This is a genomic window from Arthrobacter sp. 8AJ (genome assembly GCF_902506025.1).
In the GTDB taxonomy this organism is placed as follows: Bacteria; Actinomycetota; Actinomycetes; order Actinomycetales; family Micrococcaceae; genus Arthrobacter.
In genome coordinates this window covers 3,963,846-4,018,785 of record NZ_LR733289.1, presented here as the reverse complement: position 1 = coordinate 4,018,785, position 54,940 = coordinate 3,963,846, and the positions used below count along the sequence as shown (strand labels likewise).

Sequence of the window (54,940 nt, the reverse complement as noted above, 5' to 3'; positions counted from 1 at the left end):
CGCCGGCTTCCAGGCCGCGCTGGATCACGGCGAGGGCGCGGTCGTCATCCTTGGCGGCGATGGCACGCTCATATTCCACGATCCAGTCGGCAGTGACGCTGCCGTTCACGGAGACTGCGGGATCGTAGACGGCGAGCCGTTCCACGGGCAGGGTCCGCGCGGCGTGCAGGGCAACTGCTCCGCCGAAGCTGTGTCCAAAGACGTCCGTGCTGGAGGTGTGCTTCATGACCGTGTCCAGGTCCCGGATGTCCACGTCCAGCGTGTAGTCCTCGGGCTGTGGCGACGACGAACCCCGGCCACGCCGGTTGAACGTGTGGACCGGCCGGCCCAGGGCGGCGCTCAGCTTTTGGGCGAACTTGGTGTAGTCCGCGGCCGTCACCATGGAGGGCGGCACCACCACCACGCCGGACCCGGCCGATGCCAGTTCCGCGCCGGTGGAGAAGAGCTCAATCGTTCCGCCGTCGGGGGTCCTGATGTTCTCTCGCGTCATGCTCTGAGCCTAGCCGAGCAAGTGGTTGCAGGCATCCCGGAGAGCGTCGGCTCAGGCCAGCCGGTCAATGAGGGACCGGCTCGCCGCACGGATGGCAGGCAGCTCCCGGCCCAGCCCGCAGAGGATCAGGCCGGCGTCGGCCGCCTGCAGGGGCGAGTCCGGCCCCACTGCCCCGTCCGCCCGGAGGTAGATCAGGGATTCCACCAGGCGGAAGGTGAAGTCGCCGCCGTCGGGTCCCGCCGCGGTGGCTGACAGGCCACCGCCCAGCTCTCCGTACAGGTGCCGGAGTTCCTGCCGGTCGTTCAGGAACCGGGCAAAGCGCGTGCTCCGCACCTCCGGCAGGTGGTAGAGGACGCCAAGGTTCCACCGGGCATTGCACAGCTGGGTGCCGTCATAAAGTGCGACGGCGTGCAGCCGGCTCCCGGCCGGGCCTTCGGTTTCCGGGGTCCCGGCAGGGAGCGCCGCCACTGCGCGCGCGAACGTCAGGCCGCCGGACACCGTCCCCTCCAGCAGGTCCTCAAGGATGTCGTCCTTGGTTTTGAAGTGGTGGTAGAGGGACGACTGCCGGATTCCCACGGCGTCCGCAATGGACCGGGTGGAGGTGCTGGCGAAGCCTTGCGTGGTGAAGAGCTCTGCCGCGGCGTCGAGTATTTCCTCACGGGCGGTGGCACCTGGCCGGGAGGGTTGCTGGTGGCGGGGGCGTCCCGGTCCGGCTGAAGTCACTGCTTCATTCTTGCACCACCGGGCGCTGCACCGGCCAGGGCTGAGATGCCGAATGGAGCCGGTGAGGGGACGGAAATCTGGTCGAAACAAGATGTCTATCCGCCTTTTACAGAGGCGAAACTGTTTGGGGACATCCCGCTGGAAAACTATCAATTGACCGGTAATCAGCAGCCTTCGGCCGAGCGCTGCGGTGCCGGGAGGCTTTGCCCCCCCAGATTCCTTTCCAGCCCCGGAGATTCCCGATGACATCAACCGTCCTCCCCACCGTCCACCAGGACGATGCAGACCTGACGTCCCTTGGCTACCAGCCCACCCTCCACCGAAAGCTCGGCCGCTACGCTTCCTTTGCCGCCGGCTTTTCCTTCGTCTCCATCCTCACCACCATCTTCCAGCTCTTCGCCTTCGGCTACTCCTTTGCCGGCCCGGCGTTCTTCTGGACCTGGCCGGTCGTCCTGGTGGGCCAGCTGCTGGTGGCGCTGAATTTCGCCGAACTTGCCGCCCGCTACCCACTGTCCGGCGCCGTCTACCAGTGGGCGCGGCGCGTCGGGGGAGAAGGCGTTGGCTGGTTCGCCGGCTGGTTCATGGCCATCGCGCAGGTGGTCACCGCCGCCGCGGCCGCGATCGCCCTGCAGGTAGTGCTGCCCCAGCTGTGGGACGGCTTCCAGGTGGTGGGCGGGGACCCGGCACTCAACACCGTGACCGGGGCTTCGAACGCCGTGGTCCTGGGCGCGGTCCTCCTGGTGGCCACCACCATCATCAACTCCCTGGGCGTGAAGCTCATGGCCCATGTGAACTCCGTTGGCGTCACCTGCGAGATCGTCGGCGTCGCGGCCGTAATCCTGGCCCTCATCAGTGCCGCCCAGCGCGGACCGGACGTGGTTGCGGACACCAGCGTGCTGCAGGGATCCGACCTGGGCGCGGTGGGAGCCTTCCTGGTTTCAGGACTCATGGCCGCCTACGTCATGGTGGGCTTCAACTCCGCCGGCGAGCTCTCAGAAGAAACCAAGGACCCGCGCCGCACCGCCCCACGGACCATCCTCTCCGCCCTTCTCATCTCCGGCGTCGGGGGTGCACTGATGATCATCACCGCACTGATGGCAGCCCCCAGCCTGGACGATGGCCGCCTCGCCACCGAAGGCCTGCCCTACGTGCTCACCGCCGTCCTGGGCACCTTCTGGGGCAAGGTCCTGCTGGTGGATGTGGCCATCGCCATCTTCGTCTGCACCCTGGCGATCCAGACTGCGGGTTCCCGCCTGGTGTTCTCCATGGCCCGCGACGGCAAGCTCCCGGCGTCGCGACTCCTTTCCTCCGTGCACCCCACCCGCGGCACCCCCATGTGGCCCTCGATCGTGATCGGTGCCCTGGCCGTCGCGGTGCTGGCCATCAACGTAGGCAACGCGGCGCTGTTCACCACCCTCTGCAGCGTCTGCATCGTGATGGTCTACCTCGCTTACCTCCTGGTCACCGTCCCGCAGCTGGCCAACCGCCTCCGCGGCGACTGGGACCGGGTGGGACAGGCCATGCCCGCGGGCCTCTTCTCACTGGGCCGCTGGGGCCTGCCGGTCAACATCCTCGCAGTGCTCTACGGCGCAGTCATGGTGGTCAACCTCGCCTGGCCGCGGCCCGAGGTGTACGACCCCTCCGGCGAAAACGGGATCCTCCTCTGGTCCGCGCCGCTGATGGTCACGGCCGTCCTGCTCCTGGGCCTCTGGGTCCGGCGCCGGAATGCGGCAATCAAGGCCTGACGGGCCACCCCGCCCTTCCCAAAAACTTCCACGACATCAAGGACTGACATGACACAGACCATTGAAACGCCAACAACCGGTACCGCCACCACCGCCGGCGTCCGCACCCACGCCAGGGAACAGCACGGCAAGACCGTGGACACCATGCGCTTCGTCCCGGCAGCCTCCGCGCCGCAGCACCTGCTGGCAGGAATGCCCGACGGCGAGTCCCCCACGTGGGCAGAGTCCCTCGCCTTTGGCCGCTACACCACCATGGCGCTGGCCAGGGGTACCCGGATCCGGATCACGGACACCGCCGGCGACGCGTGCGTCCACACCCTGCTCTACCGGACCGGCGCCCTGCACGAACGCCTCAACCTTGCCGACACCGTCAAGGTCCCGTGGCAGGCCTACCCCGCCACCGGCCACCCGCTGCTGTCCGACGCAGGCCGCTTGATGGCCACCATCGTGGCGGACACCTCCAGCCGGCACGACGCATTGACCGGCGCCACCACCCTGGCAGGCAACACTGCCAGGTACGGTGCCGGGACTGTCCACAGCGCCTCACCGGCCGCCCGCGAACTGCTCACCCTGGGCGCCCTCAAGAACGGCCTGGGCACCCGCGACGTGGCGCCGTCGCTCTCGCTCTTCAAGGGCATCACCGTTGACCCGGCCGGAAGCATCACCTTCACCGGGAGCGCCGGCCCGGGCGCCGCCGTCGAGCTTCTCCTCCAGATGGACGCCGTGCTGGTCCTCGCCAACACCGCGCACCCGCTGGATCCCCGCAATGACTTCACCGGAACCGCCGTGGACATCACCGCCTGGCACGCCCCGCAGGACCTCGCGGAACTCGAAGCGGGACGCCTCGCCGGACCGCTCAGCCCGGAACACCTGCAGGCCCTCCGCAACACCGAACACGACCTCACCGCAAGGGACGCCCGATGAACACCGTTACAAGCACCCGCCCCGACGCCGCGGAAACCGCGCTCGCTGCCGGCACCGTGATCCTGGATGAATTCGTCGAAGCCCGCGGACCCTGGTCCGCCGTGGTGGCCGCCGGTGACGTCCTCACCATCGTGGACCTGGAAGGCAACCAGGCCGTGGACTGCCTCCTGTACGCCGCCGCCGACACCACCGTCCGCTACTCGGCTCCGGCAACCATCGCCGCGCAGCAGTCGATCGTCCTCACCACCGGTTCCGTCCTGAGGGCGGACACCGGTGCGCCCCTGATGACCGTCGTGGCGGACGAAGTGGGCGTGCACGACACCATCGGCGGTGCCTGCTCGCAGGAATCCAACACCCTCCGGTACGGCCAGCACACCCGCGAACAGCACGCCTGCGTGGAGAACTTCCTGATCGAGGGTTCCCGCTGGAGCCTCGGCAAACGCGACCTCGTCTCCAACATCAACTGGTTCATGAACGTCCCGGTGGACCCGGACGGCGCCCTGGGCATTGTGGACGGCCTGTCCGCCCCCGGCAAGCGCGTGGCGCTGCGGGCGGAAGTGGACACCCTGGTGCTGGTCTCCAACTGCCCGCAGGTCAACAACCCCTGCAACGGCTTCAACCCCACCCCCGTCCGCATGATCGTCACCCGGCCGGAGGCTGCACTGTGAACAACCACCTGAACACCTTCGACACCCTGCTGGTTGCCAACCGCGGCGAAATCGCCTGCCGCATCATCGAATCCGCGAAGAAGCTGGGACTGCGCACCGTGGCCGTCTTCTCCGAGGCGGACCGCGGCGCCAAGCACGTCCGGCTCGCCGACGAAGCCGTGCTCCTGGGGCCCGCCCCGGCCAAGGAGTCCTACCTCCGGGTCGATGCCATCCTGGACGCCGCCAAGGCCACCGGTGCCGGCGCCATCCACCCCGGCTACGGCTTCCTGTCTGAGGACGCAGCCTTCGCCGAAGCGGTGGAAGCCGCGGGCCTGGTCTTTGTTGGCCCCACCCCGGAGCAGCTGCGCATCTTCGGCACCAAGCACACCGCGCGCGACGCCGCCCGGGCGGCCGGGGTGCCGATGATCGCCGGTTCCGGGCTGCTGGAGGACGTGGATGCCGCCGTCGAAGCCGGCAGGACGATCGGGTTCCCGCTGATGCTCAAGGCCACCGGCGGTGGCGGCGGCATCGGCATGACGGTGTGCCGCTCCGAGGCGGAACTCGCCGAAAGCTTTCCCCGCGTGGCCCGCCTGGCCGGCGCCAGCTTCGGAACCGCCGGGGTCTTCGCCGAGCGGTACGTGGAGAACGCACGGCACATCGAGGTCCAGGTCTTTGGCGACGGCGAAGGCCGGGTGGTGAGCCTGGGCGACCGTGACTGCTCGCTGCAGCGCCGCCACCAGAAGGTCCTTGAGGAAGCTCCGGCCCCGGACCTGCCCGAAGACCTCCGCGCGGAACTGCACCGCACCTCACGGGCGCTCTGCGCCTCCCTTAAGTACCGCTCCGCGGGCACAGTCGAGTTCGTCTACGACTCCGCCCGCCGGGAAGCCTCCTTCCTGGAAGTCAACGCCCGCCTCCAGGTGGAGCACCCCGTGACCGAGGCCGTCACCGGCGTTGACCTGGTGGAGTGGATGCTCCGCCTGGCGCAGGGCGGGAGCGCAGGGCACGCGGTGCTGGAGAACGTGCCGGAGGCACTGCCCGTCACCGGCCACGCCGTGGAAGCCCGCCTCTACGCCGAGGACCCGGCCCGTGGGTTCCAGCCCAGCGCCGGAACCGTTACCAACGCCGCCTACCCCGCGGCGGGGGAAGCCCGGGTGGACGCCTGGGTGGAAACCGGCACGGAAGTCTCCACCAACTACGATCCCCTCCTGGGCAAGATCATCACCTCCGGTGCCAGCCGCACGGAGGCCTTTGACCGCCTGGCCGCAGCCCTGGAAAACACCCGGATCGACGGCATCGAGACCAATCTGGGCATGCTCCGTGCCGTGGGCGGCCTGGATGTGGTCCGCAGCGTGCAGCACTCCACCAGCACCCTGGACTCCGTGGGGGATCCGGAACCGCGCATCACCGTGAACCGCCCCGGCCTGCAGACCAGCGTGCAGGACTGGCCCGGCCGCACCGGCCTTTGGCAGATCGGTGTCCCGCCCAGCGGCCCCATGGATGACCTGTCCTTCCGCCTGGGCAACACCGCCCTGGGCAACCCGGAGGGCGCGCCGGGCCTGGAGTTCACCATGACCGGTCCCAGCCTGACCTTCACGCACTCCACCACCGTCTGCGTTACCGGGGCGGACGTCACGGTGACGGTTGACGGCGCGGAGGTGGCCGCCTGGACGCCCGTCGTCGTTCCGGCAGGTGGAACGCTCGACGCCGGCACGGCCACCGGGAACGGCCTGCGGGGCTACATCCTGTTCCAGGGCGGCCTGGATATCCCGCAGTACCTGGGCAGCGCCTCCACCTTTACGCTCGGGCAGTTCGGCGGCCACGCCGGGCGGGTCCTGCGCGCCGGCGACGTCCTCCGCGCGGTGAAGTCCGCCGTCGAACAAGCCCCCGGCAGTGCGGTGCCCCTGGACAGCCGCCCTGCCCTTACCTCCACCTGGGAACTGGCCGTGGCCGAAGGCCCGCACGGCGCCCCCGAGTTCTTCCAGCGCGAAGATATCGAAGAACTGTACGCCGCGGAGTACGAGGTGCACTTCAACTCCGCCCGCACCGGCGTGCGGCTCATTGGCCCCAAGCCCCGCTGGGCCCGGACCGATGGCGGCGAGGCAGGCCTGCACCCGTCCAACATCCACGACACCGCCTACTCCGTGGGGGCCCTGGACTTCACCGGCGACACCCCGATCCTGCTCGGCCCGGACGGCCCGAGCCTTGGCGGTTTCGTCTGCCCCGTGACCGTGGTGACGGCCGAACGCTGGAAGCTCGGCCAGCTCCGGCCCGGAGACAAGGTCCGGTTCGTGCCCATCACAGCCGGCCAGGCGCCGTCGGCCAAGGACCTGGGTCCGGGCCGCCAGCTGGTCCTCCCGGGGGATGCTGACTGGTCAGCGAACCCGTCCCCGGCAGCTCAGGCGGCTGGCCGCCCCGGCCGCCCCGTCCGCGGGGATGGCGACGACGGCGTGCTGGGCAGGGTGCCGGAAGGTTCCGGCCGGCCCGCGGTCACCTACCGCCGGTCAGGAGACGACAACCTGCTGGTCGAATACGGCGAGATGGTGCTGGACCTTGGCCTGCGCGCCCGGGTCCACGCCCTGCACCAGCACATTGAGGCGCTCCGCGTACCCGGCATCGTGGACCTAACCCCGGGCATCCGCTCCCTGCAGATCAAGGTGGACCCATCCGTCCTGTCCACCACGCGGCTGCTGGACCTGGTCCAGGACATCGAGGCCGCCCTGCCGGCGAGCTCCGAACTGGTGGTTCCCAGCCGTACGGTCCGGCTGCCGCTGTCCTGGGATGATCCCGCTACCCGCGAGGCTATAGAGCGGTATATGGCAGGCGTCCGGGACGACGCCCCGTGGTGCCCGTGGAACATCGAGTTCATTCGCCGCATCAACGGCCTGGATTCGGTCAACGACGTTTTCGACACCGTCTTCAACGCCGAGTACCTGGTCCTCGGCCTCGGAGACGTGTACCTGGGCGCGCCGGTGGCCACCCCGCTGGACCCGCGGCACCGCCTGGTCACCACCAAGTACAACCCGGCCCGGACCTGGACGCCGGAAAACGCCGTGGGCATCGGCGGGGCGTACATGTGCATTTACGGCATGGAAGGCCCCGGCGGTTACCAGTTCGTGGGGCGCACCACCCAGGTGTGGTCGCGCTACGCGGATTCCGCCCCGTTCGAGCCGGGATCCCCGTGGCTGCTCCGCTTCTTCGACCGGATCTCCTGGTACCCCGTCAGCCCGGAGGAACTCCTGGACCTGCGCGCCGACATGGCAGCCGGACGCGGCCGTGGCGTGGAGATCGAGGAGGGAACCTTCTCCCTGGCCGAGCATGAGGCGTTCCTGGCCGAAAACCGTGACTCGATCGAGCTGTTCCGGGAAAAGCAGGGTGCCGCCTTCGCGGTGGAACGCCAGGCGTGGGCCGACGCCGGCGAGTTCGACCGCGCGGAGGCTCTGGCCGCCGTCGTGGCCCCTTCAACGGATGACGTGGTGGTTCCCGACGACGGCGCACTGGTCTCCGCACCCTTCGCCGCCAGCGTCTGGAAGGTGGACGTTGCGGCCGGGGACCACGTGGTCAAAGGCCAGCCGCTGGTGTCCCTGGAGGCCATGAAGATGGAAACCGTCCTGGCGGCGCCCTGCGACGGTGTGGTGCTCCGCGTCCTGCCCACCGCAGGTTCGCAGGTGGTGGCCGGCGAGGCAGTGGTGGTCCTGGGCGCCCCCGCTGAGCCTGCAGCGCTGGAAACTCTGGAACTGGAAGAGGCAGCAGTATGAGCACCACAGCCACCGGCAACACCACCCGGCGCGTCAAGGCAGCGCTCGCCGCCATCGAAGCAGCGGACCGGCCCGAAATCTGGATCACGCTCCGCGGCGGGGACGATCTCCTGGCCGAGGCAGCATCCATCGACGCCGCAGTGGCCGGCGGCGCAGACCTCCCGCTGGCCGGGCTCCTGCTCGGCGTGAAGAACAACGTGGACGTGGCAGGCATCCCCACCACGGCAGCGTGCCCCGGCTTTGCGTACATCCCGGACAAGGACGCCGAAGCCGTGGCCCGCCTCCGCTCCGCGGGGGCGCTGGTCCTGGGGGCCACCAACCTGGACCAGTTCGCCACCGGGCTGGTCGGCACGCGGAGCCCTCACGGCGCCGTGCGCGATTCCCGCCGCACGGACCACATCTCCGGCGGGTCCAGTTCCGGGTCCGCGGTGGCCGTGGCACTGGGACTGGTGGACATCGCCATCGGTACTGACACCGCCGGCTCCGGCCGCGTCCCTGCCGGGCTGCAGGGCATTGTGGGGATCAAAGCCACCCTGGACGTCGTTTCCACGGCCGGCGTGGTTCCCGCCTGCCGGTCCTGGGACGCCGTCACCATCTTCGCCCGGGACCTGTCCACCGCTGAACTCGCCATGGGCGTCATGGCCGGCAACTCCCGCGCCTGGCCCACGGACGTCCGGCTGGCCGCGCCGTCACGGCCCCGCGTCGCGTATCCGGCCACCCTGCCGGCCCTTCCGCCGGCCTGGGCAGCCGAGTTTGGGCGGCACATCGACCGGCTCACGGCCTCCGGTGTGGAAACAGCACCCATCGAATTCGACGACTTCCTCCAGGCGGCACGGCTGCTGTACGACGGCGGCCTGGTTGCCGAACGCCACGCCGCCGTGGGCAGCTTCCTTGAGGAGCACGACGCCGGCGCGGAAAGCCATGCGGGGATCGATCCCACGGTGGGGCGCATCATCCGGGCGGCCGGCACAGTGCCCGCCCACCAGTACGTGGCCGACACCGCCCGGCTGCAGGAACTGAAATCCAGGGCCATGGCGCGGCTGAAGGGCTTCGACGCCCTGCTCATCCCGACGGCGCCGTTCCACCCGACGCTTGCCGAAGTGGCAGCGGATCCGGTGGGCGTGAACTCCCTGATGGGCACCTATACCAACTTCTGCAACCTGTTTGACCTGTGTGCAGTGGCAGTTCCTGCCGGAGAGGTGGACGGCGCCCAGTTCGGGCTCACCGTGGTGGGCCGGACCTTCGATGACGCCGTGGCCGCGGACATCGCCCGCCGCATCGAAGCCACCCCCGCCCCGCCTGCGCTCTTCGCCGCCGCGGCGGTGCCGGGCGGTGCACGACCGGAGGCAACCGCAGGAGCCAGCCAGCCGTCGTCGTCCGTTCCCTGGCCGGTGGCCGCGGGGGCACCGGCGCTGCCGCTGGTGGTGGTCGGCGCGCACCGCAAGGGGCAGCCGCTGGCGCAGCAGCTGGAGGAGCGCGGCGCATTCTGGGACGGCCCGGTCCGGACGGCTGCACGATACCGGATGGTGGCGCTGGATACAGTGCCGCCCAAGCCGGGCGTCTACCGGTCCGACGACGGCGCCGAACTGGTGGGGGAGCGGTGGCTGCTGTCACAGGCCGCCCTGGGGACGTTCCTGACGGACCTCCCCGAACCCATGCTGCTCGGTTCCATTCAGCTCGCCGACGGGTCCACCGCCGTCGGGTTCGCCTGCGACGCCGTTGCCGCCGAACGCGGGGAGGACATCACCGCCTGGGGCGACTGGCTGGCCGACCGCAGCGTGGCGCCGGCGCCGCGGACGGTATGGCGGGACCTCGGCGAGGCTGCGCTCGCCGGGTTCAGCCGCGGCGAACGGGGATAGCGTCAGGAGTGTCCGGGCGGGGCTTCCCGTCTGGACCTTCGTCCTTGAAGTATGCCGAGATGTCCGTCACCAGTTCCTTCACGGCCGCTGGTATGGAGCCGTGGAAGCACTTGGGGGACAGCTGGTAGGTGCTCCCCGGCACAGCGGCGTGGAGCCGTTCCGCCGTCACCCTGTAATAGCTGGGACTCTTTCCGCCTGCCATGAAGTGGGTTCCGGCGGGCAGCACGCTGAAGTCCCTGGCGTGGTCCTTTTCGTCGTACGCGGCCCTGAGCTCTCCCACACCGCTGGGCATGACCTGCTGGAACATCCTGTTGACCTTGGTCCGCGACAACACCGCCATCAGGCCGGCCAGGACCGGTTCCGGAATCCTGGCCATGGCTGAACCCGGGCTGGTGGCCTTCTTCATGTGCGCCAGCGCGTGACCCACCCTGCCGTTGTTCACGGCGTCCTCGAATCCGTCCAGCCATGCGGTGTCGATGCTGCCGTCGATGTTCACCGCCGCGTCGTACACGGCGAGCTTGTCCGGGACGAACCCGGTCCCGGTGAACTCCTGGACGGCGTTCAGTGCCACCGAGCCACCCAGGCTGTGGCCCAGGATATTCCGGGCGCCGGTGGCTGTGAGCACAGTGCGGACATCCTCGATTTCGGTGGCCATGGAGTAGTCCGCGGGCTGTCCGGACGAGTTGCCCCGGCCCCGCCGGTCATACACGTCAACAGCCCAGCCGTCGCCCAGGCCCTTGGCCAGCTCAATCGAGAACGGGCGGTAGATCAGCGCCGTGAGGAACGCGCCGCCGATCACCAGCACCCGCTTTTCGCCCGGGGCATCATCGGTGCCGTAGCTGTACAAAGCCAGCCTGCCGCCGTCGTGCGTTGGAAGTACCCGTTCTTTCACCCGCCCATCCTAGGGCGCAAGCCTGCGGGGAAGCTGAAAGTCCGGGCAGCCAATGCCCGGTAAACTTGATGATTGTGACTTCCCAAAACACCCCCGCGCCCAAGAATGCCCAAGAGCCCATCGACGCCAGCGAGCAGATGCGGATCCGCATGGAAAAGCGCGCCAAACTTCTTGAGCGCGGCACGGAGGCGTACCCCGTGGGAGTGGAACGCACGCACTCCCTGGCCGAGATCCGGGAAAAATACGCCCACCTCGAGGCGGACGACACCACCGGCGACATCGTAGGCGTCACCGGCCGCGTGGTCTTTGTCCGCAACACCGGAAAGCTTTGCTTCGCCACCCTGCAGGAAGGCGGCACCGACGGTAAGGGAACGCGCCTGCAGGCCATGCTGAGCCTGGCCAACGTGGGCGAGGAAGCCCTCGCCGACTGGAAGGCCCTGGTTGACCTGGGCGACCACGTCTTCATCAAGGGCGAGGTCATCTCCTCCCGCCGCGGCGAACTGTCCATCATGGCCGAGTCCTGGTCCATGGCCTCCAAGGCACTGCGCCCGCTGCCCGTCCTGCACGCGGAACTCAACGAGGAAACCCGCGTCCGCCAGCGCTACGTTGACCTGATGGTCCGGGACGAGGCCCGCGAGATGGTCTACACCCGCGCGGCCATCACCCGGTCCATCCGCGAAACGCTGTTCCGGCACCGCTACGTGGAAGTGGAAACGCCCATCCTGAACCTGGTCCACGGCGGCGCCCTGGCGCGTCCGTTCGAGACCCACATGAACGCCTTCGACCAGAAGATGACCCTCCGCATCGCCACCGAGCTGTACCTCAAGCGCGCCGTGGTGGGCGGAATCGACCGCGTCTACGACATGGGCCGCGTGTTCCGCAACGAAGGCGTGGACTCCACCCACAGCCCCGAATTCACCACACTTGAGTGCTACGAGGCCTGGGCGGACCAGTTCGTCATGGCCGAGCGGATCAAGGAAATCATCCTCGACGCCGCGGACGCCGTGGGTGCCGGACGCGTCCTGCAGACCGAGGCGGGGGAGATCAACCTCGACGGCGAGTGGACCTGGCTGGCCGTCTACCCCGGACTGTCCGACGCCGTTGGGCAGGAAATCACCCCGGACACCTCCGCTGAGGTGCTTCGGGAAATCGCGGCTAAGCACGAGGTCAAGGTTGATCCCAAGTGGGACGCCGAGAAGCTGGCTGTGGAGCTCTTCGGTGAGATCGTGGAGCCCACCCTGCTGAACCCCACCTTCGTCTACGACTACCCGCCCTCCGCGCAGCCGCTGGCCCGCCCGCACCGCGAGGACGGCCGCCTCATCGAAGCCTGGGACCTCATCATCGGCGGCATGGAGCGCGGCACCGCCTTCTCCGAACTGATCGACCCCGTCATCCAGCGCGAACGGCTCACCGAACAGTCCCTGCACGCCGCTGCCGGCGACGTCGAGGCCATGCAGCTTGACGAGGACTTCCTGCGCGCCCTCGAATACGGCGCTCCTCCCATGGGCGGCATCGGCCTGGGCATCGACCGGCTGGTGATGCTCTTCACCGGAGCCGGCATCCGCGAAACCATCCTGTTCCCCCTGCTGAAGCCCGAAGGGCACTGACCATGGAATACGTAGCAGTCATTCTTCCCTCCCTCGTGGTGGGCCTGCTTTTCTGGTTCGCCATGAAAGCAATCTTCAACGCGGACAAGGCAGAGCGGCAGGCGGAAGCCCGCGCCCAGGCCGAAGCGGATTCCCTCGCGGTGCAGCCCACGGAGCAACCGGGTTCGGAATCCAAATAGATAAACCCCCTGCTTTCCGGTTTTATCCCCAAGGAACCATTAGGCGCTTTGACGCGTTGCCAAGATAAGAGTCATACTTTTTTATGGGAAACATCCTGCTTTTCTGAAAACCGAACTTTCCAGCAAGAGGAAGACCTAAATGGCACAGAAAGTAAACATCATCCTCGTTGATGATCTGGATGGGGGATCCGCAGACGAGAATGTTAAGTTTGGCCTCGACGGGGTCAACTATGAGATTGACCTGTCGGCAGCCAATGCCGCTGAACTCCGGTCTTCATTGGAGAGGTTCACCACTGCCGCGCGCAAGGCATCCGGAGGCCGCGTCCAGCGGGCCAAGGCAGCCACGGGAGGCCGCAGCCACGACTCGGCGCAAATCCGGCAATGGGCGCGGGATAACGGCTACACCGTTAACAGCCGCGGCCGAATTCAGGCCGAAATCCAGGAAGCCTACCAAAAGGCAAATTCCTAGGACTGCCTTTAGCTCCGCCGAAACCCCGCTACCGCCGCCAGGCGGGGCGGGGTTTTTCATTTTGAGTAATTACTGCTACGGAAGGCCTTCGCACAGGGTCCTTTGGCCCAATTGTGCCGTTGCGCATGAACGGGTGCTGCCGGCCATTATTCGCTTGGCCGTGAGCGCTCCGGCCAGCGCCTTGCCCGGGGCTGCCCCGTCTTTGCTGGCCCGGTCCACAGTGCCGCAGCTGGCCGCCGCCGTTATTCCCGCAAGGGGCGCGGTTTCCCCTGTGGCGAACACGCTCCACAACTCAGGGGCGGCCACGTAGCATCAAAGTACGTCGTAGCTAGGAGTGTGGCGAAATGTTTGAGCGATTTACGGACCGTGCCCGTCGCGTAGTTGTGCTTGCCCAAGAAGAGGCACGCATGCTGAACCACAATTACATCGGTACCGAACACATCCTCTTGGGTCTGATCCATGAGGGTGAGGGCGTTGCCGCCAAAGCTCTTGAGTCTTTGAGCATTTCGCTCGACGGCGTTCGCGAGCAGGTGCAGGAGATCATCGGACAGGGCCAGCAGGCTCCCTCCGGCCACATCCCCTTCACCCCCCGTGCCAAGAAGGTACTGGAGCTCTCGCTGCGCGAAGCCCTCCAGCTGGGCCACAACTACATCGGCACGGAGCACATCCTGCTCGGCCTCATCCGCGAGGGTGAAGGCGTTGCCGCACAGGTTCTGGTCAAGCTCGGCGCCGACCTCAACCGGGTCCGCCAGCAGGTCATCCAGCTCCTCTCCGGCTACCAGGGTAAGGAAACCACCGGCGCAGGCGTCGGCGGCGGACAGCCTGAAGGTGCCCCTGCCGGTTCCGTGGTCCTGGACCAGTTCGGCCGCAACCTGACCCAGGCTGCGCGCGAGAACAAGCTGGACCCGGTCATCGGCCGTGAGCAGGAAATGGAACGCGTCATGCAGGTCCTTTCCCGCCGCACCAAGAACAACCCGGTCCTCATTGGTGAGCCCGGCGTCGGCAAGACCGCCGTCGTCGAGGGCCTGGCCCAGGCGATCGTGCGCGGCGACGTCCCGGAGACCATCCGCGACAAGCAGCTGTACACCCTGGACCTCGGTTCCCTGGTGGCAGGCTCCCGCTACCGCGGTGACTTCGAAGAGCGCCTGAAGAAGGTCCTCAAGGAGATCCGCACCCGCGGCGACATCATCCTGTTCATCGATGAGATCCACACCCTGGTGGGTGCTGGTGCCGCCGAAGGCGCCATTGACGCAGCCTCGATCCTGAAGCCCATGCTGGCCCGCGGCGAGCTGCAGACCATTGGCGCCACCACCCTGGATGAGTACCGCAAGCACATCGAGAAGGACGCCGCGCTGGAGCGCCGCTTCCAGCCGATCCAGGTCAAGGAACCCTCCGTGGCCCACGCCATCGAGATCCTTAAGGGCCTGCGCGACCGGTACGAGGCACACCACCGCGTCACCATCACCGACGGCGCCCTGGCGTCCGCCGCCAGCCTGGCCGAGCGCTACATCTCTGACCGCTTCCTGCCGGACAAGGCCATCGACCTGATCGATGAAGCCGGTGCCCGACTGCGCATCCGCCGCATGACCGCTCCGCCGGAGCTCAAGGCCATGGACGAGCGCATCGCCAAGCTGAAGATGGAGAAGGAATCCGCCATCGACGCCCAGGACTTCGAAGGGGCAGCTTCGCTCCGCGACAAGGAGCAGAAGATGATCTCCGAGCGGGCGGAGAAGGAGCGCCACTGGAAGTCCGGCGGCATGGATGACATCTCCGAGGTGGATGAGGATCTCATCGCCGAGGTGCTGGCCAACTCCACCGGCATCCCCGTCTTCAAGCTGACCGAGGAAGAGTCCTCGCGCCTGCTCAAGATGGAAGAGGAACTGCACAAGCGCGTGGTGGGCCAGGATGAGGCCATCAAGGCACTGTCCCAGGCCATCCGCCGCACCCGTGCAGGGCTGAAGGACCCCAAGCGCCCCGGCGGCTCGTTCATCTTCGCCGGCCCCACCGGCGTCGGCAAGACCGAGCTCGCCAAGGCACTCGCGGAGTTCCTGTTCGGTGAAGAGGACGCCCTCATCACGCTGGACATGTCCGAGTACTCCGAGAAGCACACCGTTTCGCGGCTCTTCGGTGCCCCTCCGGGCTACGTGGGCTACGAAGAGGGTGGCCAGCTGACCGAGAAGGTCCGCCGCCGTCCGTTCTCCGTGGTGCTGTTCGACGAAGTGGAGAAGGCCCACGCGGACCTCTTCAACTCGCTGCTGCAGATCCTGGAAGACGGCCGCCTGACCGACTCCCAGGGCCGCGTGGTGGACTTCAAGAACACCGTGATCATCATGACCACCAACCTGGGTACCCGGGACATCTCCAAGAGCGTTGCCACCGGCTTCCAGTCCGGCACCGACACGCAGACCGGCTACAACCGCATGCGTGCCCGTGTCACGGAGGAACTGAAGCAGCACTTCCGCCCCGAGTTCCTGAACCGTGTTGACGACGTCGTGGTGTTCCCGCAGCTCACGCAGGACGAGATCATCGAGATCGTGGACCTGTTCGTGACCCGCCTGGAGAAGCGCCTCAAGGACAAGGACATGGGCATCGAGCTCACCAAGGCCGCCAAGGTGCTCCTCGCGACCCGCGGCTACGACCCCGCCATGGGTGCCCGGCCGCTGCGCCGCACCATCCAGCGCGAGATCGAGGACCAGCTCTCCGAGAAGATCCTCTTCGGCGAGATCCACACCGGCGACATCGTCGTGGTGGATGTCGAAGGCGAAGGCGACGACGCGAAGTTCACCTTCGCCGGCAACGCCAAGCCGCGCATCCCGGAAATCGCCCCGAGCGTCTAAGCGCCACAGCCAAAGCCCCGCCACTCCCACAAGGAGCGGCGGGGCTTTCGCTTTGCCGCCTCTCGCCCGGCACAGGCGGCCCGTACCCGCATAACCGGTGGTGTCCGGCAACGGTTATGCGGGCCAGGGCCGTCCATAGCGTTGGGCTGTCCGTGGAACTGAGAGTGGCGGCTGTGCTCCAGGCCACAAAGCGTGTTGAATCGGGGCATGGCTAACCAGAATCCGGCGATCCCGGACGAGCAACCACTGACCCCTTTCCACGACCTCGACCACTACCTGTCCATCCCGCGGGTAAGCGGCCTCGCCCTGAGCCCGGACGGCTCCCGCCTGGTGACCACCGTCGCCACCCTGAACGGAAAGGGCACCGAGTTTGCCACCGCCCTGTGGGAGCTGGACCCGGCCGGCCAGAAGCACGCCCGGCGCATCACCCGCAGCGCCAAGGGCGAAGCAGGCGCGGCTTTCGCCGCGAACGGCGACGTCTACTTCACGTCCGCGCGCCCCGACCCGGACAGCCCCGATGAAGAGGCGGTCAATGCACTGTGGCTCCTTCCAGCAGACGGTGGGGAAGCCCGCGTGGTCCTCAGCCGGCCCGGCGGCGTCAGCAAGGTGATGACCGCCAGGAACGCTGATGCGGCATTCGTGGCAGCCGAGGTACTGGCAGGGTCGGCCGATGAGGAGGACGACGCCGAACGGCGCAAATCCCGCAAGGACAGGAAGGTCTCCGCCATCCTGCACAGCGAATACCCGGTCCGCTACTGGGACGCCGACCTTGGCCCCGGCCAGCCGCGGATCTTCGCCGTGGAAGCCGGGGCAGACAAGGGGCCCGGCAAGCCCACAACCGTTGACGCCACAGCTCCCCTGGTCCTGCGCAACCTCACGCCCGACGCCGGCCCGCGGCTGAGGGAGGCCGAGACAGTGGTCAGCCCCGACGGGAAGACCGTCTACAGCAGCTTCACCAAACCCCTCGCCAAGGCGGACAGCCGCTCCGTCCTGGTGGCGGTGGATGTGGCATCGGGCAGCCTCAAAGTGCTCCTGGACCAGGAGGGCATGAGCTATTTCCCGGGTCCGGTCAGCCCGGACGGCAAGACCCTGGTGGTGATCAGTGAAAGCGACTCCACCCCGCAGCAGGCTCCAGAGGTCAGGATGCACCTCCTGGACGTCTCCGGGGGAGCAGGGGAGCCCGGCGGCCTCCAGCCACTGGCCCATGACTGGGACCGCTGGCCCAGGCCGGCAGCGTGGCTTCCGGACGGTTCCGCCCTCCTGGTCACGGCGGACGACGACGGCGCGTCGCCGGTCTTCCGGGTCAGCGTTCCGGCGGCTGCCGCCGAGGTGGGTGTTGCCCGGGTGACGCAGGACGCGGCGGCCTACTCCGACGTCGTTGTTTCGCCGGAGGGGCGCTATGCCTACGCGCTGCGCAGCTCCTACGAATTCCCGCCCGAAGCTGTGCGGATCGATGTGGCCACCGGGGAAACCACCCGGCTTCCAGCCCCTGCCGACCGGCCGTCCCGCCCGGGCCGGCTGGTACGGATCGCCGCCACGGCTCCGGACGGCTCCCGGGTTCCGGCCTACCTTGCCCTGCCCGAGGGCGCATCAGCAGGGGAACCCGCGCCGATGCTGCTCTGGATCCACGGCGGCCCCCTGGGATCCTGGAACGCCTGGACCTGGCGGTGGAATCCCTGGCTCCTGACGGCGAAGGGCTACGCGGTGCTGCTCCCGGACCCGGCATTGTCCACGGGCTACGGCCAGGCCTTCATCCAGCGCGGCTGGGGTGCCTGGGGCAAGGCGCCGTTCACCGACCTCATGGCCGTCACGGACGCGGCGGTGGAGCGGTCGGACATTGATGAGGCCCGGACTGCTGCGATGGGCGGCTCCTTCGGCGGGTACATGGCCAACTGGGTGGCGGGCAACACGGACCGGTTCAAGGCCGTGGTCACCCACGCCAGCCTTTGGGCGCTGGACCAGTTCGGACCCACCACGGATGCCTCGCAGTACTGGCTGAAGGAAATGACCGAAGAGATGGCGCTGGAGAATTCACCGCACCTGCACGCCGGGAAGATCAGTTCGCCCATGCTGGTGATCCATGGCGACAAGGACTACAGGGTGCCCATCGGGGAGGGCCTGCGGCTCTGGTACGAGCTGCTGTCCAAGTCGCGGCTGGCGGCAGACCAGGACGGGCAGACCCCTCACAGGTTCCTCTACTTCCCGGACGAGAACCACTGGGTCCTCCAGCCGCAGCACGCCAAGGTCTGGTACCAGGTGGTGGAGTGGTTCCTGGCGAAGAACGTCCTGGGCAAGGAGACCGAGCTGCCGGCCGAGCTGGGGCTGTAATTTCCCGCCAACAGGCGCAAGGCGTCGATCGCCGGGGAAGATTGCGAGGCGAAGGGGGCTGGGGCATTTACGTAGCGTGCGTCTAAGCGAGGAACGAGCGAGCACGCGGTAAATGCCGCAGTCCCCGAGCCGGAAGCCTTCGCCTCGTAGGATTGCCTTGTGACCGACTCCTTCCGCATCCGCCCAGCACGCACCAGCGACGTCCCCGCCATCAAGAAGCTGGTGGCGCCCCTGGCCGAGGAACGCATCCTCATGGCGAAGGAGACGGTGGCCTACTACGAGAGCCTGCAGGAGTTCCGCATCGCCGAGTCGAGCGACGGAGAAATGATCGGCTGCGGGGCGCTGCACGTCATGTGGGAGGACCTGGCTGAAATCCGCACCCTCGCGGCCTCCGGGCAATGGCGTGGCAAGGGCGTGGGCCACGTCCTGGTGGAGAGCTTGCTGGAGGAGGCCCGCGCCCTCGGCGTGTCCCGGGTCTTCTGCCTTACCTTCGAGGTGGACTTCTTCAAACGCCACGGGTTCGAGGTGATGGCGGACCAGTCCGCAGTGGACCCGGAGGTGTATTCGGAGCTTCTGCGTTCGCACGACGAAGGTGTGGCTGAATTCCTGGACCTGGCGCGGGTCAAGCCGAACACCTTGGGCAACACCCGGATGATCCGCACCCTTTAGGCAGCCCTGGGGCCGCCCGAGGCATACCCCTCTTGGTTTTACTCGAATTGATGGATAAACTATTGGAGGCCGATATGTGGGGCCTCAGGGAAGGGACAGTCATTGGGGGCTGTCCCTTTGCTGCGTCCGGGACCCGCCGCCGGCGGACGCGGCCGGAAAACCCGGGCCGGAGGAACCTACCGCCACCTGCGATCCCGGTAGTAGGGTCAAAAAACACATCCTTCAGGAGCACAGCCAGGAGCACCGCCATGAAGAAACTCATCAACGATCCAAAAGCCGTTGTCCAGGAAGCTGTCCAGGGCTTTGGCCTGGCACACGCCGGACTTGTCACCGTCAGCGAAGACCCCATCTACATCACGCGCAAGGACGCGCCAGTGGCAGGCAAGGTGGGGCTGGTTTCAGGCGGCGGCAGCGGGCATGAGCCGCTGCATGCCGGCTATGTAGGGCGGGGAATGCTCGACGCCGCGGTGCCCGGGGCGGTGTTCACCTCACCTACCCCGGACCAGATCCTTCCCGCCACCCTCGCAGTCAACTCCGGTGCCGGCGTCGTGCATATCGTCAAGAACTACACCGGGGACGTCCTGAACTTCGAGACCGCCGGCGAACTGGCCGAGGCTGAGGGCGTAAGCGTCCGGACCGTACTGGTCAACGACGACGTCGCGGTGGAGGACTCGCTGTACACCGCCGGCCGCCGGGGAGTGGGCGGCACCGTGCTCGTGGAGAAGATCGCCGGCGCCGCTGCCGAGCGTGGTGATGGCCTGGACGCCGTGGCCGCCATCGGCGAACGGGTCAACGCCAACGTCCGGACCATGGGCGTTGCGCTGTCAGCCTGCACTGTGCCGCATGCCGGCACGCCAAGCTTCGACCTCGCCGAGGATGAGATCGAGATCGGGATCGGCATCCACGGCGAACCCGGCAGGCACCGGATCCCCATGGAAAATGCGGACAGCATCACCAACCGCCTGCTGGAACCCGTCCTGGCCGACCTCAAGATCAGTTCCGGCGACAAAGTACTGCTGTTCGTCAACGGCATGGGCGGCACCCCGCTGAGCGAGCTCTACATCGTGTACCGGCGGGCGGTGCAGGTGTTGGCGGATGCCGGGGCCACGGTGGAACGTTCGCTGGTGGGCAACTACATCACGGCGCTGGAAATGCAGGGATGTTCCATCTCCGTCCTCCGGCTCGACGACGAGCTCACCGAACTCTGGGACGCCCCCGTGCACACCCCCGCCCTGCGCTGGGGCGTGTAGCCGTGGTGCTGGATGCCAACTGGGCCGTCAAGTGGCTGACCTTGTGCGCGCAGGCCATGGCTGAACACCGCGTTGAACTCATCGAACTGGACCGTGCCATCGGGGATTCGGACCACGGCGAGAACATGGACCGCGGCTTCCAGGCGGTCCTTGCCAAGCTCGGTGAATCCGCGCCCGAAACGCCGGGGGCGGCGCTGAAGATGACAGCCATGACGCTGATGTCCAAGGTAGGCGGCGCGGCCGGCCCGCTCTACGGGACAGCGTTCCTTCGCGCCGCCACCGCTCTGGGTGATTCCGCCGAGATTGACCCCGCTGCCTGGGCCGGCGCCCTGGAGGCCGCCAGGGACGGCATCGTGGCGCGCGGCAAGGCGGAATCCGGGGACAAGACCATGGTGGATGCGTGGACGCCGGCAGTTGATGCCGCCCGCGCCGCAGCCGACGGCGGCAGCAACGATGTGCTGGGCGTCCTGGTGGCAGCCGCTGAGGCAGCGGAGGCTGGGGCGGTGGCCACCGACCCGATGGTGGCACGGAAAGGCCGCGCGAGCTATCTTGGCGAACGCAGTGCGGGCCACCGTGACCCGGGAGCAGTGTCCAGCGCGTTGATCCTGCGTGCTGCCGTTGGGGCGGCTGCGTGACTGTCAGCATCGTGGTGGTGTCGCACAGCGAAAAAATTGCCGACGGCGCCGTGGAGCTTGCCGCCCAAATGGCGCCGGATGTAGTCATCCTGCCAGCCGGAGGCACCGACGATGGCAGGATCGGCACCAGCCTGGAGAAGGTCCTCGCCGCCCTGGAAAAGGCCGGGGGACAGGCTGGCGGTGGAACGTCCGGGCAGGCCGGCGGGGATGGCGCCGGGGCAACTGGCACCGTGGTCCTGACAGACCTGGGATCAGCCGTGATGACCGCGGAATCGGCGCTCGAGTTTTTGGAGAATCCCGCCGGTGTCCTGCTTGCCGACGCGCCGCTGGTGGAAGGCCTGGTGGCCGCGGCCGTCGCCGCGCAAGGTGGTGCGGACGTCCATGCGGTCCTCAAAGCGGCCGAAGGCGTGCGCGGTCCGGCGCGCGAACCGGAGCGGGGCGGGGCGGGAGCCGAACACGAGCCTGTCAGCAGCGCCCCGGCGGACTTCACGGGCGACTTTGAGCTGGTGAACCAGGCCGGCATGCATGCCAGGCCTGCTGCGAAAGTGGCAGGGGGCCTGGCTTCGCTCGACGCCGAGGTCACCATCAACGGCGTGGACGGTGCGTCCATGACCGGATTGATGACCCTGGGCGCGGGCAAGGGCACCGTGCTGCACGTGGAAGCGTGGGGCGCGGATGCTGAACGGGCTGTGGAGTATGTCGGCGGCCTGGTGGAGGCCGGCTTCGGCGAGCCCTGAGCTCCCTGGCCGTTCCTGGGAATAAGCTCGATGGCATGGAACGGCCGCTTGCAGACAACACCCCGGAAATCGAAGTGCTGGACGGCCAAATCTCCGTGGAGGAACTGCTCGCCGAACTGGGCTTCAACTGGAGCGCTGAACCGGTGGGCAGCGGCGCCGCGGCCGGAGCTTCCGACGACGGGACCTTCACCCAGCCGGCGCTTTTCTAGCCCCGCGGCTTTTGGGATGCCGGCTGCTGATGCAGCCCGTCGCCGTCCAGCGTAAGCGATGCCGACAGGAACTTCCCGCACTGCTCACCGAACGGGTACAGCGCCTGAGGGCGGAACTCCAAGGTGCGGACGGCCAGCGCTGTCCCGTCAGGAGCTGTGCCGGAAGCGGTCACCGTCATGGGTGATTCCGTCAGGGTCTCCAGCATCAGCGTGGCCACCTTGGTGCCGTCGGGAGAAGCCGTGGCCGAGCAGGCGCCCTCTTTCGTGCACCCCTGGTCCACGGAGGAGCTGCCGGGGCGGAGTTCGACGCCGGACTCTTTGCAGGTGCCGTCCTGGCACGCCCGCAGATGCAGCGTCTGCACCTGGGAGGAGTAGCCGGCGGTGACTGTCACGGCCACGGAGGTGGCCTGCGCAATCGCCGGGCAGGCGCTGCCGCCGGGCCCGCAGGCGGAAAGGCACACCGCAGCCATCCCCAATGCCACCAGCATTCCGGGCTTGTGCATGCCTTCAGGCTACCGCGCCGGCGGCACACTCAGCCCATTGGAAAAACGCCGATGAACCAGAACGAGGCGACGGCGAAGACCGCGAAAAATGCGATCAGGCAGCCCATGGCCGTGCGCGGCTCCGAGGACACCTGAAGTGATTCGTTGGGGTTCGCCGGGTTGTAGGCCACCTCGATCAGCGAACCGGGAACTGGCTGCTCCACCCCGGAGATTTCGGACTTGCCCATGAAGAGGGTGCCCTGAGGATCCGTGAACTGGTACGTGGGGAAGTAGCGGAGGTTCCGGTTGGAGCCGCCCACGCCGCTGGTCCACCCGGTTGCGCTGCCGGTGACGGTTGCCTGCGCCTTGGGCCAGGATGCCATCTGTTGTTCCTGCCGCTTGGTCCGGCGCGACGCATGGAGCAGCGAAAATATCGCCGCGGCAACAAACAGTGCCCAGACGATGTACAGAATGGTCTTCATGGCTTCCCCCGGTTCCGGTCACCAAGAAGTATGCCATCCCGGCCCCGCGCCGCCGGTGGGTCAGGCAGGAAGCCGGTAGCCGCCGTCGTGCATCTCTGCCAGCCCGTCCGCCAGCAGCCCCGCCAGCGCCCGCTCCAGCTGTTCAGGGGCGGAGTTGAGCCGGTGCAGCGCGGCCAGCGGCACGCCGATTCCTTCCGGGGCGAAACCAAGGTCGGCAGGTTCACGCTCGAACATGTCCGGCGGCACGGGCGAGTCCGCCAGCCGGAGCACGGCCAGCACGGCGCCGCGGACCTGACGGTCGGTGCCGTGCCATGCCTGCCCCTTGGGAACGTACGACGGCGGGGGCTCACCCGCCGCCAGCCACGCGCAGGAGTCTTTGACCGGGCAGGCAGCGCACTTCGGCGCCCTGGCCGTGCACACCAAAGCCCCAAGCTCCATGACCGCAGCGTTCCAGCGCACGGAAGTTTCGTCGTCGTCCGGCAGCAGGGCGGCGGCCAGGCGCATCTCCGCCGCGGTCAGCGCCGGGGCGGGCAGCGCGACGCCGGAGACCAGCCGGGCGTGCACCCTGCGGATGTTGGTGTCCACCACCGTTTCCCGGCGGCCGTACGCGAACGCTGCCACTGCGGCGGCGGTGTAGCTGCCCACCCCGGGAAGGGCCAGCAACTCGGCGTGGGTGTCCGGGACCCTGCCGCCATGCTCCTGCACGATCGCCGTGGCTGCGGCGTGCAGCCGAAGCGCTCGGCGGGGGTAGCCCAGCCGGCCCCACGAGCGGACGGCTTCCCCTGCCGGTTCGCCCGCCAGCCCGGCCGGGGTGGGCCAGCGCTTAAGCCACTCATGCCAGACCGGAAGCACCCGGACCACGGGGGTTTGCTGCAGCATGATCTCGCTGACCAGGACGCCCCACGCGGAGCAGTCCGGTTCGCGCCAGGGCAGGTCGCGGGCAATGCCGGCGAACCAGCCGTTGATCCGGTGGTGGAGCAGCTCCAGGTTTGCGGGGTCCGCCGGAGCGTGCTTTGCGGGGGAGGTTTGAGTGTCGATGCCAACACTGTAATGGAAGGGGTCCGGCGGCCCGAAAACCGGTTGTGACCAGCGCGATGGGCCTGCGGCGGCGTGGTGGCAGTGCAGATCCGGCGGGTTTCCCTAGCCTAGGAGGATGGGCAGGCAAGGCAATTCATCAGCGCGCGGCACGGCATCGGGTTCCAGCAGCGTCCGGAAGCCCAGCGCCGCTGTGTACCGCCGCCGACGGATGGTTGTCGGTGGTGCGCTCCTGCTGGTGATCGCGCTGGTGGCGGGCGGGTTCGCGCTCGCCGCAGCCTTCGCGGGCGGGTCCCAAAAGGCATCCTCCACCCAGCCTTCGTCCACCGAAACCGCTTCGAACCCGGCCGCATCCCCGTCTGCTGCCGCCACGCCCTCCGCGGCTCCGTCCGCCACGCCGTCGCCCACTGCCCCGGCGACCCCCACCTGCAACCAGAACCTGGTGACTGTCTCGGCCGCCACGGACAAACCCGCCTACGGACCGGGGGAAAACCCGCTGCTCACCCTGAAGGTGACCAATGGCGGCACCGTGCCCTGTGAAGTCAACATCGGAACCTCCCAGATGGAGTTCCTGGTGACCAGTGGCTCTGACCGGATTTTTTCCTCGAAGGACTGCCAGGCCTCCAGCGAGGACCTGGTGAAGGTGATTGCGCCCGGTGCCAGCGAAACCGCCAACTTCCCGTGGAGCCGTAACCGCAGCGCCGATGGCTGCAAGGCCGTTGCTGCGGCCCCCGGCGGCGGCGGGGCGTACTACATCTTCACCGCCAAGCTGGGTTCCCGGGCCAGCCCCAAGGCCGTCTTCCAGCTGAACTGAGCTGCCTCTTCATCGATTGCTGCCTAATTGTCGTTTTCAGGCTTCATAACGACAACTACGGAGCACTCGATGAGCGGGTGTCCCACGGATGGGAATTTAGAGGAAGCGGTCCAGGAGGCTGGCCTCTGCCATCCGGCTGAGGCCTTCGCGAACGGTGCGGGCGCGCTGGTCGCCGATGCCGTCAACGGTCATGAGGTCATCAATGGTGGCGGCCATGAGGTATTGCAGGCCGCCGAAATGGTCCACCAGGCGGTCCGCCACGGCCTTGGGGACTGCCTTGAGGCCGGACAGCAGCCGGTAGCCGCGGGGCTGGACCACCGCGTCGAGATTGGCTTCGCCGCCCGCAAACCCCACAATCGCGGAGATCTTGCCAAGGTCGATCAGTTCCGTGGGGCCCAGGCTGACAAGTTCGTGGACGGCCTTGTCGATGTCGTCCGCGGAGGCATTGGGGCTGGCGTAGTCACGGATAATCACGTCGCTGCCGGGGCCCCTGCCCACGGTGAGTTCGTCGAGCTGCAGGGAGAGGAGCCTGCCGTCCTCGCCCAGTTCCAGCACGTACTGCGAGATTTCCTCGGAGATGCGGCGGACCATTTCCTGCCGCTGGAGGGTCACGGCCACGTCCCGCACCGTCACCATCGCCTCGATTTCCAGCGCAGACAGCGAACTGGTGACCTGGTCCAGCCGGGCGCGGTAGCGCTCCAGGGTGGCCAGGGCCTGGTTGGCGCGGGCAAGAACGTTCTCCGAGCCCTCCAGGACGTGGCGGAGACCGTTGACGTAAAGGGCAATGATTTGCATGGACTGGCTGACGGAGATCACCGGGACTCCGGTCTGCTTGGCCACCCGTTCCGCGGTGCGGTGGCGGGTGCCTGACTCCTGGGTTTCGATGCTTGAGTCCGGGACCAGCTGGACCGCCGCGCGCAGGATGTTACCCGCGTCCTTGTCGCAGATGATGGCGCCGTCCATCTTGGCCAGTTCCCGCAGCCGGGTGGGCGAGAACTCGATGCCGATATCGAATCCGCCGGAACAGATGGAATCGATGGTGCGGTCGGAGCCAAGGACGATCAGCGCGCCGGTCCGCCCGCGGAGGATCCGTTCCAGGCCGTCCCGAAGCGGTGTTCCGGGTGCAACCCTGCCCAGAGTGGCCTTCAGCGACTCTTCGGGGCTCCGCGCCATAGGTGTTTCCCTTCAAAGGTGCGGACCGCCGCCCGCAGGAATGCCGGCATCTGCAGGTGGCCGGCAGGATCAAAAAAGTGCTCTGATTCCCGCAAGCTCAATGATAGGGGTAAGAAGCCCAAGTTCCGCACGGGCAAGCCCCAAAGTGCCCCATTAGGGGGTAACCGGACAGGCCGTAAAAGTGCCCCCTGGATGTCATGCGGGGCAGGCACTTTCGCTCCGTTCAGCCGCGGTTTCTGCCGCCCGGCTCAGGCAGCCCCTGCCAGGAGCGTGACCGTTTTGGTGCTGCTGTCCCACAGCCGGGCTGCCGTGCAGCGGCCCTCCACGCGAAGGTCCAGCAGGTCCATGGCCGTCCCGAGTTGATGGCCGGGAATGCGGCGGGAGATGGTGACGTGCGGTGTCCATGCCCCCGGCAGGGTGAGCGGCAATGCCCCTGCAAGCCCTTGGTGGAGGTGGCGGTGCAGATCCAGCAGGGGAGCGGTCAGCAGGACAGACCGGGCCAGCACGTACCTGCCGGCTCCGGCGGGAAAGATGATGGCGCCGGAAAGGATCATGTCCAGGGGCAGCGCCTGCCAGGGCCCTTCCTGGCCGGCCTGCAGGTCCGCTCCTGCGGCAAGCGTGATGTGTGGACTGTTGCTGGGTGAGGTGTGCGCTGCCAGGCTGGGCAGGCCGGCGGCTTCGAGCCGCGCCCAGTCGGCCCTGATAAGGGCGTCCGTGCGGTCATCAAAGACCAGTTCGATGCTGCGCATAAGCACATCATGCCGTTACCCACTGCCCCTTTCCGCGACGTGATGTGCGCGCCGGGAAAGCCGGGCCGCGGCCGCGGGGTGTTTCAGCGCCTGCGCTCCCTGAGCATCCGCTCCAGATCCCTGCTGACTTTCGAGAGGGACGCGGCTCGGAGCGCCTTGTGTTCCGCCGCCGTCTGGACGCCCCGTTGCCGCAGCGGGGCGGAGGGAATGGCTCCGCCGGGCCCCTGCGCCCCCGCACCAGCCGGGCCGGCGGCCAGGTTGGTGGCCAGCGGATCAAAGAAAAGGTTCCCGGAGAACGTGGCGCCATGCATCATGCGCCCACGCTAACCGTCCGGCATTTCGCGGCTTTGAACGGCCGGTTTCGCCTGCGTTAAGCGCAGCCCATGCCGGTTTGCCGCCCTGCGATAAACTTGTACTTTGGCCGTTTGCCAATCCTGATTCCCCGCCCTCGAGTCGCAGCGCAGAACCCGAATGGCCCCTGGGCAGCCACAACCGCAGCGAAAGTAGCACCGTGTCCCAAGATGTCCTGACCCCCGCCCGGATCTCCGAGATTCACAAGCAGGCGGGCCGCCGCAGGACCTTCGCCGTCATCTCCCACCCGGACGCCGGTAAGTCCACGCTCACCGAGGCGCTGGCCCTGCACGCAAAGGTGATCGGCACCGCGGGTGCCTCCAGCGGCAAGGCCAACCGGAAGGAAACGGTCTCGGACTGGATGCAGATGGAGAAGGACCGCGGCATCTCCATCAGCTCCGCAGCCCTGCAGTTCTCCTACCGGGACACTGTCATCAACCTCCTGGACACCCCCGGCCACGCCGACTTCTCCGAGGACACCTACCGCGTGCTCGCCGCCGTGGACTGTGCCGTCATGCTGGTGGACGCCGCCAAGGGCCTGGAAACCCAGACCATGAAGCTCTTCGAGGTCTGCAAGCAGCGCAACCTGCCCATCATCACGGTCATCAACAAGTGGGACCGGCCGGGCCTGGACGCCCTGGCGCTTATGGACGAGATCACCGAACGCACCGGACTGCAGCCCATGCCGCTGACCTGGGCCGTGGGTATTTCCGGCGACTTCCGGGGCGTGTGGGACCTGCGGAATGACCGCTTCGCCCGGTTCCAGCGCAACAACGCCGGCGCGCAGATCGCCATCACCGAATACTTCACGCCGGAGGAAGCCGCCGAGAGCCAGGGCAGCAACTGGTCCGACGCCGTGGACGAGGCAGGCCTGGTGATCGAATCCAACCTCGAGTTCGACGTCGAAGCCTTCCACGCGGGAAAGGCCACCCCCATCCTGTTCAGCTCCGCCGCACTGAACTTCGGCGTCAAGGAGCTGCTGGACGCCCTGGTGGACTTCGCTCCGCCGGCGTCCCCGCGCCCCGACGTGGACGGTACGGCCCGCCCGGTTGAGTCGCCGTTTTCCGGCTTCGTCTTCAAGGTGCAGGCCGGCATGAACAAGGCGCACCGCGACCACGTGGCCTTCATCCGGGTCTGCTCCGGCGTCTTCGAGCGCGGCATGGTGGTCACCCAGACCCGCACCGGCAAGTCCTTCGCCACCAAGTACGCGCAGCAGGTGTTCGGCCGGGAACGCGAAGTGATCGACGAGGCGTATCCCGGCGACGTGGTGGGGCTGGTCAACGCGTCATCACTGCGTGTAGGCGACAGCCTGTTCCTTGAGGAACCGGTGGAATACCCGGCCATCCCGCTGTTCGCCCCCGAGCACTTCCAGGTGGCCCGGTCCAAGGACCCCAGCAAGTTCAAGCAGTTCCGCCGCGGCATCGAGCAGCTCGAGCACGAGGGCGTCATCCAGGTGCTCCGCTCCGACGTCCGCGGCGACCAGGCGCCGGTGCTTGCCGCCGTCGGGCCCATGCAGTTCGAAGTGGTGGAGGACCGCATGGCCCACGACTTCAGCGCCCCCATGCGCCTGGAACGCCTGCCCTACTCGCTGGCCAGGATTTCGACGGCGGACGCCATGCCCGCGCTGGCCAACGTACCGGGCGCGGAGGTGCTTTTGCGGTCCGACGGCGAATACCTCGCCTTGTTCAACGACGTCTGGGCGCTCCGGCGGATCGAGAAGAACCATCCGGACCTGACACTCGTGCCCATCGGCACGCACAACCCGGCGAAATAAGGCATCCGTGAACACTTCTGCACCCCGCGCCGTCGTCACCGGTGCCGGCACCATCAACCCGCTCGGCACCACGGTCAAGGAGACCTGGGAGGCCCTGCTTGAGGGGCGCTCCGGGATCACCGCCCTGCACCAGGACTGGGCGGAGCAGCTGCCGGTCAAAATTGCCGGGCAAATTACTGCCGACCTTTCGGAGTACCTCAGCACCCGCGAAATGAAGCGGATGGACCGTTGCGGCCAGCTCGCCCTGGTCGCAGCCCGTGAGGCGTGGACGCAGGCCGGGAGCCCCGAGGTTGACCCCGAGCGGTTCGCGGTGGTGATCGGTTCCGCATACGGCGGCCTGGGTTCCACCATCGAGCAGGACCGCACGCTGAACCAGTCCGGGCCGCGGAAGGTTTCCCCGCACACCCTTACCCGGCTGATGGCCAACGGTCCCGCCGCCTGGGTCTCAATCGACCTTGGCGCCCGCGGCGGCGCACGGACGCCGGTCAGCGCCTGCGCCTCCGGGGCTGAGGCGATTGTCCAGGCAGCCGAACTGATCCGCTCTGGTGCCGCCGACGTCGTCATTGCCGGCGGCGTCGATGCCTCCGTCAACGACCTGGTGATCAGCGGCTTCGCGCAGATCCGTGCACTGTCCACCCGTTCGGATGACCCGCAGCGGGCCGCGCGCCCGTTCGACGGCGGCCGGGACGGGTTTGTGCTCGCCGAGGGAGCCGCGGTGGTGGTGCTGGAGAGCGAAGAGCACGCCCGTGCCCGCGGCGCCGTCATCCTTGGTGCCGTCGCCGGGGGAGCGGTGACCTCCGATGCCAACGACATCGTGGCGGCAGATCCTGCGATGCAGCGCCGCGTCATGCAGAAGGCGCTGGACTCGGCCGGGATGGAACCGGCGGAGATTGGGTTTGTCCACGCCCACGCCACGTCCACCCCCGTGGGTGACCGGCTGGAAGGCCAGGCGATCAATGCCGTCTTCGGCGCCTCCGTACCGGTGACGTCCACGAAGGGGCACACCGGACACCTGCTGGGCGGTGCCGGCGCGCTGGCCGCCGTCGTGGTCCTCGAAGCCCTCCGCACCGGCCACCTTCCCGGGACGCTGAACGTGGAGGCACTGGACCCGGAAGTGGACCTTAACGTCGTCACCGAAAACGCACACCAGCTTCCGCCCGGGTATGCCCAGGCGGGACTGGTGAATGCGTTCGGCTTCGGCGGCCACAGCGTGGCTCTGGTGCTCACCGGCGCATAGCCAAAAGGCGAAAACGCCGGAACGGTGCGGGGATCCCGACGCAGCAGCGCGCTGAACGGGGGCCTAGCCGGCTGCCATGTCCTCAACCAGCGCATCGAGGATGGGCAGCTGGCCCTTGACGAGTTTGAGCCGGGCCTCCTGCTCGGGGAACCAGCGGGCGTCGTCGATCTCGGGGTAGTGCTGGATTTTGCCGGACCCCTTGGGCCATTCCAACGGAAAAGTGTTGCTGTTGATCGCCTCCGGGGCGAACTCAGCCTGTGCCGCGTAGGCGGTGATGAGCTTTCCCGAGGACTGCCGGAACTCGCCGAGCACCCGGTATTCAGCCGCCGGGGCCGCAGTCCCCATCTCCTCTGCGAACTCCCGCAGTGCAGCAGCCAGCGGGTCCTCGCCGTCGGCGTACTCACCTTTGGGAATGGACCAGGCGTGAGTGTCCTTGCGTGCCCAAAAGGGACCGCCCATGTGGGCTATCCATACCTGCAGCCCGTCCGGGGCGCCGCCGGGGGTGGCCGGGGCCTGCCGGTACAGCAGGATGCCTGCGCTTCGAATGGGCATTGGGTCTCCGGATCGTCAGGAAGTGCAGTTGCCGTCCGCCGTTAACGTGGAGTTCACGGCGCTGCTCTAGGTTATTCCTTCAGGCACCCTGCCAGGCACTCCGCTCGAAAGGAGCACTCATGGCCAACATTGCTGAGGTTTTGGGACGGCTCACCCCGGAAGAAGTGGAAGAACTCCGCAGCCTTGGTCCCCAGGGCCACCTGCCGCGGCATCTGGTGGATGCCCTGGACCGCGCGGCCGGGGGAACGGGGTCGGGCCGCGGGTATTACGTTGCCAACGGCAATGTGAGCGCCACCGGCGGCCCGCTGCTGGTGCTGCGCAGCGACGTTTCCAGCTGGCTGGCCGGCGCCGCTACCTGACTGCCCGGAGCTGTCAGCGTAACGGCAGGATGAAGGTCGCAGTGGTGCCCACGCCGGGCTCACTGTCCAGGCTGATGGATCCACCGTGGCCTTCAACGATGGTCTTGCTGACGGGCAACCCCAGGCCCGCGCCCGGGATGGCCGTCTCCCGCGCCCGGGCCGAGCGGAAGAACTTGGTGAATGCCTGTTCCTGCTCTTCCTCCGTCATTCCCACGCCCGTATCGGTGACGGAACAGACCAGGCCCGCATCGGTCCTGACGGCCCCGGCAATGATGAGGCCGCCGCTGGGGGAGTACTTGATGGCGTTCGAGAGCAGGTTCCTGACCACCTGGCCGATTCGCTCCGGATCCACCCTTGCCGGCAGCGGCTGCTCCACGTCAAGGACCAGCTGCAGCCCGTTGCCGGCGGCCTTGGGGAGTGCGGCATCCACCTCCAGCGCCAGCAGCCGGGCCAGGTCCGTTTCCTCCAGCGACAGGTCCATCCGCTCGGATGCCACAGCGATCAGGTCATTGACCAGGCTCAGCAGGTGTTCCGAGTTCCGGCGCACCACCAAAAGCTCCTCCCGGATGTCCTCATGCCCGGGTTCGTCCAGGACCAGTTCCAGGTAGCCCAGGATGGACGTGAGCGGTGTCCGCAGCTCGTGCGAGACCGTGGCAACGAAGTCGTCCTTGGCCGCCAGAGCACTGACCAGGGTGGTGACGTCCACAAAGGTGATAACGGCACCACCTTCCTGGCCGCCGGCGGGAGGGAAACCGTGCGAGCTCACGGAGTAGGCACGCTGGCGGTCTGCGGGGCCGGCCCAATACAACTCGTCCGTGAAGGCATCGCCGGCTGCGGCCCGGGCTGCGGGAAGCAGGCCTGACGGCACCGGTGTACAGCGGTCCGCCAGCATCAGCGTGCCCGGCCCTTCGGCAGGGCCCATCACCCCGCCGAGGGCGGGGTCCGTGCGCATCGCCCTGTTGGCCAGCACGGTGTGGCCCCGGGTGTCCACCACCCAGACGCCCACCCCAACGGCCTTCAGCACTGCATCAAGCAGGGCCTGCCGGCGGACGCTTTCCGCCAGCGTGCGGGCCAGATCCTGTTCGTTTTCAACAAGCCTGACGCGATGGCGGCGGATGGTGGTGGCCATCACGTGGGCGGTCACCGCGATGACAGACATGACCAGGGGAAGGATGAGGGTGCGGATCATGGATCCCCCGGCCGGGGACGAGCCCTGCACGGCAGCGGGAACAATGATGCTGAGGACCGTCCCAGCAATGGCCAGGGCCGGCATGTACTGCCGGACCTGCGCAGAGAGCCAGATGACGGGAAATACCAGCATTACGCTCAGCACGCTGAAGGTAGGTCCACCCGCCTGCCGGGTGAGCCCGATGGCGATGCAATCCATAAGCGGGATCACGGCAAACGTCGCCGCCGGGATCCGGGCCCAGGGCGTGGCCACACACAAGGCGGCGATTGCAAGATGGAACAGCAGGGCTGCCATAAAGAGCTTGCTGTTGAATGTCTCTGGGCTGAAGACGGCCGTGGCAACCACCACGAGGACCATGGCCAACGTGACCGGCGATTGACTGGCGACCACCCGCATGCGGGGACTAAGGCCCGCTAACAGGCCATCTAGTCGGTCGGACACCACCGGCTGTCCCTGCGCCCTGCGTTCATGGTTCACCGCACTGGCGGTCCCCTGCTTTTCCCCGATTACCACGCTGCCCCCAGCACAGAAATGTAAGCCTCCGTCTGCGAGAAGGTTCTGGACTTAGAGTACCCGCCGGGAACCAGTGCTCTGCCCGTTGCCCCCGCACCCGGCCCCCGGAAGCAGGCTGCTAGCCAATCAGGAGGCTGAGCGCCTCGGTGAGGTGCTCCACTTCACGCACCGAGAATCCCGCCGGCACGGGACCGGGCCCGGTGTGGCTGGCCGGAACAACGGCGTGGGTAAATCCCAGCCGGTGGGCTTCCTGGATGCGCTGGTTGATGCCCGGTACGGGCCGGACCTCGCCTGCCAGCCCCACCTCGCCGAAGGCAATAAGCCGGATGGGCAAAGGCTTGCGGGCCTTGGCCGACGCCACGGCAAGGGCCACCGCTAGGTCCGTGGCCGGTTCACTGAGCTTCACCCCGCCCACGGTGGCAACGTAGGAATCATCCTTGTGCAGCATGGTCCCTGCGCGCTGCTGCAGTACGGCCAACAGCATGGACACGCGTGAACTGTCCAAGCCGCTGGTGGCGCGGCGGGGCTGCGAGTTGGGGCTTTCGGCGAGCAGCGACTGCACTTCCGCCAGCAGCGGGCGGCGCCCCTCCATGGTGACGGTGATGCAGGTCCCGGAAACCGGGTCCTTGGTGCGGCTGACGAACAGCCCGCTGGGATCCGCCAGTCCCTCGATGCCGTTTTCATTGAGGTCGAAGCAGCCAACGTCGTCGGTGGGCCCGTACCGGTTCTTCACGGCGCGCAGCAACCGCAGCCGGGAGTGCCGCTCGCCCTCGAACTGGCACACCACATCCACCAGGTGCTCCAGCAGGCGGGGCCCGGCAATGGAACCGTCCTTGGTAACGTGCCCCACCAGCAGGGTGGTCATGTTCCGCCGCTTGGCGGCCGCGATGATGGAGGCGGCCACCTCGCGGACCTGCGACACGCCGCCCGCGCTGCCGTCAACATCGGCGCTGCTGAGCGTCTGCACCGAGTCCACGATCAGCAGCCGCGGCTCGATCTTCTCCACCTGGCCCAGGGCCTGGCCGAGGTCCGTCTCCGCGGACAGGTACAGGGATTCGGCGACGGCGTCGATCCGTTCGGCCCGCAGTTTGACCTGGGCGGCCGATTCCTCGCCAGTGACGTAGAGGACGTCCTGGGCGGTGCGGGCGAACTTGGCAGCGACGTCCAGCAGCAGCGTGGATTTGCCGACACCGGGTTCGCCGGCCAGCAGGATGACGGCGCCCGGAACCAGGCCGCCGCCCAGCACCCGGTCCAGTTCATCCACGCCGGTGGGCAGGAAAGCCGCCGTAGTGGCATCGACGTCGGCAATCCGGCGCGCGGGCTCCGCGACTGTCGTGGCCGCCGTCGTCCGTGCCACGGCAGTGCCCGTTTCCTCCACCGTGCCCCACGCCTGGCACTCGCCGCAGCGGCCCACCCACTTGGCCGTGGTCCAGCCGCACTCGGCGCATTTGTACGCGGGCGCCTTGGACGCCCGGGAAGTCTTTGTTGCCATGCGTCCAACCCTACTGGCGGGCACTGACACTACAGCGCGGGCAGCACGTCCCTGGCCTCGGCCGCATCCATGCCGGTGGCTTCCAGCAGGTCCACCATCAGCGGCCGGAACAGCATGACAACGGTTTCGCCCTCCAGCCGTGTCACCTCCAGCAGCTTGGGATGCAGGCGAAGGGCGATCTCGCTCAGGTCCCGCCGGGCAGTGCGCAAGTGGGCGCGGCGGACGCCTTCGTGCGTCTCCGCAAGGCCCAGGGAAAGCTCGTCAATGGCGGCAGCTGTCTCCTGCAGCACCCCCGCGATGCTGTCCGTCGCCTCGTCCGAGAGCGCCGTGTGGTTGATGGCGCTGGTCAACCGCCGCGCAAACACGCGGCTGTTCCTCAGGGCGAGGTCGATAAAATCCAGCGACTGCTTCAGCCGGTCCAGTTCATCGCGGTGCCGCCGGTAGGCGGGCGCCAGCGTGGCCACCTCGCCGGACGCCCGGAGGGACTGGCGCATGGCATCCACCAGCGGCTGGCAGTTCCGGCCGCGGATCAGCGCATGCCAGGCCTGGGTGGAATCACTGTTGGCCAGCGCCCCGGCACATTCCCGCAGCACCTCCGCCAGTTCATGCAGCAGTTTCTGCACATCCCGGCGCGGCTCCTGGCGCGGGTCCTTGGGTACCAGGATGGTCACCAGCAGGGCGCACATTCCGCCCACCACGGCATCGATGCTCCGGGTGAACGGGCCCCCGGACGGTGCCGGCAGCAAGACCACCAGCAGCGATTGAAGCGCCAGCTGCGTGGTGAAGATATTCCCGCTGTCCAGGAAACGGGCCAGCAGGATCGAGAAGAGGAGCACGACGGTGGCCACCCAGATATCGCCGCCCAGCCAGTGCAGGAGCAGGTCACCGACAGCAATGCCGATGGTGCAGCCCAGGCCCACTTCCATCACGCGCCGCAGCCGCGGCTCCCGGGAAAACCCGAGGGCGATCAGCGACGAGGTGGCAGCGAACAGGGGGCCGGAGTGGCCCAGGACGTACTCGGCGAACGCATAGGCGCCCACCGCGCACACGGTCATCTGGATGGCGGGCACAAAGGAGTTGCGGCTTCGGATCAACCCGGTCCGGATCCGGCTGCGCAGGAACCGCCTGGTCGCTGAGAGTCCTGCTGGGATGGCCATGGGTCCAAGTCTATTCAGTGCCGATCCACTGCCCGGCGCAGGTGCACTACGACTGCGCATGTGATCTGCGCAATGGTGACCCGGCATTTGTCAGCCAATATCCCGCCGTCGTTAATCCTCCGTTCACTTTGGACAGCCCATCCCGTTACCTGCGGCCCTTAACTTTCTTGAAGGTACAAAACGTACGCATCGCGCAGCAGGGTTCTCCGTCCCTGTCCCGCACCTGAATAACCCTGGAAGGGGTACATCTAGTGAAGGCACTCCGCTTCGGCCGCCACGCGGCTATCGCTGTTATCGCAGCCGGCGCACTCGCGCTCTCCGCCTGCGGTTCAGACAACGCCACGGGCACCGCCCCTGCCGGCTCCCAGTCCGCCGGCGGCACCAAGGTGACCGGTACGCTGACTGGCATCGGTTCCTCCGCCCAGGGCGCCGCCATGGACGCCTGGAAGACGAACTTCGCCTCCGCCAACTCCGGCGCCAGCGTGCAGTACTCCCCGGACGGCTCCGGCGCAGGCCGCAAGGCCATCCTGGACGGCTCGGCACAGTTCGCCGGCTCGGACGCCTACCTGAAGGATGAGGAATACGCCTCGTCCAAGTCCGTCTGCGGCCCCGAGGGCGCCATCAACGTCCCCGTCTACATCTCCCCGATCGCCGTGGCCTTCAACGTTCCCGGCGTCACCGACCTGAAGCTGGACGCCACCACCGTGGCCAAGATCTTCCGTGGCCAGATCGCCAAGTGGAACGACCCCGCCATCGCCGCCCTGAACGCCGGCGTCTCGCTGCCCGACCTGAAGGTCACCCCGGTGAACCGCTCCGACGACTCGGGCACCACGCAGAACTTCACTGACTACCTGGCCGCCGCCGCCTCCGACGTCTGGACCGACAAGGCCGCCGGTGTGTGGCCCGCCAGCCTCCAGGGCGAAAACGCCAAGGGCACCTCCGGCGTGGTCAAGACCGTCACGGACACCCCCGGTGCCGTGACCTACGCCGACGACTCCGCCGTCAGCGGCAAGCTGGGCGTTGCCCAGATCAAGGTGGGCGACTCCTTCACCAAGATCTCCGCCGATGCTGCTGCCAAGGCAGTGGACGCCGGCAAGCCCGTTGAAGGCCGCGCCGCCAACGATCTCTCCATCAAGCTGGACCGCAAGACCACCATCGCGGGCGCCTACCCGATCGTCCTGGTGTCCTTCCACGTCCTGTGCACCACCTACGACAAGCAGGAGACCGTTGACCTGGTCAAGGCCTTCGAGCACTACGTAGTTTCCGCAGAGGGCCAGAAGGCCGCAGCAGAGTCGGCCAAGTCCGCCCCGCTGTCCTCGGACCTCGCAGCCAAGGCCGCCAAGGCCATCGACTCGATCAAGGTCAAGTCCTAGCCAACGCTGTAAAACCGGGTTCCCCGCCTGCCGGACGGCAGTGCGGGGAACTTGGCTTTGCACCGCATCCTTCATCCAGCTACGAATCGAAGGGCCGTCGAATGACCGCCACCTCCCTGACCAGTACCCAGGGCGCCGGGCGCGCCGGGGACAAAGTCTTCTCCGGCGCCACGCTGGCAGCCGGGTGCCTGATCCTCGCCGTCCTTTTCGGCGTCGCGCTTTTCCTGGTAGTCCAGGCAATCCCCGCGCTGACCGCGCCCGCAGACAAGATCCAGGGCGGCCAGGGCTTCTTCGCCTACATCTGGCCCATCGTGATCGGCACGCTCATCGCCGCCGCCATTGCGCTGGTGATCGCCACACCTGTCGCCATCGGCGTGGCGCTGTTCATCTCCCACTTCGCACCCCGCCGCCTGGCCTCCGGCCTCGGCTACGTGGTGGACCTGCTCGCCGCCATCCCCTCCGTGGTCTACGGCGCCTGGGGTGCCGCTTTCCTTGCCAAGGAGATCGCGCCGGCATACGGCTGGCTCGCGGCCAACATGGGCTGGCTCCCCATTTTCCAGGGCCCGGCCTCCACCACCGGCAAGACCATCCTCACCGCCGGGATCGTCCTGGCGGTCATGGTCCTGCCCATCATCACCTCGCTGTCCCGCGAGATCTTCCTGCAGACCCCCAAGCTGCATGAGGAAGCTGCGCTGGCACTCGGTGCCACCCGCTGGGAAATGATTAAGATGGCCGTGCTGCCCTTCGCCCGCCCCGGCATCATCAGCGCCATCATGCTGGGCCTGGGCCGCGCCCTGGGTGAGACCATGGCCGTTGCCCTGGTGCTCTCCTCCGGTGCCCTGACCGCCAGCCTGATCCAGTCCGGCAACCAGACCATCGCCGCCGAGATCGCCCTGAACTTCCCCGAAGCCAGCGGCCTCAAGGTCAGCACGCTGATCGCCGCCGGCCTGGTGCTGTTCGTCATCACCCTGGCCGTGAACATGATCGCGCGCTGGGTTATCACCCGGCACAAAGAATTCTCGGGAGCCAACTAAATGACCTCCACGCTTACCCCCGTCCGCAGCAAGCGGTCGGCGCTCACCAAGGGCCAGCTGCCCAAGTACGCACCCTACGCGGTGCTCGGTGGAGCCCTGATCGTCGGCGCTGCCATCCTTGCCCTGATCGGCTTCAACCCGTTCGGCTGGGGCCTGGTCTCCGCGATCCTGTTCGCCGTGGGCCTGGTGTCCTGGAGCGCCGCGGTGGAAGGCTCCCGCAAGGCCAAGGACAAGCTGGCCACTTGCCTGGTGGTCGGCTCGTTCCTGGTGGCGCTGCTGCCCCTGGTTTCGGTGATCTGGACCGTGCTGATCAACGGCATCCCCGGCCTCATCGACCCCGGGTTCCTCACCACCTCCATGAACGGCGTTACGGGCGCGTTCGACAACAAGGCCGTGGAAAGCGGCGGCCCGGTGATGGGCGGCATCTACCACGCCCTCCTGGGCACCGTGCAGATCACGCTGCTGGCCACCGTAATCTCCGTCCCCGTGGGGCTGCTCACGGCCATCTACCTGGTGGAGTATGGCAACGACGGCCGCCTGGCCAAGGCCATCACGTTCTTTGTGGACGTCATGACCGGCATCCCCTCCATCGTGGCCGGCCTGTTCGCTGCCGCGTTCTTCTTCGTGGTGGTGGGCCCGGGCACCAAGACCGGTGCGGTGGCCGCCGTCGCGCTTTCCGTGTTGATGATCCCCGTGGTGGTTCGCTCCAGCGAGGAAATGCTCAAGATCGTCCCCAACGAGCTCCGCGAGGCCGCCTACGCCCTGGGCGTCCGCAAGTGGCGGACCATCCTCAAGGTGGTTATCCCGACGGCGATCTCCGGCATCGCGTCCGGCGTCACCCTGGCGATCGCCAGGGTCATCGGCGAGACGGCGCCCATTTTGGTCACCGCCGGCTTTGCCACCAGCATCAACTCCAACGTGTTCGGCGGCTGGATGGCCTCGCTGCCCACGTTCATCTACACCCAGATCCTCAATCCCACCTCGCCGTCCAACCCGGACCCGTCCTCCCAGCGGGCCTGGGGTGCGGCCCTGGTCCTGATCATCCTGGTGATGGTCCTGAACCTGGTGGCACGCCTGATCGCCAGGATCTTCGCCCCCAAAACCGGTCGGTAACCAGGCCCTCCTTCCGCCATACCGCGGCGGATCCTAGACTTCAATCCATACCCAGTAAGTGAAGGAACACCATGTCTAAGCGCATCGACGTCAAGGACCTGAACGTGTACTACGGCGACTTCCTCGCCGTTGAGGACGTCAGCATCAACATCGAGGCCAAGTCCGTCACCGCGTTCATCGGCCCCTCCGGCTGCGGAAAGTCCACCTTCCTCCGCACCCTGAACCGCATGCACGAGGTCATCCCCGGCGCGCGCGTCGAGGGCGAGGTCCTGCTGGACGGCGACAACCTTTACGGCCCCGGCGTGGACCCCGTAACCGTGCGCTCGCAGATCGGCATGGTCTTCCAGCGGCCCAACCCGTTCCCCACGATGTCCATCAGGGACAACGTTCTGGCGGGCGTGAAGCTGAACAACAAGAAGATCTCCAAGGGCGAGGCAGATGTCCTGGTGGAACGCTCCCTCAAGGGCGCCAACCTCTGGAACGAGGTCAAGGACCGGCTGGAGAAGCCCGGTTCCGGCCTTTCGGGCGGCCAGCAGCAGCGCCTCTGCATCGCCCGCGCCATTGCCGTGGAGCCGCAGGTGATCCTCATGGATGAGCCCTGTTCCGCCCTGGACCCGATTTCCACCCTGGCTATTGAGGACCTCATCAACGAGCTCAAGGACCAGTACACCGTGGTGATCGTTACCCACAACATGCAGCAGGCCGCGCGCGTGTCCGATAAGACCGCCTTCTTCAACATTGCGGGCACCGGCAAGCCGGGCAAGCTGATCGAATACGGCGACACCCACACCATCTTCAGCAACCCCGTACAGAAGGCCACGGAAGACTACGTCTCCGGACGCTTCGGGTAAGCCGCTGTTCCCGTTGGCGATCTACTGACGCGTTTAGTACGCTAATCGAGATACTTTCGGAACTAGTAGTAAGCCCGCTTAAGGAGTTTTGCCATGACGCAGACGGCCAGTGAACCCCTGGGCCCCCAGCTTACTGTTTCCGTACCCGGGGTGGACGCAGTCCAGGACGCTGTCGAACCGGCGCAGGCTTTCGCCGCTGCGGCGGGGCTGGCGGGACCCCTGGCTGCCGGTCCGCTGGCGCCGGAGCTCGAACCGCACCTCGCCCTGGCCGCGGCCGGCGTTGAGGAAGCCATCGAGGAAGAGGACGTCCTGGCCGAGGTGTGGCGCACCAGCTCACGCCTCGAAAGCATGCAGTGGGAACTGGACACGGCCCAGGAGTCCCTGCGGCAGGCTGTCCGCAAGGCCTCCGCTGCCGGAGTGGCGGACGGCGAACTGTGCACCGCCGGCAACCTCACCCCGGAGGAGCTCTCCACCGTCCTGATGGCCGCCGCCGTCGTCAGCCCTGTGGCCCTGGAGCTCTAGCAAGACCGCAAAAGCACACTGTGCCCAACGATGGCCCGGTTCGATGCGCAGGGACGGCTCCTGCACATCGAGCCGGGCCATCACTGCGCCTGCCCGCCACTGCGCGGTGCCTATTCCGGGACCTCCAGCTGGAACCCGCAGTGGCAGCGCAGGACCCGGGTGGGCAGGGATACGGCGTTGAGCCCGCTGCCTGATCTGTTGCTGCGGTAGCAGAGCCGCTCAACTTCGAACTCCGCCTCCTCCATGGGGAAGCCGCAGTGGATGTAGTCGTCCCCGAAGAGGACCACCTGGGCCATCCAGCGGACCTGGTTCAGTGCGGCCGCGACGTCGGTGGCGTAAGGCCGTGTGTTCCTGGAACAGGTCGCAGTCGTTGCAGGTGTAGGACACTGTGACCAGGTCCCCGCCGGCAGCGCCGATGGCAGTGATGGCGTGGATGGTCAGCTGGTGCTCGGTTCCGCAGGCCTCGCACTGGGGTTGCCGGGGCTGTGGAAGGTGGCGCCGGGAATAGGAGTGGGACATGGCGCCTGCTCTTTTCCGCGTTGTGCATCCAAGCCGCCGGGTGGCTGCAGCGGCACCTGGTCCGCAGCCCTGCACACGGCGCGGACGCCGGTCCCCGGCACCGTTGACCGGGGGCGCACTTTCGAATCTACGTCACGGCGGATTCCCTGTACAGGGCAGCGCCGCCCCCGGGTGGGCCTGCCTAGGCGGAAATGGGGGAGAGGGCCAGCGCAAGCACGAAGCCCAGGGCGCACGTCGCCAGCGGGGTCAGCCCCCAGAGCCACAGGATCCGGATGACCAGTTTCCGGTTGGTGACCGAAAAGTGCTGGTTTTCCCCGGCGCCGAGGGCTCCTGCGGTGACGGTGTGGGTGGTGGAAAGCGGCCAGTGCAGCCCGATGGCCCCCACGAAGAGCATCAGCGCGCTGAAGGTCTGGGCCACGGAACCACGAAGAGGATCGATCCTGGTGATCTTGTATCCAATGGTGTGGGAGATCCGCCATCCCCCGAAGAGCGTCCCGGCGGTCATCATCACTGCGGACAGCGCCGCAACCCAGGTGGGGATCCCGCCGTCGGAATAGCCTGCTGCCAGCAGGGCCAGCAGCAGTACCGCGCTGGCGCGCTGCCCGTCCTGCAGGCCGTGGCCAAAGGCCACGGCGCCGGCGGCAACAGCCTGGCCCCGGCGGAAGCGCTGGTTCACCACGTTGGGCTGGGTGTAGCGGGCCACCCATGTGGCCGGATACACCAGGAGGAAGGAGCCGCTGTAGGCCACGAGCGGGGACAGCACCAGCGGCAGGACCACCTGGAACAGGAGCGACTGGTCCACGCCTGCCACTCCCGGGCCTCCGATCGCCAGGCTGGCGAGGCCTGCGCCGGCGAGGCCACCCACCAGGGCGTGGGTGGAGGAGGCGGGGATGCCGCGCCACCACATCAGCACGCCCCAGGCGCAGGCGCTGGCCAGGCCCGCCACCAGGATGGCCAGGCCGTCGGTGCCGGACGGGAGGTTGATCCAGGTCCGGCTGACGGCGACGGCGAGCAGGGCGCTCAGGAGGGCGCCGACAAAGTTGAAGAACGCGGCGAGGAGGATGCCGACGCTGGGGGTGAGGGCCCGGTTGCGCACGGCCAGGGCCACCGAGGTGGATGCGTCGCGGAAACCGTTCAGGAAGGCAAACGCCGCGGCCAGCAGGACCACCGCGCCGAAGATGACTGCGGTCACGTCAGGATTCCTTGACGATGATGCTGCCTACCTGGGTGGCCACCCGCCGCATGTCCTTGGTGACCTCCACCAGCTGGTTGGCGATGTCCCGGTTGCGGGAGTACTGGGCCCACTTCATGTCCGCGATCATGTCCGCCACCCAGACGCGGTGGGTCCGTTCTGCCCGTTTGGCGAGGCGCAGGATCTCGATCCAGTAGTCCTCGAGGTCGTCCAGGTCATTGAGCCTGCGCATGGCGTCAACGGTCAGTTCGGCCTGCCTGCTGATGATCTCCAGCTGGTCTGCGGCGCGCTTCGGGAGGCGGTCCAGCCGGTAGAGGGCCACCAGCTCTGCCGCGGCGTCCATCTTTTCCATGGCTTCGTTGAGGTACCGGGAGAGGGCGTACATGTCCTCGCGGGGCAGGGGATTCACAAAGCTGGTGCGCATGTGCGTCAGCAGCGCGAAATGCAGTTCGGCGGACTTGGCCTCGATGTTGTGCATGTCCTCAACGAGCTTGCCGTGCTCGTCCGCGGGTACGCCAAGGATCTCGGCCAGGGTGGCGGTGGCCAGCACGATCTGTTGTGCCATCTGTGAGAGCAGGTTCAGCCCTGCGGGCTCCTGTGGAAAAAGGCGCAGCTTCACGTGTTTACCGGTCTCCAGGACGTATCAAGGCGGGGGTTGCTGCCGCGTGACTTGACGGCGGCGCGCAACTGACGCTTACTCTACCGGCCCGTAACTGCACCCTCTGAATCGGCCACCTGGAAGAGGGCAGAAAAATGGTGCCGAACCGGATACGCCTCTCGGCGGTAGGCCGCTCTAGGCGGCTAATTGTTGAAGCCCGGGGGTTTCGCGGCTCGGCACCGGTTTCAGTCTTCTACTTCACCCGGCCCAAGTCAATCTTGACAGCGGGGGCTTGGTTCGTCCCGGAAATCCGGTCCGCCGGGGGAAAAGACGCCTCAGTCCAGTTCGCCCAGGCGCCACGCGTTGGCCGCGTGTTCAAGGTCCTCGGCGGTCTTGACCAGCTGGTGGGAGTTGCGGGTCAGTTTGCTGGCGTGGGCCTCGTTGGCATGCTCGGCGCCGTCGGCGAGGGTGGCCTGGCCGAGCGCCACCACGCGGCAGAAGGCGGCGGAACGTTCCAGCGCGACGTCGAAATCGCCGTCGAACGCGCCGGAAAGGATGGCGTCCGCCATGGTGCGCATTTCGTCGGCGCCGGGCGGCTCAGCGGCGCCGGCCACCACGTTGGATACCTGGGCGGTGTCCCTGCCCGCGCGGAAGTAGACGCTGATGCGTTCGGGGTCCTGGACGGTGGCGGCACGCAGTGCGTAGAGCCGCCAGAGGGCGCCGGGAAGGGAGCGGGCAGGGCTCTCCGCCCACATCTCGGCGATGGCGTCCAGGCCTTGTTCGTCCGCGAGCTTCACCAGGCGTTCGGTGATCACCGGATCGTCGCTGTCGCGGCCATGGCGGACCAGGGCCTGCGCGGCAAGGTGGGCAGCCTCTGATACCCGGGCGGGATCGGCACCGCCTGCGAAGGGCTCGAAATCCATCGGAGCGAAGGGCTTGGGCTTATGGTGCCGGTTGCTGCCGCCGTACGGAGTTGTTCCTGCTTGCTCGCTCATGTCCCCCACGCTACTCCTGTGCCACAGCGGAAATCGAGCGTCCGCGGGGCTTGTCCGGTGACGGCGGCAGGGGCCCGGACCGCGGGGTGAAAACGTACGACGGCGGCGCCCGGGCCGCGGGGTGAAAACGTACGACGGCGGCGCCCGGGGCGTGTGCGAAGTGTCCGGAACCATGGGTTAGAGTATTAACGTCCAGAAATGGATTGGGCCGTACGGGCAAAACACAGCGTGTTTGACCGGCCGGCAGGGGCCTTTAGCTCAGTTGGTAGAGCATCGGACTTTTAATCCGTGGGTCGTGGGTTCGAGCCCCACAGGGCCCACCCATCAAGACCACGAGGGTCCGCCGCGAACGTGCAGGCGGACCCCATTTCTTTTGAGCAGCCTCGGTCAGGCAGCCACAACAGTCCCGTTCCGCGGCAGTCCGCCCGCGAACGAGACGGGAACCGCGGAAGCCTGTCCAGGGTCTGCCGAGTCCATGGCCTGCACGTGCACGTGCGGTTCCGTGCTGTTGCCCGAGTTGCCGCACAGTCCCACCGGCTCCCCGCACCCCACCATCTGGCCCGGCTGGACGCAGACGCTCCCGCGCTTGAGATGGCACAGCGCGATGAACACCCCGCCGGACTCGATGATCACGTGGTTGCCGGCCAAGCCCAGCCACCCCTCCCGCACGCGCCGGGCCTGGGTTGCGGCATAACCGATCGAAGGAAAGCCGCGGAAAGCTGCGTGGTCTGGTTCCCCGTCATGGGCGGCGCAGACCACGCCGGACGCCGGCGCCGTCACAGCCCTGCCGAATCCTGTGAAGCGTTCCGGCGGCTCGGGCCGGAACAGCGAGGCCAGGGTGAGCGGCGCCGACTGCCCGCTGGCATCCACTGGTGTGAAATCGATGGCGAAGCTCGTGGCAAAGAGCCGCGTCCCGTGGCTGGGGACCCGGTCTGCCGGTGAGTTCTGCACCAGCCAGGTGCCCGTGAAGGGATAGGCCAGGTCAACCGGGCCTGCCGGATTCACGGTTCAGCCGGCGGGATCGTACTGGAAGGCGCGCAGCTCCTGCGGGCAGCGGCAGGCCACCGCGATCTTCGCAGCCCACTGCACCGCGGCGTCGTATGCGGGCAGTTCCAGCACCGTGTAGCCGCCCTCGATCTGCGCGGTCTGGGGGTAGGTGCCCGCACGTACCGTTCCGTCACCGCTGACGGTGACGGGCGGGACACTCTCGTCAATGCCGCCCCCGAAAACCCAGACTCCGGCGTCTTTGGCCTCCTGGACCACGGCGTGGGCGGCGTCTGCTACTTCCTGCAGGCCGCCGTCGGGGATGTCCATGGCGCCGCTGGGAAACGAGATCAGGTACTTGGTCATTCCGCCGGCTCCTTCTTCGCAAACGGTGGATCACCCTCATCCTTCCCATTGGTCAGCTGCCGCGCAAGGATTCAGCCGCACTCTTCACGGGCGCCCAAGCCGGCGGCCCCAGCGGGCGCAACACGGGGAGCGGCGGGGGCGGCAGCAGGCACAATAGGCACATGGTAAAAACCAGCAAGGGCCGGATGCCGCGCCTGGAAGACGTGGCCAAGGTGGCCGGCGTCTCCCACCAGACCGTCTCCCGGGTGGTGAACAACCACCCCAACGTGAGCAAGGCGACCCGGGAAAAGGTGGAGGCAGCCATTGCCGAGCTGGGGTACCGCCGCAACACCGCGGCCCGGAGCCTGGTCACGCGGCGCTCGCAGACCATCGGCGTGCTGGCCAGTGAACTCTCCCAGTACGGGCCCGCCAACACCCTGCTGGGGGTGGAACATGCGGCCCGCAACGCCGGCTACTTTGTCAGCATCGCGGCGTTGCGGGAAGTGAGCAGGGACGCCATCGCCGACGCGGTGGGCCACTTCATGGACCAGGCCGTGGACGGGATTGCGGTACTGGTCCCGCACGCGGACACCCTGGCCGTGCTGGAGCAGCTGAACCTTCCGGTGCCCGTGGTGGCCGTGGGCTCCGCCGGCAGCGCCTCCGTCAGCGGGGCCATGGTGGACCAGCGCGCGGGCGCCAGGCTCGCCGTCGAACATCTGGTCAAGGAGGGCCACCTGCGGATCGGGCATATCGCCGGCCCTCCCGACTGGACGGACGGTGCCGAGCGCGCGGAGGGCTGGCGCGCGGTGCTTCGGGAGGCAGGGCTGGACGAATCACTCCTGGTGGAAGGGGACTGGAGTGCGGGGAGCGGCTATGCAATCGGCCGCCGGCTGGCGTCCGGACTCACGGCCACGGCCATCTTTGTGGGGAACGACCAGATGGCCCTGGGCCTCCTGCGCGCGTTCACCGAGGCGGGCGTCAGGGTGCCCGACGACGTCTCCGTGGTGGGCTTCGACGACCAGCCCGAAGCGGGCTACTTCACGCCGCCGCTGACAACCGTACGCCAGGACTTCGAGGAACTGGGGCGCCGCTGCATGGACATCATGCTCGCTGAAATTGAGTCAGGTGCCGCGGTGAGCTCCACGGTGGTGCCGCCGCAGCTTGTCCTCCGCGCCAGCACGGCCGCCCCGGCGTCCGGTTAGAGGCTCACGGGGTGCCTGGAGGGGCGGCCTAAACCCCGACGGAAGAAAAGTTAAAAAATCTCCATGAATCTGCATCCAAATCCGGGCCTGCGCCGGTAGTAGGGGTGTCAGCAAAAACGCCCGGCAGCCGGGCCGTTCAAGGAGATGGACATGCGCAACACAATCTTTACCGCAGGTGCCGGGGCGGCAGTCATTGCAGCCGCAATCGCCCTGGCCGGCCCCGCCAACGCAGCAGAGGGAGACGCCCAGCTCTCAGTGCTGCACGGCGTTCCCGGACTCACCGTGGACGTCTGGGTCAACGGCGACCGGACGCTGGACGATTTCACCCCGGGAACCCTCGCCGGTCCGCTGGCCCTTCCCGCGGGCACCTACGAAATTGCCATCACGGCAGCCGACGCACCCGACGCGTCCGCCCCCGCCATCGGTCCCGTCAGCGTCACCCTGGCCGCCAACGGAAACTACACAGCAGCCGCCCACCTCGGCGCAGACGGCAAGCCCACGGCAAGCCTGTTCACCAATGACGTCTCCCGGATCGAGGCCGGCAAGGGCAAACTGACCGTCCGGCATGCCGCCGCCGCACCCGCCGTCGATGTCCTGGCCGGCGGCACCGCCGTCGTCACCAACCTGGCCAACCCGAATGAACAAACCCTGACCCTGGATCCCGGCACGGTCCCGGCCGCAGTTGCCGCCGCCGGCACCACCACCCCCGTGATCGGCCCGGCGGATGTCACGGTGGCCGAAGGGACGCACACCATTGTCTACGCCTGGGGCAGCCTGGCGGACCAGAACCTGAAGCTGGCCGTTCAGACCATCGAGGGCCTGCACACCGCTCCGGCCTCGGTGCCCGGCGCCCTTGACGGTTCCGCAAAGACCGGCGGGGCGGGTCCCGCAGTTGCCACCGCCGGGTTCGGCCTGGCAGCGCTGGCCCTGCTGGCCGGGGCGGTGGGCGTAGGCCGCGCCGTCCGCGCCCGGCGGGCCGAACTGTAGCCGCCCGGCTGTAGGACCATCAGTGCAGGGGCCCGGCCGCACACCCGCGGTCGGGCCCCTGCGCGGGCCCCCTTTGTTCCCCAACCGATGTCTTCTTTGGAAGGAGGCCAGTCATGAACGCACGTACGACGCCGGAAGGCTGGTGCCGCCGTCGGCCTGCCTCAAGGGGTGCGGCAGCAGCGCTGGTGGCTGGAGTGCTGGTTCTCTCCGGCTGCGGTTCGGCCGGCCCGTCCAATTCCGGGCAGGCACCGCCGGCTTCCCTGCTGCCGCAGGCGGCCGCCCCGTCCAGCGCCGCCGCCTCCACCCCAAACCCTTCCAGTCCTGGCAGCACGCGGCCGGGGGACATCCCGCTCCGGCCAGCCACTCTGCCGGTGAACGCTCCAGCCCCGGTACCCACGTCGCTCACCGTGGCCGGCACGGCCATTGATATGCCGGTGGTGCCCGGGGGAGTGTCCACCGCAGGAGCGATGGAGATCCCGGACGTGTTCGACCGTGCCGCCTGGTACAGGTTCGGCCCCGCCCCCGGGGCGGCCGAAGGCGCCGCCGTCATCGCCGGACATATCGACACCACCTCGGACCGCGCGCCCTTCTCCGCCCTGAAGTCGCTCCCGGCGGGAACCATTATCCGCGTGGGAAGGGACGGGGCCCCCGCGCTCAGTTACCGGGTGGTGGGCGTGGAGCTGATGGCCAAGGACAGGTTCGACGGCGCGTCCCTTTTCAGGCGGTCAGGGCCCCATGAACTCAAGCTGGTCACCTGCGGCGGCAAATGGCTGGACGAGCGGATGGACTACAGCGACAATGTGATTGTCACCGCAGTCCCTGCCTGAACCGGTCCCCGCATGAACCAGTTCCTGCACAGCCGGTGGCCAGCCATGTTTCTCGTCGCCGAAGCCGGGAGGGAGCCGCCCGTGACCCTCCCCGGCCGCGCGTCCCCTGGGTGGGATGACGGGCTCACCGCTTCTTTCCTGTCCGGCGATGAGCACGCACTGGCGGCGGCCTACCGCGAGTTCGCGCCGCTGGTGCATACGTTGGCCCTCCGCTCCCTCGCGGACCGCGCGGCGGCGGACGACGTGACCCAGGAGGTCTTCATCCGGGTGTGGCGCTCCCGGAGCACCTTCAACCCGCAGGTGGCCCGGCTCCCGGCGTGGATTGTTGGCATTACGCGCAATGCCATCGCGGATGCCCAGCAGTCGTCGGCCCGCGAAGCGCGCAAAGCCTACGCTGCCGCGGGCGCCGGCCTGGCCGGGGATGCGGGGGCGGGAACGGAGGCCGCGGAAACGCTGGCGGACCGGCTGCTCCTGGACGGTGAATTGGAAAGGCTGGGTGAGCCCCAGGGGTCCATCATGAAGCTTGCCTTCTACGAGGACCTGACGCACGAACAGATTTCGCGGAAACTGGACCTTCCCCTTGGTACCGTCAAGAGCCACATCCGCCGCAGCCTGACGCACCTGAGAAGCAGATTGGAGGTAGACCATGCCGCATCTTGATCCGGAACAGTTGAGCCTCCTGGCGCTGTACGACGACTGGGACGACCCGGGCGGCCGGGAGCACCTCCTGGCCTGCCCGCAGTGCGCCGCCGACTACGCCGCCCTGCGGCGGGCGGTGGACGCGGTGAAGACGACGCCGGACACCAGCCTGCTCTCCGTGCCCGGGCCCCAGGTCTGGGCCGGAATCCACCGCGAACTTGGCTTGGGCGATTACGTCCGGGAGGACCCGCTTGCGGCGGGGGTGCCGGCGGAACCCGGGCCTGTGGAAGACGTTTCAGGGGAACGCGGGGCTGAGCGTCGCGGGGCTGGCGGAGGTGCCGCACCACCTGCCGGCACGCCCGCACCCGGGGACGTGCCGACGTCGAACGTTGTCCCTCTCGGTGACAAAACAAGCGGCAGCCGGACAAGGCGAACCCGGGCAGGGGGTGCCGGAACGGACCGTGCCCGGACGAGGGGCGCGTGGCAGCGCCCCGGAACGTGGCTGGCAACGGCGGCAGCTGCTGTCCTGGTGGTTTTCGGCGCCGTCTGGGCCTTCAACCGCCCGCCCCAGCCCCAGGAGCTGGCGGCAACCCAGCTGACCCCGCTGCCGCAGCACTCCGCGGCGGGATCGGCCAAAGTGGTGGAGGCCAAGGATGGTTCCCGCAGCCTGGAGGTCAGCCTGGACAAGGATGAAGCCAAGGGTTACCAGGAGGTGTGGCTGATCGCGCCGGACCTTTCCAAGCTGGTCAGCCTGGGCGTCATGAACTCCACATCAGGAACGTTCCCGGTGCCTGCCGGACTTGACCTGTCCCAGTACCCGGTGGTGGATGTATCGGACGAGCCCATGGACGGCAACCCGGCCCACTCCACCATAAGTATTGCCCGGGGCACCCTCACATCCTGATTCGGGCCCGCGGGCGCACCCGCCAACCAGGCTGGACCGGCAGCGGGTCAGCGGCCGAAGTGTGAGTGCGGAGCACCTTCCGGAAGCCGCTCCAGGATGTCCTCGGCCACCTTGCGCACCTTGATGTTCCGGTGGCTTGACGCCTTGGCGAGGATGGCGAACGCCTCCTGGTAGGAGCACCTGTTCTGGGCCATGATCACGCCGCAGGCCACATTGATGGACGTGCGGCTGTCCAGGGCCGAGCGGAGGTCCGTGGCCAGCGACCGCGCAGTGTGCAGGTTGATAGCCATCTGCAGGCTTTTGGTTGCCAGCATCGCGAAGGTACGTGCCTCCGCGATGACCTGGAGCGGGAAGGCCTTCGAGTCCTGGGCGAAGAAGGCGAGGGCGGCCCTTGACTGGCCGAGTTCGCTGTTGCCGGGGATCCCGTCGTCGGTGGGAAGTTCTGCGTCCAGGCGGAGCCTGACCGCGAGGGCGCTGCCGAAGCCGGCCGCCTGCAGTTGGCTGGAATAGTGGCGCCAGCGGAAGTCCCCGTTCCTTTGGAGGACGGCCACGGGGTGGCCGCCTGCCATGACGTCGGTCACCGGTCCTTCGGCCGTTTCCCGTTCCCACTCCAGCAGGGTGACTACCTCGTCGGTGGTGCCGGTGACGGCGGGACCGCGTTTGGGCTGGTGAAGCACCAGGCCGCAGCCGACGTCGATGCCGGCGGTCCTGACCACGTGCGCGGCCGATGCCGCCACCAGCAGGTCCAGGGAGTCTGCCAGGGTCCGGGCGCCATTGACCAGGTCCAGCAGGAGAGCCGTGTTCTGTGGGTTTGCGTGCTCATGGCTGCCCTCCCCGGGCAGCGGTGCGTGGCCCCTCCGGGAGAGCGGAGGGGTAAGAGGGCCGGCGACGGCTGGGGGAGAGTCCTTGGTCTCGAAGGACTCCTCGTCGCCGGCCCCGCCTATCACCCGGGTCCGATGGACCGGGAAGCCTGCGCGGCCTATGTGTGGTGAACGATGCATTGCCGGTCTCACACCCCCCTAGTGAGCCAAGTACCGAGAGCCTGAAGGTCTTGTCTCTGTGAAAAAACCTAATGGGCCTCCAGTCCCCGGTGAATGCGTAGCTGGTACCTGTTTTTTCGATTAGGTAGTACTTGGAGGTTCCGGGTCCTGCGCTGGTTGGAGCGTCGCCGCAGGTGGGCGCGCCGCGGGGTCCTCCGGCCCCGGCTGGAACCTTTCGGCGGCGCCGCAGGCCAAACCCTTGACTCCCGGAGGGGGGCAACAAACAATGTCTTCTATAACGTTGTAAAAAATACCCGAGGATATCCCTGTGACCCAGCCACAACCCGCCGCAGCCAAAATCACCATCGATCCGTCGTTCACCGTGGGCCCCGTCCGCCGTCGAACGTTTGGCGCGTTCGTTGAGCACCTGGGCCGGTGCGTCTACACCGGGATCTTCGAACCCGGACACCCGGACGCCGATGAGGACGGCTTCCGCAAGGACGTCCTGGAACTGACCCGTGAACTTGGCGTTTCCACCGTGCGCTACCCGGGCGGCAACTTCGTCTCCGGCTACCGCTGGGAGGACGGCGTGGGCCCGGTGGACCAGCGTCCGGCCCGCCTGGACCTGGCCTGGCACTCAACCGACCCCAATACCGTGGGCGTGGACGAGTTCGCCAGGTGGTCGGCCAAGGCGGGCGTGGAACCCATGATGGCCGTCAACCTGGGCACCCGCGGCGTGCAGGAGGCACTGGACCTCGTGGAGTACTGCAACATCGACGGCGGGACCGCCCTCTCCGAGCAACGCCGCAGCAACGGGGCAGGCAACGGCTACGGCATCAAGATGTGGTGCCTGGGCAACGAAATGGACGGCCCCTGGCAGATTGGCCACAAGAACGCCCTGGAGTACGGCCGGCTCGCGGCGGACACAGCCCGCGGGATGCGCATGATCGACCCGGACCTGGAACTCGTGGCCTGCGGCAGCTCCGGGCCCAGCATGCCCACCTTTGGGGAGTGGGAGCGGGTGGTCCTGGCGGAAACCTACGACCTGGTGGACCTGATCTCGGCGCACCAGTACTTCGAGGACTTCGGCGACCTGCAGGAGCACCTGGCTGCCGGGCACAAGATGGAAGCCTTTATCCGCGACATCGTGAGCCACATCGACCACGTGAAGTCAGTCAAGAAGTCCAGCAGGCAGGTGGACATCTCCTTCGACGAGTGGAACGTCTGGCACATGAGCCGTGACGAGTCCAAGGTGCCCACAGGCAAGGACTGGCCGGTGGCCCCCGTCCTGCTGGAGGACACCTACACAGTGGCGGACGCCGTAGTGGTGGGGGACCTCCTGGTCACGCTGCTCCGGAACACCGACCGCGTCCACTCGGCAAGCCTGGCGCAGCTGGTGAACGTCATCGCACCCATCATGACCGAACCCGGAGGCCGGTCCTGGAAGCAGACCACCTTCCACCCCTTCGCCCTGACCTCCCGGCACGCCTCCGGCACGGTGCTGCAGCTCGCCGTCGAATCCCCCTTGGTCAACGGCGGCACCACGACCGGCTTCGCGGCACTGTCCGCCGTCGCCACCTACGACCCGGACAAGGGTGAGGCCACAGTGTTCGCAGTGAACCGATCGGCCGCCGATGCCCTCGCACTGGATGCTGCCGTGGCAGGCCTGGGCGATGTCCGGGTGGTGGAGGCCGTCACCTACGCCAACAAGGACCCCTACTGGCAGGCCAGCGCCGACGATTCTACCTCCGTCCTGCCCTCGGAAAACGGCACGGTGAAGGTGGAAGGCGGCCGGCTCACCGCTGAGCTTCCGGCCGTGTCCTGGTCCATGATCCGGCTGGCCGTGGAGTCCTGACCCGGCGAAATTTCCCTGGGGGTGTGCTTATGACGACGGCGGTCCGCAGGTGGGAGGATGGACGGCATGGAACTGCACATCACGGGTGATCCCGCCGCGGACAAGTTGTTGAGTGAGGACGACTTCGCCCTCCTGACCGGCATGCTGCTGGACCAGCAGGTAACGATGGAATCCGCGTTCGCCGGGCCGGAAAAGATCCGGACCCGGATCGGGTCGCTCAAGCCCGGGGCCATTGCGGCGCATGATCCTGCGGCGTTCGTGGAGATGTTCAAGGAACGGCCCGCCGTCCACCGTTTTCCGGGCTCCATGGCTGCGCGCGTGCAGGCGCTCGCCGAGGCGGTTCGGAACGAGTGGGACGGTGACGCCGCCGCCATCTGGACCAAGGGGTCGCCGGACGGTGCCGAGGTGCTGCGGCGGCTCAAGGCGCTGCCCGGTTTCGGGGAGCAAAAGGCGAAGATCTTCCTTGCCTTGCTGGGCAAGCAGCGGGGCCTGGAGGCTCCGGGCTGGCGCGAAGCGGCAGGCCACTACGGTGAGGATGGCGCCTTCCTGTCGGTGGCCGATATCGTGGACCCGGAGTCCCTGGTCAAGGTGCGGGCCAGCAAGCAGGCTGCCAAGGCGGCGGCAAAGGCAGGAAAAGAACGTTAATGGCAGTCACCATGAACGACGTCGCGAGGGCGGCAGGCGTCTCCCTCAAAACCGTTTCGAACGTCCTGAACGACTATGAATTCATCCGTCCCGCCACCAAGCAACGGGTGCAGGATGCCATCGCGGAGCTGGGCTACGAGGCCAACCTCACCGCCCGCAGCCTGCGGTCCGGCAAGACGTCCATGCTGGGCCTGGTCCTGTCCGACCTTTCTGCCCCCTACTATGCCGAGCTGGCGTCCAGGCTGATGAAGGCTGCCGCCCGGCACGGGTACCGGGTGATGGTGGAGCAGTCCGACGCCGAAGCCTCCGCTGAACTTGGCGCCCTCCAGGGGACCTTCCGGCAGCTCACCGACGGCCTCCTGTTCACGCCGCTGGTGGTGGACGCGGATGCTATTGCCGCGCGGGCGGGCAAAAAACCGGTGGTGATGCTCGGCGAGCACATCGTGGATCCCCGGTTCGATCTGGTGACCATGAAGAATGAGGAAGCCGCGGCTGCGCTGACCAGGCATCTGCTGGCCGGCGGCCGCCGTCGTATCGCCGTGGTGGGAGCGAACGCGGGGGAGTCCGCCGGGACTGCGGGCCTGCGCCTGAACGGGTACCGGAGTGCGCTGGCGGAAGCAGGCATCGCCTTCGACGCCGCGCTCGTGGCACCGGCTGAATGGCGGCGCGATACGGGTGCTGCCGCCGTCGCCGGCCTGCTGGATAAGGGCGTGGAGTTCGACGCCGTCTTCGGGCTGAATGACGTACTGGCGCTGGGGGCCATGCACGAGCTGCTGATCCGCGGCGTCAAGGTGCCGCAGGACGTGGCGGTGGCCGGTTTTGACGACATCGACGAGGCGCGGTTCGCGTCCCCCTCCCTGACCACCGTCTCGCCGGGCATGGATGAGATCGCGGAGCGGTCCATCCATCTGCTGCTGGAGCGGATCGCCGGCAGGGAGCCCTCGGAACAGGGCGTGCACGTGGAAGCCGGGTTCGAACTGAAGGTCAGGGAATCCGCACCCTAGGGTTTCGCCGCGCTCCACGCGGGTAACTTTTCCTCACCACCCGGCCCACCGGTTCAACGAGGAAAGGTGCCCACATGATTGCCCTCCTGGTCATCGACATGCAGAACGCATTCTTCGAAACGCCCGAACTGGCGGCCCAGCAGGACCGGGTGGTGAGTGAGTGCAACCGGCTGCTGGAAGGGTTCAAGGCCGCCGGGCACGCCGCGCTCCTGGTCGGCACCGAACACGAGCGGGACAAGTCCACCTGGACCCTGAGCATGCTGGACGATGACCAGGGCTTCATCTTCCGCGGGAGCGGGCAGGCCCAGTCGGTGCCCGGCCTCATCAGGAAGGACCTGCCCCAGTTGAACAAGACCAGGGACAGCGCCTTCGTGGGAACCAACCTGCTGGCGCGGCTGCGGAACTGGGACGCCGGCGAGGTGGTGCTCGCCGGCGTCTCCACGCACAACTGCATCGCCCAGACCGCAGCCGACGCATTCGCGCACAACATCCGGGTCACCTACGCCAAGGACGCGATGGCCTCCGAAGCCGACCAGGACGCTGCCGACATGCTCCGCATCCTCTCCGCCACTTACCGGCAGCCCATCCAGTCCAGCGACGAGATCCTTGCCCGGCTCAGCGGGGCAAACTAGCCTTCCCACCGTTGGGGCATATCCCCAGCTTTTGTTGATACTCCTGAAACCTGGCGGAAACGTGACCCGCTTACGCTGGCAGCACGCCGCAGGCCGTCGAAGGGAACCCCATGCATCTTATGCCGCGTGAGCAGGAGAAACTCCTGATCGTGGTGGCCGCCGACCTGGCCCGCCGAAGGCAGTCCCGCGGCCTCAAGCTCAACTACCCCGAGGCCGTGGCCATCATCAGCTATGAACTGATCGAAGGCGCCCGCGACGGCAGGAGCGTGGCCGACCTCATGAGTTACGGCACCACCCTGCTCACCCGGGAGGACGTGATGGAAGGCGTGCCGGAGATGATCCACGACGTCCAGATCGAGGCCACCTTCCCGGACGGCACCAAGCTGGTCACCGTCCATAACCCCATCCGTTAAGGAGCGCGGCAA

55 protein-coding genes and 1 tRNA gene (2 of these 56 only partly in view) are annotated in these 54,940 nt (G+C 67.6%); 36 read left to right on the top strand and 20 right to left on the bottom strand.

Annotation, left to right across the window (positions count from 1 at the left end; genetic code table 11):
• Positions 1–490, bottom strand: the 5' portion of a protein-coding gene (locus BACI349Y_RS18695; protein WP_159634334.1) for an alpha/beta fold hydrolase. 347 nt of this gene lie to the left of the window's left edge; only the first 490 of its 837 coding nucleotides appear in the window; it begins with the start codon at positions 488–490; the stop codon falls past the left edge of the window.
• A gap of 51 nt (positions 491–541) precedes the next feature.
• Positions 542–1,213: a TetR/AcrR family transcriptional regulator gene (locus BACI349Y_RS18690; protein ID WP_159634331.1), complete on the bottom strand. Its 672-nt coding sequence runs from the start codon at positions 1,211–1,213 to the stop codon at positions 542–544.
• Positions 1,214–1,455: 242 nt separating this feature from the next.
• Here BACI349Y_RS18690 and BACI349Y_RS18685 point away from each other — a divergent pair, with 242 nt between their 5' ends.
• Genes BACI349Y_RS18685 through atzF form a run of 5 tightly spaced genes read left to right on the top strand, consistent with a single transcriptional unit; the run spans position 1,456 to position 10,143 of the window.
• The gene (locus BACI349Y_RS18685) at positions 1,456–2,958 is read left to right on the top strand and encodes an amino acid permease (protein ID WP_159634328.1); all 1,503 of its coding nucleotides are present in this window, start codon (positions 1,456–1,458) and stop codon (positions 2,956–2,958) included.
• Between the two features lie 48 nt (positions 2,959–3,006).
• Entirely contained in the window at positions 3,007–3,882 is an 876-nt protein-coding gene (locus BACI349Y_RS18680; RefSeq protein WP_159634325.1) for an urea amidolyase associated protein UAAP1, read from the top strand.
• Entirely contained in the window at positions 3,879–4,550 is a 672-nt protein-coding gene (locus BACI349Y_RS18675; protein WP_159634321.1) for an urea amidolyase associated protein UAAP2, read from the top strand. Before BACI349Y_RS18680 ends, BACI349Y_RS18675 begins: the two co-directional genes overlap by 4 nt.
• A gap of 8 nt (positions 4,551–4,558) precedes the next feature.
• Positions 4,559–8,284, top strand: a complete 3,726-nt coding sequence (gene uca / locus BACI349Y_RS18670) for an urea carboxylase (RefSeq protein ID WP_159635924.1) — start codon at positions 4,559–4,561, stop codon at positions 8,282–8,284.
• Positions 8,281–10,143 carry an allophanate hydrolase gene (atzF, locus tag BACI349Y_RS18665; protein WP_159634318.1) on the top strand — a complete coding sequence of 621 codons (1,863 nt, stop codon included), beginning with the start codon at positions 8,281–8,283 and terminating at the stop codon, positions 10,141–10,143. The genes uca and atzF overlap by 4 nt, the downstream gene beginning before the upstream one ends.
• Here atzF and BACI349Y_RS18660 read toward each other — a convergent pair.
• Positions 10,121–11,035 carry an alpha/beta fold hydrolase gene (locus BACI349Y_RS18660; RefSeq protein ID WP_159634315.1) on the bottom strand — a complete coding sequence of 305 codons (915 nt, stop codon included), beginning with the start codon at positions 11,033–11,035 and terminating at the stop codon, positions 10,121–10,123. The two genes, atzF and BACI349Y_RS18660, sit on opposite strands and share 23 nt — an antisense overlap.
• A 68-nt stretch (positions 11,036–11,103) precedes the next feature.
• Between BACI349Y_RS18660 and lysS the strand changes: the two genes are divergently transcribed.
• The 10 genes from lysS (at position 11,104) to BACI349Y_RS18610 (ending at position 21,955) form a co-directional block, all read left to right on the top strand.
• The gene (lysS, locus tag BACI349Y_RS18655; protein ID WP_159634312.1) at positions 11,104–12,642 is read left to right on the top strand and encodes a lysine--tRNA ligase; all 1,539 of its coding nucleotides are present in this window, start codon (positions 11,104–11,106) and stop codon (positions 12,640–12,642) included.
• A 2-nt stretch (positions 12,643–12,644) separates the two neighbouring features.
• Positions 12,645–12,821, top strand: a complete 177-nt coding sequence (locus BACI349Y_RS18650; RefSeq protein ID WP_201302477.1) for a hypothetical protein — start codon at positions 12,645–12,647, stop codon at positions 12,819–12,821.
• A gap of 139 nt (positions 12,822–12,960) precedes the next feature.
• The gene (locus BACI349Y_RS18645) at positions 12,961–13,290 is read left to right on the top strand and encodes a histone-like nucleoid-structuring protein Lsr2 (protein ID WP_159634309.1); all 330 of its coding nucleotides are present in this window, start codon (positions 12,961–12,963) and stop codon (positions 13,288–13,290) included.
• Positions 13,291–13,634: 344 nt separating this feature from the next.
• Complete coding sequence (locus BACI349Y_RS18640) at positions 13,635–16,127, top strand: ATP-dependent Clp protease ATP-binding subunit (protein WP_159634306.1); 2,493 nt, start codon at positions 13,635–13,637, stop codon at positions 16,125–16,127.
• A 207-nt stretch (positions 16,128–16,334) separates the two neighbouring features.
• The gene (locus BACI349Y_RS18635) at positions 16,335–18,455 is read left to right on the top strand and encodes a S9 family peptidase (protein ID WP_159634304.1); all 2,121 of its coding nucleotides are present in this window, start codon (positions 16,335–16,337) and stop codon (positions 18,453–18,455) included.
• 159 nt (positions 18,456–18,614) lie between these two features.
• On the top strand, positions 18,615–19,124 hold the full coding sequence (locus BACI349Y_RS18630; RefSeq protein WP_159634302.1) for an amino-acid N-acetyltransferase: 510 nt from the start codon (positions 18,615–18,617) through the stop codon (positions 19,122–19,124).
• 248 nt (positions 19,125–19,372) lie between these two features.
• Complete coding sequence (gene dhaK, locus BACI349Y_RS18625; protein WP_159634300.1) at positions 19,373–20,374, top strand: dihydroxyacetone kinase subunit DhaK; 1,002 nt, start codon at positions 19,373–19,375, stop codon at positions 20,372–20,374.
• A gap of 2 nt (positions 20,375–20,376) precedes the next feature.
• Entirely contained in the window at positions 20,377–21,009 is a 633-nt protein-coding gene (gene dhaL, locus BACI349Y_RS18620; RefSeq protein ID WP_159634298.1) for a dihydroxyacetone kinase subunit DhaL, read from the top strand.
• On the top strand, positions 21,006–21,746 hold the full coding sequence (locus BACI349Y_RS18615) for an HPr family phosphocarrier protein (RefSeq protein WP_159634296.1): 741 nt from the start codon (positions 21,006–21,008) through the stop codon (positions 21,744–21,746). The genes dhaL and BACI349Y_RS18615 overlap by 4 nt, the downstream gene beginning before the upstream one ends.
• 35 nt (positions 21,747–21,781) lie before the next feature.
• The gene (locus BACI349Y_RS18610) at positions 21,782–21,955 is read left to right on the top strand and encodes a hypothetical protein (protein ID WP_201302476.1); all 174 of its coding nucleotides are present in this window, start codon (positions 21,782–21,784) and stop codon (positions 21,953–21,955) included.
• Here BACI349Y_RS18610 and BACI349Y_RS18605 read toward each other — a convergent pair.
• The 3 genes from BACI349Y_RS18605 to BACI349Y_RS18595 are packed head-to-tail and all read right to left on the bottom strand — an operon-like array spanning position 21,952 to position 23,798.
• A complete protein-coding gene (locus tag BACI349Y_RS18605) occupies positions 21,952–22,458 on the bottom strand; it encodes a hypothetical protein (protein ID WP_159634294.1) in 507 nt (168 codons plus the stop codon). The two genes, BACI349Y_RS18610 and BACI349Y_RS18605, sit on opposite strands and share 4 nt — an antisense overlap.
• A gap of 29 nt (positions 22,459–22,487) precedes the next feature.
• Positions 22,488–22,919 carry a DUF3592 domain-containing protein gene (locus BACI349Y_RS18600; protein ID WP_159634291.1) on the bottom strand — a complete coding sequence of 144 codons (432 nt, stop codon included), beginning with the start codon at positions 22,917–22,919 and terminating at the stop codon, positions 22,488–22,490.
• 60 nt (positions 22,920–22,979) lie between these two features.
• Positions 22,980–23,798, bottom strand: coding sequence for an A/G-specific adenine glycosylase (locus tag BACI349Y_RS18595; protein ID WP_236560927.1), 819 nt, complete (start codon positions 23,796–23,798; stop codon positions 22,980–22,982).
• 274 nt (positions 23,799–24,072) lie between these two features.
• Here BACI349Y_RS18595 and BACI349Y_RS18590 point away from each other — a divergent pair, with 274 nt between their 5' ends.
• Positions 24,073–24,768: a hypothetical protein gene (locus BACI349Y_RS18590; RefSeq protein ID WP_159634288.1), complete on the top strand. Its 696-nt coding sequence runs from the start codon at positions 24,073–24,075 to the stop codon at positions 24,766–24,768.
• A gap of 96 nt (positions 24,769–24,864) precedes the next feature.
• On the opposite strand, the gene disA is transcribed toward BACI349Y_RS18590, so the two are convergent.
• The 3 genes from disA to BACI349Y_RS18575 all read right to left on the bottom strand — a co-directional run bounded on the left by disA (position 24,865) and on the right by BACI349Y_RS18575 (position 27,004).
• Entirely contained in the window at positions 24,865–25,941 is a 1,077-nt protein-coding gene (gene disA, locus BACI349Y_RS18585) for a DNA integrity scanning diadenylate cyclase DisA (RefSeq protein WP_159634285.1), read from the bottom strand.
• Positions 25,942–26,189: 248 nt separating this feature from the next.
• Positions 26,190–26,690 (bottom strand): 2'-5' RNA ligase family protein, encoded by a 501-nt coding sequence (locus BACI349Y_RS18580; RefSeq protein WP_159634282.1) that lies wholly within the window; start codon positions 26,688–26,690, stop codon positions 26,190–26,192.
• Between the two features lie 83 nt (positions 26,691–26,773).
• Positions 26,774–27,004 (bottom strand): hypothetical protein, encoded by a 231-nt coding sequence (locus tag BACI349Y_RS18575; protein WP_159634277.1) that lies wholly within the window; start codon positions 27,002–27,004, stop codon positions 26,774–26,776.
• 197 nt (positions 27,005–27,201) lie between these two features.
• Here BACI349Y_RS18575 and BACI349Y_RS18570 point away from each other — a divergent pair, with 197 nt between their 5' ends.
• Both BACI349Y_RS18570 and BACI349Y_RS18565 read left to right on the top strand, forming a co-directional pair.
• Positions 27,202–28,815 carry a peptide chain release factor 3 gene (locus BACI349Y_RS18570; RefSeq protein WP_159634273.1) on the top strand — a complete coding sequence of 538 codons (1,614 nt, stop codon included), beginning with the start codon at positions 27,202–27,204 and terminating at the stop codon, positions 28,813–28,815.
• A gap of 7 nt (positions 28,816–28,822) precedes the next feature.
• Positions 28,823–30,052: a beta-ketoacyl-[acyl-carrier-protein] synthase family protein gene (locus BACI349Y_RS18565; protein ID WP_159634270.1), complete on the top strand. Its 1,230-nt coding sequence runs from the start codon at positions 28,823–28,825 to the stop codon at positions 30,050–30,052.
• 63 nt (positions 30,053–30,115) lie between these two features.
• Here the strand turns inward: BACI349Y_RS18565 and BACI349Y_RS18560 are convergent, their stop codons facing one another.
• Positions 30,116–30,604: an NUDIX domain-containing protein gene (locus BACI349Y_RS18560; protein ID WP_159634267.1), complete on the bottom strand. Its 489-nt coding sequence runs from the start codon at positions 30,602–30,604 to the stop codon at positions 30,116–30,118.
• Positions 30,605–30,723: 119 nt separating this feature from the next.
• Between BACI349Y_RS18560 and BACI349Y_RS18555 the strand changes: the two genes are divergently transcribed.
• Positions 30,724–30,963, top strand: a complete 240-nt coding sequence (locus tag BACI349Y_RS18555) for a hypothetical protein (protein WP_159634264.1) — start codon at positions 30,724–30,726, stop codon at positions 30,961–30,963.
• A 13-nt stretch (positions 30,964–30,976) separates the two neighbouring features.
• On the opposite strand, the gene BACI349Y_RS18550 is transcribed toward BACI349Y_RS18555, so the two are convergent.
• The 3 genes from BACI349Y_RS18550 to BACI349Y_RS18540 form a co-directional block, all read right to left on the bottom strand.
• Entirely contained in the window at positions 30,977–32,548 is a 1,572-nt protein-coding gene (locus BACI349Y_RS18550) for a sensor histidine kinase (protein ID WP_159634261.1), read from the bottom strand.
• 235 nt (positions 32,549–32,783) lie between these two features.
• On the bottom strand, positions 32,784–34,157 hold the full coding sequence (gene radA, locus BACI349Y_RS18545; protein ID WP_159634258.1) for a DNA repair protein RadA: 1,374 nt from the start codon (positions 34,155–34,157) through the stop codon (positions 32,784–32,786).
• A 29-nt stretch (positions 34,158–34,186) separates the two neighbouring features.
• Positions 34,187–35,314, bottom strand: a complete 1,128-nt coding sequence (locus BACI349Y_RS18540; protein ID WP_159634255.1) for an FUSC family protein — start codon at positions 35,312–35,314, stop codon at positions 34,187–34,189.
• 251 nt (positions 35,315–35,565) lie between these two features.
• Between BACI349Y_RS18540 and pstS the strand changes: the two genes are divergently transcribed.
• The 5 genes from pstS (at position 35,566) to BACI349Y_RS18515 (ending at position 40,207) form a co-directional block, all read left to right on the top strand.
• Positions 35,566–36,687 (top strand): phosphate ABC transporter substrate-binding protein PstS, encoded by a 1,122-nt coding sequence (pstS, locus tag BACI349Y_RS18535; RefSeq protein ID WP_159634252.1) that lies wholly within the window; start codon positions 35,566–35,568, stop codon positions 36,685–36,687.
• A 101-nt stretch (positions 36,688–36,788) separates the two neighbouring features.
• Positions 36,789–37,721 (top strand): phosphate ABC transporter permease subunit PstC, encoded by a 933-nt coding sequence (gene pstC, locus BACI349Y_RS18530; protein ID WP_159634249.1) that lies wholly within the window; start codon positions 36,789–36,791, stop codon positions 37,719–37,721.
• Entirely contained in the window at positions 37,722–38,834 is a 1,113-nt protein-coding gene (gene pstA, locus BACI349Y_RS18525) for a phosphate ABC transporter permease PstA (protein WP_159634246.1), read from the top strand.
• 71 nt (positions 38,835–38,905) lie between these two features.
• Positions 38,906–39,685, top strand: coding sequence for a phosphate ABC transporter ATP-binding protein PstB (pstB, locus tag BACI349Y_RS18520; protein WP_018763202.1), 780 nt, complete (start codon positions 38,906–38,908; stop codon positions 39,683–39,685).
• Positions 39,686–39,778: 93 nt separating this feature from the next.
• Positions 39,779–40,207: a hypothetical protein gene (locus BACI349Y_RS18515; RefSeq protein WP_159634243.1), complete on the top strand. Its 429-nt coding sequence runs from the start codon at positions 39,779–39,781 to the stop codon at positions 40,205–40,207.
• 110 nt (positions 40,208–40,317) lie between these two features.
• On the opposite strand, the gene BACI349Y_RS20365 is transcribed toward BACI349Y_RS18515, so the two are convergent.
• The 4 genes from BACI349Y_RS20365 to BACI349Y_RS18495 all read right to left on the bottom strand — a co-directional run bounded on the left by BACI349Y_RS20365 (position 40,318) and on the right by BACI349Y_RS18495 (position 43,511).
• Positions 40,318–40,503 carry a hypothetical protein gene (locus BACI349Y_RS20365; protein ID WP_236560923.1) on the bottom strand — a complete coding sequence of 62 codons (186 nt, stop codon included), beginning with the start codon at positions 40,501–40,503 and terminating at the stop codon, positions 40,318–40,320.
• 404 nt (positions 40,504–40,907) lie between these two features.
• On the bottom strand, positions 40,908–41,918 hold the full coding sequence (locus tag BACI349Y_RS18505) for an inorganic phosphate transporter (protein WP_159634240.1): 1,011 nt from the start codon (positions 41,916–41,918) through the stop codon (positions 40,908–40,910).
• Between the two features lies 1 nt (position 41,919).
• Positions 41,920–42,537, bottom strand: a complete 618-nt coding sequence (locus BACI349Y_RS18500) for a DUF47 domain-containing protein (protein WP_159634237.1) — start codon at positions 42,535–42,537, stop codon at positions 41,920–41,922.
• Positions 42,538–42,851: 314 nt separating this feature from the next.
• Positions 42,852–43,511 carry a hypothetical protein gene (locus BACI349Y_RS18495; RefSeq protein WP_159634234.1) on the bottom strand — a complete coding sequence of 220 codons (660 nt, stop codon included), beginning with the start codon at positions 43,509–43,511 and terminating at the stop codon, positions 42,852–42,854.
• Between the two features lie 247 nt (positions 43,512–43,758).
• Here BACI349Y_RS18495 and BACI349Y_RS18490 point away from each other — a divergent pair.
• A tRNA-Lys gene (locus BACI349Y_RS18490) sits at positions 43,759–43,831 on the top strand.
• Positions 43,832–43,898: 67 nt separating this feature from the next.
• Here the strand turns inward: BACI349Y_RS18490 and BACI349Y_RS18485 are convergent.
• Positions 43,899–44,516, bottom strand: a complete 618-nt coding sequence (locus BACI349Y_RS18485; protein WP_159634231.1) for a M23 family metallopeptidase — start codon at positions 44,514–44,516, stop codon at positions 43,899–43,901.
• A gap of 3 nt (positions 44,517–44,519) precedes the next feature.
• A complete protein-coding gene (locus tag BACI349Y_RS18480; protein ID WP_159634228.1) occupies positions 44,520–44,861 on the bottom strand; it encodes a YciI family protein in 342 nt (113 codons plus the stop codon).
• 161 nt (positions 44,862–45,022) lie between these two features.
• On the opposite strand from BACI349Y_RS18480, the gene BACI349Y_RS18475 reads away from it, so the two are divergent.
• From BACI349Y_RS18475 to BACI349Y_RS18455, 5 genes are all read left to right on the top strand, one after another.
• Positions 45,023–46,042, top strand: coding sequence for a LacI family DNA-binding transcriptional regulator (locus BACI349Y_RS18475; protein ID WP_159634225.1), 1,020 nt, complete (start codon positions 45,023–45,025; stop codon positions 46,040–46,042).
• Positions 46,043–46,192: 150 nt separating this feature from the next.
• Positions 46,193–47,029, top strand: coding sequence for a DUF4397 domain-containing protein (locus BACI349Y_RS18470; protein ID WP_159634222.1), 837 nt, complete (start codon positions 46,193–46,195; stop codon positions 47,027–47,029).
• A 113-nt stretch (positions 47,030–47,142) separates the two neighbouring features.
• Positions 47,143–47,856 (top strand): class F sortase, encoded by a 714-nt coding sequence (locus tag BACI349Y_RS18465; RefSeq protein ID WP_159634219.1) that lies wholly within the window; start codon positions 47,143–47,145, stop codon positions 47,854–47,856.
• A 45-nt stretch (positions 47,857–47,901) separates the two neighbouring features.
• On the top strand, positions 47,902–48,516 hold the full coding sequence (locus tag BACI349Y_RS18460; protein WP_201302475.1) for an RNA polymerase sigma factor: 615 nt from the start codon (positions 47,902–47,904) through the stop codon (positions 48,514–48,516).
• Entirely contained in the window at positions 48,503–49,399 is an 897-nt protein-coding gene (locus BACI349Y_RS18455) for an anti-sigma factor (RefSeq protein WP_159634212.1), read from the top strand. Before BACI349Y_RS18460 ends, BACI349Y_RS18455 begins: the two co-directional genes overlap by 14 nt.
• 47 nt (positions 49,400–49,446) lie before the next feature.
• On the opposite strand, the gene BACI349Y_RS18450 is transcribed toward BACI349Y_RS18455, so the two are convergent.
• Complete coding sequence (locus BACI349Y_RS18450; RefSeq protein WP_236560922.1) at positions 49,447–50,346, bottom strand: ANTAR domain-containing response regulator; 900 nt, start codon at positions 50,344–50,346, stop codon at positions 49,447–49,449.
• Between the two features lie 361 nt (positions 50,347–50,707).
• Between BACI349Y_RS18450 and arfA the strand changes: the two genes are divergently transcribed.
• From arfA to BACI349Y_RS18420, 6 genes are all read left to right on the top strand, one after another.
• On the top strand, positions 50,708–52,234 hold the full coding sequence (gene arfA / locus BACI349Y_RS18445) for an arabinosylfuranosidase ArfA (RefSeq protein WP_159634209.1): 1,527 nt from the start codon (positions 50,708–50,710) through the stop codon (positions 52,232–52,234).
• A gap of 57 nt (positions 52,235–52,291) precedes the next feature.
• Positions 52,292–52,879: an HhH-GPD-type base excision DNA repair protein gene (locus tag BACI349Y_RS18440; RefSeq protein ID WP_159634206.1), complete on the top strand. Its 588-nt coding sequence runs from the start codon at positions 52,292–52,294 to the stop codon at positions 52,877–52,879.
• Positions 52,879–53,883, top strand: coding sequence for a LacI family DNA-binding transcriptional regulator (locus BACI349Y_RS18435; RefSeq protein WP_159634203.1), 1,005 nt, complete (start codon positions 52,879–52,881; stop codon positions 53,881–53,883). Before BACI349Y_RS18440 ends, BACI349Y_RS18435 begins: the two co-directional genes overlap by 1 nt.
• Before the next feature lie 74 nt (positions 53,884–53,957).
• Positions 53,958–54,515: a cysteine hydrolase family protein gene (locus BACI349Y_RS18430; protein ID WP_159634200.1), complete on the top strand. Its 558-nt coding sequence runs from the start codon at positions 53,958–53,960 to the stop codon at positions 54,513–54,515.
• Positions 54,516–54,625: 110 nt separating this feature from the next.
• The gene (locus BACI349Y_RS18425) at positions 54,626–54,928 is read left to right on the top strand and encodes an urease subunit gamma (protein WP_159634196.1); all 303 of its coding nucleotides are present in this window, start codon (positions 54,626–54,628) and stop codon (positions 54,926–54,928) included.
• An 11-nt stretch (positions 54,929–54,939) separates the two neighbouring features.
• A protein-coding gene (locus tag BACI349Y_RS18420) for an urease subunit beta (protein ID WP_159634193.1) crosses the window boundary here: on the top strand, position 54,940 shows a 1-nt sliver of it. The gene runs 353 nt beyond the window's last position; just 1 of its 354 coding nucleotides falls inside the window; its start codon straddles the right edge of the window (only 1 of its three bases is visible, at position 54,940); its stop codon lies beyond the right edge, outside the window.

What these genes read in the sequence shown, in the direction of transcription:
- BACI349Y_RS18685 (WP_159634328.1), top strand. Translation starts at nt 1,456, where the DNA reads ATGACATCAACCGTCCTCCCCACCGTCCACCAGGACGATGCAGACCTG.
- BACI349Y_RS18680 (WP_159634325.1), top strand. Translation starts at nt 3,007, where the DNA reads ATGACACAGACCATTGAAACGCCAACAACCGGTACCGCCACCACCGCC.
- BACI349Y_RS18675 (WP_159634321.1), top strand. Translation starts at nt 3,879, where the DNA reads ATGAACACCGTTACAAGCACCCGCCCCGACGCCGCGGAAACCGCGCTC.
- atzF (WP_159634318.1), top strand. Translation starts at nt 8,281, where the DNA reads ATGAGCACCACAGCCACCGGCAACACCACCCGGCGCGTCAAGGCAGCG.
- lysS (WP_159634312.1), top strand. Translation starts at nt 11,104, where the DNA reads ATGATTGTGACTTCCCAAAACACCCCCGCGCCCAAGAATGCCCAAGAG.
- BACI349Y_RS18650 (WP_201302477.1), top strand. Translation starts at nt 12,645, where the DNA reads ATGGAATACGTAGCAGTCATTCTTCCCTCCCTCGTGGTGGGCCTGCTT.
- BACI349Y_RS18645 (WP_159634309.1), top strand. Translation starts at nt 12,961, where the DNA reads ATGGCACAGAAAGTAAACATCATCCTCGTTGATGATCTGGATGGGGGA.
- BACI349Y_RS18640 (WP_159634306.1), top strand. Translation starts at nt 13,635, where the DNA reads ATGTTTGAGCGATTTACGGACCGTGCCCGTCGCGTAGTTGTGCTTGCC.
- BACI349Y_RS18635 (WP_159634304.1), top strand. Translation starts at nt 16,335, where the DNA reads ATGGCTAACCAGAATCCGGCGATCCCGGACGAGCAACCACTGACCCCT.
- dhaK (WP_159634300.1), top strand. Translation starts at nt 19,373, where the DNA reads ATGAAGAAACTCATCAACGATCCAAAAGCCGTTGTCCAGGAAGCTGTC.
- BACI349Y_RS18610 (WP_201302476.1), top strand. Translation starts at nt 21,782, where the DNA reads ATGGAACGGCCGCTTGCAGACAACACCCCGGAAATCGAAGTGCTGGAC.
- BACI349Y_RS18605 (WP_159634294.1), bottom strand. Translation starts at nt 22,458, where the DNA reads ATGCACAAGCCCGGAATGCTGGTGGCATTGGGGATGGCTGCGGTGTGC.
- BACI349Y_RS18600 (WP_159634291.1), bottom strand. Translation starts at nt 22,919, where the DNA reads ATGAAGACCATTCTGTACATCGTCTGGGCACTGTTTGTTGCCGCGGCG.
- BACI349Y_RS18595 (WP_236560927.1), bottom strand. Translation starts at nt 23,798, where the DNA reads ATGCTGCAGCAAACCCCCGTGGTCCGGGTGCTTCCGGTCTGGCATGAG.
- BACI349Y_RS18590 (WP_159634288.1), top strand. Translation starts at nt 24,073, where the DNA reads ATGGGCAGGCAAGGCAATTCATCAGCGCGCGGCACGGCATCGGGTTCC.
- disA (WP_159634285.1), bottom strand. Translation starts at nt 25,941, where the DNA reads ATGGCGCGGAGCCCCGAAGAGTCGCTGAAGGCCACTCTGGGCAGGGTT.
- BACI349Y_RS18580 (WP_159634282.1), bottom strand. Translation starts at nt 26,690, where the DNA reads ATGCGCAGCATCGAACTGGTCTTTGATGACCGCACGGACGCCCTTATC.
- BACI349Y_RS18575 (WP_159634277.1), bottom strand. Translation starts at nt 27,004, where the DNA reads ATGATGCATGGCGCCACGTTCTCCGGGAACCTTTTCTTTGATCCGCTG.
- BACI349Y_RS18560 (WP_159634267.1), bottom strand. Translation starts at nt 30,604, where the DNA reads ATGCCCATTCGAAGCGCAGGCATCCTGCTGTACCGGCAGGCCCCGGCC.
- BACI349Y_RS18555 (WP_159634264.1), top strand. Translation starts at nt 30,724, where the DNA reads ATGGCCAACATTGCTGAGGTTTTGGGACGGCTCACCCCGGAAGAAGTG.
- BACI349Y_RS18550 (WP_159634261.1), bottom strand. Translation starts at nt 32,548, where the DNA reads ATGCGGGTGGTCGCCAGTCAATCGCCGGTCACGTTGGCCATGGTCCTC.
- radA (WP_159634258.1), bottom strand. Translation starts at nt 34,157, where the DNA reads ATGGCAACAAAGACTTCCCGGGCGTCCAAGGCGCCCGCGTACAAATGC.
- BACI349Y_RS18540 (WP_159634255.1), bottom strand. Translation starts at nt 35,314, where the DNA reads ATGGCCATCCCAGCAGGACTCTCAGCGACCAGGCGGTTCCTGCGCAGC.
- pstC (WP_159634249.1), top strand. Translation starts at nt 36,789, where the DNA reads ATGACCGCCACCTCCCTGACCAGTACCCAGGGCGCCGGGCGCGCCGGG.
- pstA (WP_159634246.1), top strand. Translation starts at nt 37,722, where the DNA reads ATGACCTCCACGCTTACCCCCGTCCGCAGCAAGCGGTCGGCGCTCACC.
- pstB (WP_018763202.1), top strand. Translation starts at nt 38,906, where the DNA reads ATGTCTAAGCGCATCGACGTCAAGGACCTGAACGTGTACTACGGCGAC.
- BACI349Y_RS18515 (WP_159634243.1), top strand. Translation starts at nt 39,779, where the DNA reads ATGACGCAGACGGCCAGTGAACCCCTGGGCCCCCAGCTTACTGTTTCC.
- BACI349Y_RS20365 (WP_236560923.1), bottom strand. Translation starts at nt 40,503, where the DNA reads ATGGCCCAGGTGGTCCTCTTCGGGGACGACTACATCCACTGCGGCTTC.
- BACI349Y_RS18495 (WP_159634234.1), bottom strand. Translation starts at nt 43,511, where the DNA reads ATGAGCGAGCAAGCAGGAACAACTCCGTACGGCGGCAGCAACCGGCAC.
- BACI349Y_RS18480 (WP_159634228.1), bottom strand. Translation starts at nt 44,861, where the DNA reads ATGACCAAGTACCTGATCTCGTTTCCCAGCGGCGCCATGGACATCCCC.
- BACI349Y_RS18475 (WP_159634225.1), top strand. Translation starts at nt 45,023, where the DNA reads ATGGTAAAAACCAGCAAGGGCCGGATGCCGCGCCTGGAAGACGTGGCC.
- BACI349Y_RS18470 (WP_159634222.1), top strand. Translation starts at nt 46,193, where the DNA reads ATGCGCAACACAATCTTTACCGCAGGTGCCGGGGCGGCAGTCATTGCA.
- BACI349Y_RS18465 (WP_159634219.1), top strand. Translation starts at nt 47,143, where the DNA reads ATGAACGCACGTACGACGCCGGAAGGCTGGTGCCGCCGTCGGCCTGCC.
- BACI349Y_RS18460 (WP_201302475.1), top strand. Translation starts at nt 47,902, where the DNA reads ATGTTTCTCGTCGCCGAAGCCGGGAGGGAGCCGCCCGTGACCCTCCCC.
- BACI349Y_RS18455 (WP_159634212.1), top strand. Translation starts at nt 48,503, where the DNA reads ATGCCGCATCTTGATCCGGAACAGTTGAGCCTCCTGGCGCTGTACGAC.
- BACI349Y_RS18440 (WP_159634206.1), top strand. Translation starts at nt 52,292, where the DNA reads ATGGACGGCATGGAACTGCACATCACGGGTGATCCCGCCGCGGACAAG.
- BACI349Y_RS18435 (WP_159634203.1), top strand. Translation starts at nt 52,879, where the DNA reads ATGGCAGTCACCATGAACGACGTCGCGAGGGCGGCAGGCGTCTCCCTC.
- BACI349Y_RS18430 (WP_159634200.1), top strand. Translation starts at nt 53,958, where the DNA reads ATGATTGCCCTCCTGGTCATCGACATGCAGAACGCATTCTTCGAAACG.
- BACI349Y_RS18425 (WP_159634196.1), top strand. Translation starts at nt 54,626, where the DNA reads ATGCATCTTATGCCGCGTGAGCAGGAGAAACTCCTGATCGTGGTGGCC.